Annotated in this window: 51 protein-coding genes (1 of these 51 only partly in view); 18 read left to right on the forward strand and 33 right to left on the reverse strand. The window is 69.5% G+C overall.

The window, feature by feature from the left end; genetic code table 11:
• Positions 1 to 130: 130 nt before the first annotated feature.
• From puhE to bchF, 13 genes are all read right to left on the reverse strand, one after another.
• The gene (puhE, locus tag A33M_RS04270) at positions 131 to 1,207 is read right to left on the reverse strand and encodes a putative photosynthetic complex assembly protein PuhE (RefSeq protein ID WP_008383900.1); all 1,077 of its coding nucleotides are present in this window, start codon (positions 1,205 to 1,207) and stop codon (positions 131 to 133) included.
• Between the two features lie 16 nt (positions 1,208 to 1,223).
• Positions 1,224 to 2,354: a magnesium-protoporphyrin IX monomethyl ester (oxidative) cyclase gene (gene acsF, locus A33M_RS04275; protein WP_008383902.1), complete on the reverse strand. Its 1,131-nt coding sequence runs from the start codon at positions 2,352 to 2,354 to the stop codon at positions 1,224 to 1,226.
• Complete coding sequence (locus A33M_RS04280; protein ID WP_008383904.1) at positions 2,351 to 2,665, reverse strand: hypothetical protein; 315 nt, start codon at positions 2,663 to 2,665, stop codon at positions 2,351 to 2,353. The genes acsF and A33M_RS04280 overlap by 4 nt, the downstream gene beginning before the upstream one ends.
• Positions 2,662 to 3,207: a photosynthetic complex assembly protein PuhC gene (gene puhC / locus A33M_RS22115; RefSeq protein ID WP_008383910.1), complete on the reverse strand. Its 546-nt coding sequence runs from the start codon at positions 3,205 to 3,207 to the stop codon at positions 2,662 to 2,664. Before puhC ends, A33M_RS04280 begins: the two co-directional genes overlap by 4 nt.
• A 673-nt stretch (positions 3,208 to 3,880) precedes the next feature.
• Positions 3,881 to 4,588, reverse strand: coding sequence for a photosynthetic complex putative assembly protein PuhB (puhB, locus tag A33M_RS04290; protein WP_008383914.1), 708 nt, complete (start codon positions 4,586 to 4,588; stop codon positions 3,881 to 3,883).
• Between the two features lie 20 nt (positions 4,589 to 4,608).
• A complete protein-coding gene (gene puhA, locus A33M_RS04295; RefSeq protein WP_008383915.1) occupies positions 4,609 to 5,391 on the reverse strand; it encodes a photosynthetic reaction center subunit H in 783 nt (260 codons plus the stop codon).
• Between the two features lie 23 nt (positions 5,392 to 5,414).
• The gene (locus A33M_RS04300; protein ID WP_008383916.1) at positions 5,415 to 6,866 is read right to left on the reverse strand and encodes a BCD family MFS transporter; all 1,452 of its coding nucleotides are present in this window, start codon (positions 6,864 to 6,866) and stop codon (positions 5,415 to 5,417) included.
• On the reverse strand, positions 6,863 to 7,561 hold the full coding sequence (gene bchM / locus A33M_RS04305; protein ID WP_008383917.1) for a magnesium protoporphyrin IX methyltransferase: 699 nt from the start codon (positions 7,559 to 7,561) through the stop codon (positions 6,863 to 6,865). The genes A33M_RS04300 and bchM overlap by 4 nt, the downstream gene beginning before the upstream one ends.
• On the reverse strand, positions 7,561 to 8,499 hold the full coding sequence (gene bchL, locus A33M_RS04310) for a ferredoxin:protochlorophyllide reductase (ATP-dependent) iron-sulfur ATP-binding protein (RefSeq protein WP_008383919.1): 939 nt from the start codon (positions 8,497 to 8,499) through the stop codon (positions 7,561 to 7,563). Before bchL ends, bchM begins: the two co-directional genes overlap by 1 nt.
• Positions 8,496 to 12,092: a magnesium chelatase subunit H gene (locus A33M_RS04315; RefSeq protein ID WP_008383920.1), complete on the reverse strand. Its 3,597-nt coding sequence runs from the start codon at positions 12,090 to 12,092 to the stop codon at positions 8,496 to 8,498. Before A33M_RS04315 ends, bchL begins: the two co-directional genes overlap by 4 nt.
• Positions 12,067 to 13,770 carry a ferredoxin:protochlorophyllide reductase (ATP-dependent) subunit B gene (bchB, locus tag A33M_RS04320; RefSeq protein ID WP_008383921.1) on the reverse strand — a complete coding sequence of 568 codons (1,704 nt, stop codon included), beginning with the start codon at positions 13,768 to 13,770 and terminating at the stop codon, positions 12,067 to 12,069. The genes A33M_RS04315 and bchB overlap by 26 nt, the downstream gene beginning before the upstream one ends.
• A gap of 1 nt (position 13,771) precedes the next feature.
• A complete protein-coding gene (locus tag A33M_RS04325; protein ID WP_008383922.1) occupies positions 13,772 to 15,073 on the reverse strand; it encodes a ferredoxin:protochlorophyllide reductase (ATP-dependent) subunit N in 1,302 nt (433 codons plus the stop codon).
• Positions 15,070 to 15,603: a 2-vinyl bacteriochlorophyllide hydratase gene (gene bchF / locus A33M_RS04330; protein WP_008383923.1), complete on the reverse strand. Its 534-nt coding sequence runs from the start codon at positions 15,601 to 15,603 to the stop codon at positions 15,070 to 15,072. The genes A33M_RS04325 and bchF overlap by 4 nt, the downstream gene beginning before the upstream one ends.
• Positions 15,604 to 16,029: 426 nt before the next feature.
• Between bchF and A33M_RS04335 the strand changes: the two genes are divergently transcribed.
• The 10 genes from A33M_RS04335 (at position 16,030) to A33M_RS04380 (ending at position 27,591) form a co-directional block, all read left to right on the forward strand.
• Positions 16,030 to 16,770: a cobalamin B12-binding domain-containing protein gene (locus tag A33M_RS04335; RefSeq protein ID WP_008383925.1), complete on the forward strand. Its 741-nt coding sequence runs from the start codon at positions 16,030 to 16,032 to the stop codon at positions 16,768 to 16,770.
• 66 nt (positions 16,771 to 16,836) lie between these two features.
• Positions 16,837 to 18,261, forward strand: a complete 1,425-nt coding sequence (gene ppsR / locus A33M_RS04340; protein WP_008383926.1) for a transcriptional regulator PpsR — start codon at positions 16,837 to 16,839, stop codon at positions 18,259 to 18,261.
• Positions 18,262 to 18,315: 54 nt separating this feature from the next.
• Complete coding sequence (gene chlG / locus A33M_RS04345; protein WP_008383928.1) at positions 18,316 to 19,245, forward strand: chlorophyll synthase ChlG; 930 nt, start codon at positions 18,316 to 18,318, stop codon at positions 19,243 to 19,245.
• A complete protein-coding gene (locus A33M_RS04350; RefSeq protein ID WP_008383931.1) occupies positions 19,242 to 20,618 on the forward strand; it encodes a BCD family MFS transporter in 1,377 nt (458 codons plus the stop codon). Before chlG ends, A33M_RS04350 begins: the two co-directional genes overlap by 4 nt.
• Before the next feature lie 2 nt (positions 20,619 to 20,620).
• Positions 20,621 to 21,823: a geranylgeranyl diphosphate reductase gene (locus A33M_RS04355; RefSeq protein WP_040619271.1), complete on the forward strand. Its 1,203-nt coding sequence runs from the start codon at positions 20,621 to 20,623 to the stop codon at positions 21,821 to 21,823.
• On the forward strand, positions 21,820 to 22,335 hold the full coding sequence (locus tag A33M_RS04360) for a TspO/MBR family protein (protein WP_202801790.1): 516 nt from the start codon (positions 21,820 to 21,822) through the stop codon (positions 22,333 to 22,335). Before A33M_RS04355 ends, A33M_RS04360 begins: the two co-directional genes overlap by 4 nt.
• 10 nt (positions 22,336 to 22,345) lie before the next feature.
• The gene (locus A33M_RS04365; RefSeq protein ID WP_008383944.1) at positions 22,346 to 22,675 is read left to right on the forward strand and encodes a hypothetical protein; all 330 of its coding nucleotides are present in this window, start codon (positions 22,346 to 22,348) and stop codon (positions 22,673 to 22,675) included.
• Between the two features lie 294 nt (positions 22,676 to 22,969).
• Positions 22,970 to 24,343 carry a transcriptional regulator PpsR gene (gene ppsR / locus A33M_RS04370; RefSeq protein ID WP_008383947.1) on the forward strand — a complete coding sequence of 458 codons (1,374 nt, stop codon included), beginning with the start codon at positions 22,970 to 22,972 and terminating at the stop codon, positions 24,341 to 24,343.
• A gap of 177 nt (positions 24,344 to 24,520) precedes the next feature.
• Entirely contained in the window at positions 24,521 to 26,788 is a 2,268-nt protein-coding gene (locus A33M_RS04375) for a GAF domain-containing protein (RefSeq protein WP_008383949.1), read from the forward strand.
• A 128-nt stretch (positions 26,789 to 26,916) separates the two neighbouring features.
• Positions 26,917 to 27,591, forward strand: a complete 675-nt coding sequence (locus A33M_RS04380) for a hypothetical protein (protein WP_157223321.1) — start codon at positions 26,917 to 26,919, stop codon at positions 27,589 to 27,591.
• Positions 27,592 to 27,865: 274 nt separating this feature from the next.
• On the opposite strand, the gene A33M_RS04385 is transcribed toward A33M_RS04380, so the two are convergent.
• The 13 genes from A33M_RS04385 to A33M_RS04445 form a co-directional block, all read right to left on the reverse strand.
• Complete coding sequence (locus A33M_RS04385) at positions 27,866 to 28,696, reverse strand: biliverdin-producing heme oxygenase (protein ID WP_008383953.1); 831 nt, start codon at positions 28,694 to 28,696, stop codon at positions 27,866 to 27,868.
• A gap of 717 nt (positions 28,697 to 29,413) precedes the next feature.
• The gene (pufC, locus tag A33M_RS04390; RefSeq protein WP_008383955.1) at positions 29,414 to 30,460 is read right to left on the reverse strand and encodes a photosynthetic reaction center cytochrome PufC; all 1,047 of its coding nucleotides are present in this window, start codon (positions 30,458 to 30,460) and stop codon (positions 29,414 to 29,416) included.
• Positions 30,457 to 31,434 carry a photosynthetic reaction center subunit M gene (pufM, locus tag A33M_RS04395; protein ID WP_008383958.1) on the reverse strand — a complete coding sequence of 326 codons (978 nt, stop codon included), beginning with the start codon at positions 31,432 to 31,434 and terminating at the stop codon, positions 30,457 to 30,459. The genes pufC and pufM overlap by 4 nt, the downstream gene beginning before the upstream one ends.
• Before the next feature lie 15 nt (positions 31,435 to 31,449).
• On the reverse strand, positions 31,450 to 32,274 hold the full coding sequence (gene pufL, locus A33M_RS04400; protein ID WP_040619274.1) for a photosynthetic reaction center subunit L: 825 nt from the start codon (positions 32,272 to 32,274) through the stop codon (positions 31,450 to 31,452).
• A gap of 106 nt (positions 32,275 to 32,380) precedes the next feature.
• On the reverse strand, positions 32,381 to 32,563 hold the full coding sequence (pufA, locus tag A33M_RS04405) for a light-harvesting antenna LH1, alpha subunit (protein ID WP_008383962.1): 183 nt from the start codon (positions 32,561 to 32,563) through the stop codon (positions 32,381 to 32,383).
• Positions 32,564 to 32,584: 21 nt separating this feature from the next.
• Positions 32,585 to 32,782: a light-harvesting antenna LH1, beta subunit gene (pufB, locus tag A33M_RS04410; protein WP_008383964.1), complete on the reverse strand. Its 198-nt coding sequence runs from the start codon at positions 32,780 to 32,782 to the stop codon at positions 32,585 to 32,587.
• A 122-nt stretch (positions 32,783 to 32,904) separates the two neighbouring features.
• Entirely contained in the window at positions 32,905 to 33,132 is a 228-nt protein-coding gene (locus A33M_RS04415) for a hypothetical protein (RefSeq protein WP_157223322.1), read from the reverse strand.
• A 108-nt stretch (positions 33,133 to 33,240) separates the two neighbouring features.
• A complete protein-coding gene (gene bchZ / locus A33M_RS04420; RefSeq protein WP_008383968.1) occupies positions 33,241 to 34,689 on the reverse strand; it encodes a chlorophyllide a reductase subunit Z in 1,449 nt (482 codons plus the stop codon).
• Positions 34,689 to 36,143, reverse strand: a complete 1,455-nt coding sequence (gene bchY / locus A33M_RS04425; protein ID WP_085977051.1) for a chlorophyllide a reductase subunit Y — start codon at positions 36,141 to 36,143, stop codon at positions 34,689 to 34,691. The genes bchZ and bchY overlap by 1 nt, the downstream gene beginning before the upstream one ends.
• Positions 36,144 to 36,502: 359 nt before the next feature.
• Positions 36,503 to 37,495, reverse strand: coding sequence for a chlorophyllide a reductase iron protein subunit X (locus tag A33M_RS04430; RefSeq protein ID WP_008383972.1), 993 nt, complete (start codon positions 37,493 to 37,495; stop codon positions 36,503 to 36,505).
• Positions 37,492 to 38,433, reverse strand: coding sequence for a chlorophyll synthesis pathway protein BchC (gene bchC, locus A33M_RS04435; protein WP_008383973.1), 942 nt, complete (start codon positions 38,431 to 38,433; stop codon positions 37,492 to 37,494). The genes A33M_RS04430 and bchC overlap by 4 nt, the downstream gene beginning before the upstream one ends.
• An 87-nt stretch (positions 38,434 to 38,520) precedes the next feature.
• Entirely contained in the window at positions 38,521 to 39,660 is a 1,140-nt protein-coding gene (locus A33M_RS04440) for an acetylserotonin O-methyltransferase (protein ID WP_237718277.1), read from the reverse strand.
• 184 nt (positions 39,661 to 39,844) lie between these two features.
• Entirely contained in the window at positions 39,845 to 40,711 is an 867-nt protein-coding gene (locus A33M_RS04445; RefSeq protein ID WP_008383977.1) for a polyprenyl synthetase family protein, read from the reverse strand.
• Positions 40,712 to 40,827: 116 nt separating this feature from the next.
• Between A33M_RS04445 and crtD the strand changes: the two genes are divergently transcribed.
• Both crtD and A33M_RS04455 read left to right on the forward strand, forming a co-directional pair.
• The gene (gene crtD, locus A33M_RS04450) at positions 40,828 to 42,369 is read left to right on the forward strand and encodes a 1-hydroxycarotenoid 3,4-desaturase CrtD (protein ID WP_008383979.1); all 1,542 of its coding nucleotides are present in this window, start codon (positions 40,828 to 40,830) and stop codon (positions 42,367 to 42,369) included.
• A complete protein-coding gene (locus A33M_RS04455; protein ID WP_008383981.1) occupies positions 42,366 to 43,268 on the forward strand; it encodes a carotenoid 1,2-hydratase in 903 nt (300 codons plus the stop codon). The genes crtD and A33M_RS04455 overlap by 4 nt, the downstream gene beginning before the upstream one ends.
• An 87-nt stretch (positions 43,269 to 43,355) precedes the next feature.
• Here A33M_RS04455 and A33M_RS23655 read toward each other — a convergent pair whose 3' ends face one another.
• From A33M_RS23655 to bchO, 7 genes are all read right to left on the reverse strand, one after another.
• The gene (locus tag A33M_RS23655) at positions 43,356 to 43,517 is read right to left on the reverse strand and encodes a hypothetical protein (RefSeq protein WP_008383983.1); all 162 of its coding nucleotides are present in this window, start codon (positions 43,515 to 43,517) and stop codon (positions 43,356 to 43,358) included.
• A gap of 284 nt (positions 43,518 to 43,801) precedes the next feature.
• Entirely contained in the window at positions 43,802 to 44,473 is a 672-nt protein-coding gene (gene bchJ / locus A33M_RS04460) for a bacteriochlorophyll 4-vinyl reductase (protein WP_008383985.1), read from the reverse strand.
• A gap of 249 nt (positions 44,474 to 44,722) precedes the next feature.
• Entirely contained in the window at positions 44,723 to 46,282 is a 1,560-nt protein-coding gene (bchE, locus tag A33M_RS04465) for a magnesium-protoporphyrin IX monomethyl ester anaerobic oxidative cyclase (RefSeq protein ID WP_008383987.1), read from the reverse strand.
• A 114-nt stretch (positions 46,283 to 46,396) separates the two neighbouring features.
• The gene (locus A33M_RS04470; protein ID WP_008383990.1) at positions 46,397 to 47,479 is read right to left on the reverse strand and encodes a phytoene/squalene synthase family protein; all 1,083 of its coding nucleotides are present in this window, start codon (positions 47,477 to 47,479) and stop codon (positions 46,397 to 46,399) included.
• Complete coding sequence (locus tag A33M_RS04475) at positions 47,451 to 48,941, reverse strand: phytoene desaturase (RefSeq protein WP_008383994.1); 1,491 nt, start codon at positions 48,939 to 48,941, stop codon at positions 47,451 to 47,453. The genes A33M_RS04470 and A33M_RS04475 overlap by 29 nt, the downstream gene beginning before the upstream one ends.
• Before the next feature lie 129 nt (positions 48,942 to 49,070).
• Entirely contained in the window at positions 49,071 to 49,538 is a 468-nt protein-coding gene (locus A33M_RS23415; protein ID WP_008383996.1) for a helix-turn-helix domain-containing protein, read from the reverse strand.
• Between the two features lie 194 nt (positions 49,539 to 49,732).
• The gene (bchO, locus tag A33M_RS04485) at positions 49,733 to 50,632 is read right to left on the reverse strand and encodes an alpha/beta fold hydrolase BchO (protein WP_040619277.1); all 900 of its coding nucleotides are present in this window, start codon (positions 50,630 to 50,632) and stop codon (positions 49,733 to 49,735) included.
• A 969-nt stretch (positions 50,633 to 51,601) separates the two neighbouring features.
• On the opposite strand from bchO, the gene A33M_RS04490 reads away from it, so the two are divergent.
• From A33M_RS04490 to A33M_RS04515, 6 genes are all read left to right on the forward strand, one after another.
• Positions 51,602 to 52,591, forward strand: a complete 990-nt coding sequence (locus A33M_RS04490) for a Bug family tripartite tricarboxylate transporter substrate binding protein (protein WP_008383999.1) — start codon at positions 51,602 to 51,604, stop codon at positions 52,589 to 52,591.
• Positions 52,592 to 52,602: 11 nt separating this feature from the next.
• On the forward strand, positions 52,603 to 53,088 hold the full coding sequence (locus A33M_RS04495) for a tripartite tricarboxylate transporter TctB family protein (RefSeq protein ID WP_008384002.1): 486 nt from the start codon (positions 52,603 to 52,605) through the stop codon (positions 53,086 to 53,088).
• A gap of 11 nt (positions 53,089 to 53,099) precedes the next feature.
• The gene (locus A33M_RS04500) at positions 53,100 to 54,605 is read left to right on the forward strand and encodes a tripartite tricarboxylate transporter permease (RefSeq protein WP_008384004.1); all 1,506 of its coding nucleotides are present in this window, start codon (positions 53,100 to 53,102) and stop codon (positions 54,603 to 54,605) included.
• A 142-nt stretch (positions 54,606 to 54,747) separates the two neighbouring features.
• Positions 54,748 to 56,061 carry a C4-dicarboxylate transporter DctA gene (locus tag A33M_RS04505; RefSeq protein ID WP_008384007.1) on the forward strand — a complete coding sequence of 438 codons (1,314 nt, stop codon included), beginning with the start codon at positions 54,748 to 54,750 and terminating at the stop codon, positions 56,059 to 56,061.
• 108 nt (positions 56,062 to 56,169) lie between these two features.
• Positions 56,170 to 57,012 (forward strand): sulfurtransferase, encoded by an 843-nt coding sequence (locus A33M_RS04510; RefSeq protein WP_008384009.1) that lies wholly within the window; start codon positions 56,170 to 56,172, stop codon positions 57,010 to 57,012.
• A gap of 207 nt (positions 57,013 to 57,219) precedes the next feature.
• A protein-coding gene (locus A33M_RS04515) for a zinc-dependent alcohol dehydrogenase (RefSeq protein ID WP_008384010.1) crosses the window boundary here: on the forward strand, positions 57,220 to 57,225 show its beginning. 1,122 nt of this gene lie beyond the right edge of the window; 6 of the gene's 1,128 nt are visible here — the first part of the coding sequence; the start codon lies at positions 57,220 to 57,222; its stop codon lies beyond the right edge, outside the window.

Here is a 57,225-nt window from a genome sequence, read left to right on the forward strand (position 1 = left end):
TCACAACCGATTCCCGAGACTCAACAACTTCTCGGATCGGCTCTTAGGGCGGCCGACGCCGCGGCCGACGATGCACGCAGTGATTACGGAAAGGCCTCGATCGCGGCCGAGCCGACGGGCGCCGGGCGGATCAGCCGCCGGCGCGCCGCGAAACGTTCGCAGGCACCAGCGCGGTGCGGGCGCTCGGGCCGAACGACGGCGGCTCGATCGAGGCGCCGACGCCGATGCCGCCCACCGGACGGCTCGGGCTGCGCACCCGTGCCGGCGGCGTCGTTCCGCGCCGACCGGCCCGGCCGCCGCCGGGCGGCTCGGGATCGTGGTCGGGGCTTTGCGGCACCAGCTCGACCACGGTGGCCTCGGCGGCCGGCGCCGGCGTCCGTCCCGCACCGTTGCCGCGCGAGGCGCGGCGCGAGCCGTTGCGGCGCGGATCGAGACGGCGGAACCAGACGCGCGACTTCAGGCCCCAGCGCCACAGCGGCACCACCGACATCGGCAGCACCAGAAACCAGTGCTCGAGGATCGCCAGCCCCATCAGGGTGGCGACGAAGGTGAGGCCGGCCGCCTGGTGCGGATCGGTGGCGGAGAGCCGCGACGCCTCCATCACCAGCGCGGTGGCGACCACGGTCGAGGCCGTCACCGTCCACGGAAACAGCCAGTTCATCGGCCGCTTGCGGAAGAAGCCCTTCATGTAGGCGAGGTGCTCGGGCAGGAACTCTTCCGTCAGGTTCGGCACGCCGAGGAAGATGTTGAGCTTGGTCGAGAGCCGCATCGCCCAGAGAATCAGGAAGGTCCAGGTGCCGATCTGGTTCGGCTCGCCCCAGGTCATCGCGGTGACCAGCACGGCGGAGGCGACGATTCCGAGCTCGTGATAGAGGATCGTCTGCACCGCGTGCAGGAAGTGGCGAAAGCCCTTGCAGCCGGGCGGGCACGGCTCGGTGCGGGGACCGGTCACGTAGCCCATCAGGAACGTGATCTCGTTGAGCCCCCACACCAAGAGCCCGCAGGTGAAGGTGCAGTAGGCGCCGAACACCGTCATGTCGCGGCTCGACGCCGACAGGCCCCACAGCGCGAAGACGTACAGCACCGCCCAGCCGGCCACGCTGAACGGGTAGGTCTTTCGCGGGAGCCCGTCGAGAAACAGGATCGCCCCGGTCGAGAACCACCAGAGGAACAGCGTGTAGAGGATCGGGATGCCGTAGTCGGTCACGCGGACGATCCTCCGATCACCAGGCGGGCGCGAGGCCGACGCGCGCCGGCAGCGCGTTCGGCTTGGTCGGCAACAGATAGAGACGCAGGAAGGTGTAGGCCGCCGACGCCGACAGCCGGGCCCGGGCGAGCCGGCCGCCGATCCCGCCGCGCGCGCGCGCCGCGGCACTCGCCTCGGCGATCCGCCACAGCCGCTCGAGCCCGGCAAGGAAGGCCGGGTTGCCGAGATCGAGCGACAGCGGAAACACCTGGTGCGAGATCGTCGTGGTTTTCCGGAAAACCTCGAGGTCGTAGGTGGTCGGGTCGATGCCGATGCCCTCGAAGAAGGCGGGCCGCATGTGGTCGCGCACATACATCGTGGCAAAGACCGCGAGCAGGAAGAAGCGGATCCACAGCCGGTTGACGCCGGACAGGAGTTTTGGATCGGCGCGCATCAGAAGCGCGAACGCCTCGCCGTGGCGGAACTCGTCGTTGCACCACTTCTCGAACCAATCGAAGATCGGGTGGAAGCGACGGTCCGGGTGCTGCTCGAGCCAGCGATAGATGGTGATGTAGCGGGCATAGCCGATCTTCTCCGACAGATAGGTCGCGTAGAAGATGAATTTCGGCCGGAAATAAGTGTAGGTCTTCGCCTTCGTGAGAAAGCCGAGATCGACCCCGATGCGAAAATCCTCGAGGGCCTTGTTGATGAAGCCGGCGTGGCGCGCCTCGTCGCGGCTCATATGGGTGAACAGCTCGCGGATGTCCGGGTTCTTGATGCGCTTCTTGATCTCGGCATAGAGCACGCAGCCGGAAAACTCGGCGGTGAGCGAGGAGACCAGAAAGTCGACGAACTCGCTGCGCAAGGGCTCGGGCAGCGCGTCGAGGTCCGCCGGCCAGTCCTCGCCACGGACGAAGTGCCCCTTGTTGTGATCGGCGCGCAGCTCGGCCAGCATGGCGTCCCATTCGGCCCGCACGGCGCCGACGTCGATGCGGTCCATCGCCGCGTGGTCGGTGGTGTAGAAGCGCGGGCTGAGGATGGTGTCCTGGCGCGCGCTCTCGGTGGTGCGGTTGGGCTCGCCCGCGCCGCCCGGCGCACTGCCGCGGGAAGCGGTGGCACGTTGCTCGGTGGTTCGGATCGGTCCTGCGCCGCCTTCGATCGGAATCATCGCATCCTCCCGGGGGAAAAGCCGACCTCGTACAGCTCGGTCAGCTCGAAGGTGCCGGCGAGGCGCGCGAGCAGGCGCTCCAGCCGGCCCGCCAGGACGACGGTGGCGCGACTGTGGACGATGGTGCTCTCGCCGAAGGCGACCGAGCGCGGCGCGTCGTGGACGATCACCTCGTCGCCGGGCTCGACCTCGATTCCCTGAAGGGTCACGTGAGCATGCAGGCTCTCGGCCGTCTGCTCGATCTCGATGGTGCACGGGACCTCGACGACACGGCGGCCGCGCCGCCAGAAGTCCGCCAAGAGTGCGGTCATGGCGTCGCCGTCCGCGGCGGCAGCAGACGGGCGAACGCCTCGGCATTGGTGTGCCCGAACGCGGTCAGCTCGGTGGCGCGCCGGGTCATCAAGTCCTCGAGCGACAGCCGTCCGTCCGACCACAGCGTCAGGCGGAAGGGGGGCGACGGGCCGGTCGCGGCCGGGGCGGGGCCGGTGACGCCGGCCGCGCCGGCCTCCAGCTTGTGATCGCGGGCAAAACCGCGCAGCGCGGCGCGCAGAAAGCCGTTGCTGCCGGGCGGCAGCACGGTGACGAGCGTCGCCTCGTCGGCATCGAACACGGCGACGGCGCCGTCGGCCTGGTCCTCGAAGCGCAGATTGCGGGTGGAGACGACGGTCGCGTTCTCCACCGCGCCGGCGTCCGGGCCGGCGGCGGCGTTCTGCATGGCGCCGCGGTCGGGCTGCAGGAAGACGGCGGCGAACAGCGACAGTGCGACCAGCGCGCCGGCGCCGTACAGCGGCCCGCGCGGAAACGGGCGGCCCACCATCTTGGGCTTGGTGCCGGACGTCTCGGTGTCGCGCATGATCGCCTCCGTTCCTCGCCGGCCGTCGGTGCTCCCGGCGGCCTTTTTCTTCTGGTTGCGACCGCTCGCGTCGACCGCGTCTCGTCACGACCGCGGCTCGGTGCGGCGGCGCCTCTTTGCGGCGGCGTCTGCGAGACACCGTCACCGCCTCGCGGACTTTCCCGCCGGCCGGCGGCCCGGACGGGTCGTCCCCGGGTCCTCGCACGAACCCGACACGGCACCCGGCTCGAGAAGCCCGGCTCGAGAAGCCCGGCTCGAGAAGCCCGGCGACGAGCCCGCACCAGAACTCCGGGCCAAACGCCGGCGAGACATCCCGCGGTCTGGCCGATGCCGTGGCCGATGCCCATCGGGGCCGGATCGGGCGCGGACTCTGGCCTGAACCCGGGCGCGGCGCGGGCCTTCCCGAGCACCCTGCGGGCGCCGGGTGAGGCTGCGGCCTCGCGAGGCCGCGGCGTCGTGTCTCCAACTCCGGGCGATCGCTCGTCCGGCCGGTTCCGTTACGTCCCCGCGAGCACGGCCGGGCGGCCGGATCACGATGGGCGGGTGTTTTCTTTCGCGGGGCGAACCCCGCCAAGTCTTCGCGGGGCGAGCCCCGCCTGGTCCTCGCGGGGCGAACCCCGCATCCATCGGCGGGTCGGGCAAAAAACGTCCGAGACCGCCGACGCCGCGATCGTCAGGCCGTGGCGCCGGCAGCGCGCGGCTGCCCTCGCCCGTCCGTCGTCGCCTCGGCCGAAGCCGAGGAAGAGGTCCGCTCGGCGGCCGGGGCGGTCGCCCCCGCGCCGCTGTCGGCGGCGGTCGCGCCGTCGGTGCCCGACGCCTCCTCCGACTCGAGGAAGCGCTTCAGCGCGTCCGACAAGATCCCCGCCACCGTCATCGGGTCGACGATGCCGCGGAGCATCGGCTCCGGCCGCTTCACCCGCCACGGCCGCGCGTGCGGCCACAGCACCAGATAGGCGACCTTGTCCTTGCCGACGAGCGAGACCGGGATGTCCCCGGTCCCGTCGCCGTAGGTCTTCACGGCGGCGGACCCGATCCGCTTGAACGGCAGGTTCAAGGTCATCGGGAAGGCGACGCCGTACTGGATCACCAGCCGGCGGCTGGTGATCGTGTAGGTGGTGGTCCGCTTCACGAGCCACGCGAACAGCCCCAGGATGCCGAGCACGGCGAGAGCGAGCGGCAGCACCCACAGGAGCGACACCAGCGTCGCCAGCGCCGACGCGGTCTCGTTCCAGGCCACCACCCCGCGCCAGACCAGCATCGCGACGAAATATGCCGCGACCGGCCTGACGTGGAACACGCGCACCGCCACCGGCCATGCGCGCGGCTTGCCGCGCCAGAGGATCGTCTCGCCGGGCGGCAGAGGCTCCGGCAGTCGGGTCACCCGGGGCGCTCGCGTTTTCGTCACAGCAGCGGCTCCGCCCGGGTCTTGGTGGCGTACATGCGACCGCCGCCGAAATAGCCGGAGATGCGGTCTTCCTCGCGGACGGTGATCTCGTTCGCGCTCTTGATGCCCGGGATGCCGGCGAAGTAGCTGCTCGGCAGGGCGTCGACCTTGACCTCCTTGCGGGCGGTCACGATGTCGGCGAACAGCATCGGCACCAGCACGGTGCGGCCGCCCTTGCCGCCGAGCGCCACCTCGATGTAGCGGACGATCGGCTCGGTGCGGTCGACCCACAGGTCGGTGACGGTGCCGACCGCGACGTCGTCGGCGCCGACCACGGTCATGCCGCGCGGATCCGGGTCGTTCGGCTCGATCCAGTGGTCGGTGGCGACCCGCAGCGGGACGATCTTGAGCTCGCCCGAGAAGGTCATGTCGGGCTCGTCGGCGCGCATCGCGTAGGAGGCCGGGCCGACGCCGTCCTTCATCGGATCGCCGGTCGGGACGAACGGCGAGCCGAGCGACGGGGTCGAGCGCTTCACCGCGATGTCACGGCCCTCGTCGTTGCCGGGCGGGGCGGTGTAGGTCTCGCCGTTGCGCAGCTGGAAGGTCTTCGGCGACGGCGGGTTCGGGAACGACTCCATGGGCACGATGCGGCCGTCGGCCGTCTCGCTGAGCAGCGGGTAGCCCTCGCGCTTGTCCTCCATGCGGAGATAGATGATCAGCCCGGCGAAGAACAGCCAGAAGGCGTACAAAACCATCTGCGCGACGTCGACGTAGTTGGTCAAACCGCCGATTGTTTGCATGAAACCAGCTCCTTTCGAAATGGCTAGCCGGGAAACTCGGCCAGGCCGAACTTGATGGACGACTGCTTCCGGGCTTCCTTCGCCGCCCGCACGAGCGGCCCGATCGCAGCCAGAGTGACGAACAGCAGCACGATCTCGATCACGTAGACCACGTCGTAGGCGGTGGCGACGTCGGACAGTGCCGAGCCGAACGCGCCTTGCGACGTCAGTCCCGAGAAGAGATCGCGGACCGCGCCGCCGAAGGCGATGGCGATGCCCGCGGCGGTCGCTTGCACGGCCCCCCAGGCGCCGAGGGCGAGACCGCTCTCGCCTTCGCGCGCCAGAGCCATCGCGGCCGTGAGAGTGCAGACGGCGAACAGGCCGCTGCCGAAGCCGATCAATGCCGTGCCGATCCGGAACACGGACGGGGAATCGACCGGCGAGGAGATCACCACCGCGGCGAACGCCACGATGCCGACGATCAGGCCGTATGCGGCGATCTTGTGCGGATCGCTGCCGCGCCCGACCCGCCGCGCGGCGAACCAGTAGCCGACCAGGCTGCCGGCCGACATCAGCGCGGTGAGCGCGGTGGTCGCCCCGACGCTGAGGCCGAGCACCTGGCCGCCGTACGGCTCGAGCAGGATGTCCTGCATGCTGAAGGCGGCGGTGCCGCAGCCGATCACCACCAGGAGCCGCGCCGCGCGCCCGCCCTCGGCGAACTTGCGCCACGACTCGCGGAACGACGGCGACGGCTCGTTCGACGGCATCCGGTCGCGGTTGCGCGCCTCCTGCTTCCACAGCGCGACGCTGTTGAGGATCATGGTGGCGAGCGCCGCGCCCTGGATCATCTCGATCAGCCGGCCCTCGGAGAACTCCTGCAGGAGCTGGCCGTAGAGCAGCGACGAGCCGACCATGCCGACCAGCAGCATGACGTACATGAAGGCGACCACGCGCGGACGCTTGTCCTCGGGGGCGAGGTCGGTGGCGAGCGCGAGGCCCGCGGTCTGGGTGGTGTGCAGGCCGGCGCCGACCAGCAGGAAGGCGAGCGCGGCGCCCGCCTCGCCGACCCAGGCGGGGCCGTGGAAGTTGCCGGTCATCACCATCAGCGCGAACGGCATGATGGAGAAGCCGCCGAACTGCAGCATGGTGCCGTACCAGATATAGGGCACCCGCCGCCAGCCGAGCGCCGAGCGGCGCGTGTCGGACTTGAAGCCGATCAGCGCGCGGAACGGCGCGAACAGGAGCGGCAGCGACACCATCAGCGCGACGATCCAGCTCGGCACGCCGAGCTCGACGATCATCACCCGGTTGAGCGTGCCGTTGAGCAGCACCATCGCCAGACCGACCGAGATCTGGAACAGCGACAGCCGGAACAGGCGGCCCCAGGGGAGATCCTTGGTCGCGACGTCGGCGAACGGCAGATATTGCGGCCCGAGCTGCGCCAGCACGTCGATGAAGCCGGGCTTGCGGCGCTTCTTCTGCGGCTGCGTCGTCATTGCGGAACGACCTCCAGAGCCTGGGACGTGTAGAACCCGACCGCGATCCGTCGCGTCCGCCCGGTGCGCCACTGCGAAAGCTCGGGCTGCGCCGTGATCAGCTCGGCGAGCCGCGCCGCCCGCACCGGCTCGATCGCCGGCGCGCGGTCGCTGCGCGGGAAGAAGCCGCCGACGAAATGCATCAGCGCCAGCGCCGGCGTGCGCGGGGCGAAGGTGAACACCATCGAGCGCTCGGTGCGGGCGACGAGGCCCGCGATCGCGCGCGCCGCGTCCTCCGCCCGGTAGTGGATCAGCGAGTCCATCGCCACCACGTGGTCGAACCGGCCGAAATCGGGCGACAGCATGTCGCCGGCGACGAAGGTGACGCGGCCGGCGAGGTTTTCGGGGATGCGCTGGCGGGCGAGGTCGAGCAGCGTCGGCGACAGGTCGACCGCCACCACCTCGGCGCCGCGCCGCGCCGCCTCGATCGACAGCATGCCCGGCCCGCAGCCGGCATCGAGGATGCGGCGTCCCGAAAGATCCGCCGGCAGCCACGACAAAAGGGTCGCGCGCATCTCGTCGCGACCCTTGCGCACGGTCGCGCGAATGCCGGACACCGGCGCATCCGAGGTCAGCCGCGCCCAGGCGTCGGCCGCCGTCCGATCGAAATAGGCTTCGATCTCGCCGCGCCGCTCCTGGTAGGTCCCGCTCTGCATCAGTCGTATCCCAACAGGTCGAAGATCTCCCGATCCTTCAGAGGCGTCGGGGTGAGCGGATCGACCCCCGCCCACAGTTTTTCGGCGAGCTGCAGATACTCGTTCTGGACCGCCTCGACCTCGGGAGACGGGTCCATCTCGAACAGCGTCGCCTTCTTCAGCCGGCTGCGGCGCACCACGTCGAGGTCGCGCACGTGGGCGAGCGTCTTCAGCCCGGTGCGGGCGCAGAACCGGTCGATCTCGTCGGTCGCGGCGGAGCGGTTGGCGATCACGCCACCGACCCGCACCTTGTAGTTCTTCGCCTTGGCCTGAATGGCGGCGGCAATCCGGTTCATCGCAAAAATCGAATCGAAATCGTTGGCGGTGACGATCAGCGCGCGGTCGGCATGTTGCAAGGGTGCCGCGAAGCCGCCGCACACCACGTCGCCGAGCACATCGAACACCACCACGTCGGTGTCGTCGAGCAGATGATGCTCTTTCAACAGCTTCACCGTCTGGCCGACCACGTAGCCGCCGCAGCCGGTGCCGGCCGGCGGACCGCCCGCCTCGACGCACATCACGCCGTTGGTGCCCTCGTAGACGAAGTCCTCGATGCGCAGCTCCTCGGAGTGGAAGTTCACCGATTCGAGCACGTCGATGACGGTCGGCATCAGGCACTTGGTCAGCGTGAAGGTCGAGTCGTGCTTGGGATCGCAGCCGATCTGCAGCACCCGCTTGCCGAGCTTGGAGAAGGCGACCGACAGGTTCGACGAGGTGGTCGACTTCCCGATCCCGCCCTTGCCGTACACCGCGAACACCTTTGCCGTGTCGATCGCGTCGCGCGGGTCGAGCTTGACCTGCACGCTGCCCTCGCCGTCCTCGTGGGCACGGCAGGGAGCGCAGGCCTCGTCCTGCACGGGCTGTCCGGCGAGGTCCGACGGTCGCGGGATCACGGTCATGCGGCGGCTCCTTGATCGACGCCCTCCAGGCGATCTTCCAGCTCTTCACCGGCCCGGCGCAAGGCTTCGAGCGTCGCCTCGTCCGGTGTCCAGTATTTTCGTTCGTGGGCTTCGAGCAGGCGGTGCGCCACCTTGGCGGAGGCGACCGGATTGAGGGCGGCGAGGCGACGACGCATCGTCTCGTCGAGCATGAAGGTTTGGGTGAGCTGCTCGTACACCCAGGGCGCCACCTGGCCGGTCGTCGCCGACCAGCCGAGCGTGTTGGTGACCTGCGCCTCGATGTTGCGCACGCCTTCGTAGCCGTGGGCGAGCAGCGCCTCGTACCATTTCGGGTTCAGCGCGCGGGTGTGCGTCTCGAGCGCGACCTGCTCGGCGAGCGTCCGGACGGTGCCGTCGCCGCGCGTCTGGTCACCGATATAGACCGACGCCGTGGTGCCGCGGGCGCGCTGCACGGCGCGCGTGATGCCGCCGAGCGTGTCGAAATAGTGGTCGATGGTGGTGACGCCGAGCTCGACCGAATCGAGGTTCTGATAGGTGAGGTCGACGCTCGCCAGCACGTGGTTGAGCACCGCGTCCTGCCGCGCCGGGCGGCCGTCGACGCCGTAGGCGAAGCCCTTGCGGCGGACATAGGCCTCGGCCAGCTCGTCCTCGTCGTTCCAGCCGCCGGCATCGATCAGCTGGTTGACGTTGGAGCCATAGGCGCCGTCGGCATTGGAGAACACCCGCAGCGCCGCCTGGGCGACGTCGCCGCCGTTCGCCGCGACGAAGGCGAGCGCGTGCTTGCGGATGAAGTTCTGCTCGACCGGCTCCTCGGCGCTCGCCGCCAGCAGCGCGGCCTCGGCAAGGAGCTTCGTCTGCAACGGCAGGAGATCGCGAAAGATGCCGGACAGCGTCATGATCACGTCGACGCGCGGCCGCCCGAGCTTTTCCAGCGGCACCAGCTGCGCGCCGGCGACCCGGCCGTAGGAATCGTGGCGCGGCTCGGCGCCCATCAGCCACAGCGCCTGGGCGATCGGCCCGCCCTCGGTCTTGAGATTGTCGGTGCCCCACAGCACCAGCGCGATGGTCTCCGGCACGCCGTGGCCGTCGGCGGCATAGCGCGCGAGCAGGCGGTCGGCCTGGCGCGCGCCGTCCTGGATCGCGAACGTGCTCGGGATGCGGAACGGGTCGAAGCCGTGCAGGTTGCGGCCCGTCGGCAGCACCTCGGTGGTGCGCATCAGGTCGCCGCCCGGCGCCGGCGGGATGTAACGCCCGTCGAGCGCCCGGACGATCGCCGGCAGCTCGAAATCCTCGGCGAGCAGCGCGTCGAGCTTTTCCCGCTCGCCCTTGTCGTCGACGCCGGCGGCATCGAGCATCTCGGATCGCTCGGGGGCGGTCGGCGGCGCGCCGACCACGTGCAGCCCGTGCGGGATCAACGTGTATTCGAGCTCGAGCACCTTGTTGGCGAGCGTCGCGATCTCGGCGTCCGCCGTCTCGCCCCAGACCGGCTCGGCCGGCGCGAGATTGACGGTCGCCGCCTGCGCCTGGATCAGCGCGGCGAGCGCCGCGCGGGTCTCCGCCTCGGTCTCCGGCTCCTGGGTGCGCCAGCGGTCGAGCGACGACTTCAGATCGAGCAGGCCGCGATAGAGGCCGGCATTGGTGATCGGCGGCGTCAGATAGCTGATCAGCGCGGCGCCCGAGCGGCGCTTCGCCAGCGTGCCTTCGGACGGATTGTTGGAGGCGTAGAGATAGAGGTTCGGCAGATCGGCGATCAGCCGATCCGGCCAGCACGCCTCCGACATGCCGGCCTGCTTGCCGGGCATGAATTCGAGCGCGCCGTGCATGCCGAAATGCAGCACCGCGTGCGCGCCGTAGTCCTCGCGGATCCAGCGATAGAACGCACAGAAGGCGTGGGTGGGCGAAAAACCGCGCTCGAACAAGAGCCGCATCGGGTCGCCCTCGTAGCCGAAGGCGGGCTGGACGCCGACGAAGACGTTGCCGAAATGCTCGCCGAGCACGAACAGGTGCCGGCCGTCGGTGAGCGCGCGGCCGGGCGCCGGGCCCCACTGCTTCTCGATCTCGGCGAGGTGCTTTTCACGGCGCACGTGCTCGTCCGCCGGAATCTTCGCCACCACATTGGCGTCGGTGCCGTGGCGCGAGGCGTTGCCGTGCAGGATGCGGTCGCGCAGCTCGTCGACGGTCTCGGGGACGTCGACCGTGTAGCCGGCCTCCTTCATCGCCTTCAGCGTGTTGTGCAGCGAGGCGAACACCGAGAGGAACGCGGCGGTGCCGATCGCGCCGGAGTTCGGCGGGAAGTTGAAGATGACGACGGCGATCTTGCGCTCGGCGCGCTTCGAGCGGCGCAGCGCGACCAGCTTCGCCACCCGGGCGGCCAGCGTGCCGGCGCGCTCCGGATGCGCAGTCATCTCGCGCTGGCCCTCCTCGGCGAGCGCCGAGCGGCCGCCGAAGGTCATCGGCCAGATCGCGCCGTCGAGCTCGGGGATCGCCACCATCATGGTGGCCTCGACCGGCAGAAGCCCGCGCGGATCGGCCTGCCACTGCTCGAGCGTCTGGAACTCGACCGGGTGGGCGGCGATATAGGGAACGTCGAGCGTCTTCAGAAGCTCGGTCGCGGCGTGCGCGTCGTTGTAGGCCGGGCCGCCGACCAGCGAGAAGCCGGTGAGCGAGACCACCGCGTCGACCGTCGGCTTGCCGTTCTTCATGAAGAACGCCTCGACCGCCGGGCGCGCGTCGAGCCCGCTCGCATAGGCCGGGATCACCTTGAGCCCCTTCGCCTCGAGCGCGGCGATCACCCCGTCGTAATGGGCGGAGTTTCCGGCCAGCACATAGGAGCGCATCACCAGCACGCCGACCGTGCCGGCCTCGCCCTTGCCGGGCAGCTCGGAGAGCTTCTCGGTGACGCGGTTCTTCAGCCGCGGATGATAGAGGCCGGTGTCGGGGAACTCGACCGGCGGCGCCGCCTCTACCGTGCCGCGCAAACTCTTGCGGGCGCCGTCGGCATAGCGGTTGACGAGGAGCCGCACCATGTTGGCGACGTTCTCGTCGGTGCCGGCGAGCCAGTATTGCAGCACGAGGAAATAGGCCCGCAGATCCTGCGCGGTGCCGGGGATGAAGCGCAGCAGCTTCGGCAGCTGGCGCAGCATCTTCATCTGCCCCTGGCCGCTCGAGCCGGAGCCGGAGGTCTTTCCGCGCAGCCGCTTCAGGAGGCCGAGCACGCCCATCGTCTCGCCCGACATGCTGAACTTGTGCATGTGGGTGAGCTTGACCACCTCGCCGGCCGACAGGATGCACACCATCGCGTCGCAGGCGTCGCGCCGCGCCTGCAGGGCGGGCAGCACCGGGCGGATGTGGTCGTCCATGAACAGCATGCTGACGACGACGATGTCGCCCGCCGCGATGTCGGCGACGCAGCGCTCGAGCTTCGCCTTGTCGGCGGCGAACTCGTCGGCCGAATGGATCACCAGCTCGAGCCCGGGAAGCTCGCCCTTCAGCATCGTCCGCGCCCGCGCGACGGAGCCGACGAGATGGCTGTCCATCGTCACGACGACGACGCGGATCGGTGTCCTGTCAGCGGCTGTAGTACGCTTTCGCATCATACAAGGTCTCGACGGTGATCAGGGAAACGCCGCGCTCCTGCGCGAAACGTTCCGTGTTGCGACGGGCTTTGCCACGCACGAAGAAGGGGATCCGATGAAGCTCCTTCTCGGCGTCGGCGGCCCACTGGATCGGGGTTGCCGTCTCCGATGCTCCGTTGCCGTTGGCCGTCGGCGGAGGGTCGGCGGTCGTTTCGTGGGGGTCCGGGGTTTTCGCAGCGACCGGGGTCGCCGGCGCGGCCGGAGCCGCAGCTCCGTTCGTGGTCGGCCCGTTCGTGATCGCCGCGTCGGCGCCCGCACCGTTCGCGCCGGCCGAGGCCGGCTCGCGCACCCCGGCATGGCCGAGATGGGAGGGCGCGGCGTCCGCGTGAAACTCGAAGTCCTCGCGGAACATCGTCACGAGATGCTCCTCGAGGCCCATCATCAGCGGGTGCACGAAGGTGTCGAAGATCACGTTGGCGCCCTCGAACCCCATCTGGGGCGAGTAGCGCGCCGGAAAGTCCTGCACGTGGACGGGCGCGGAGATCACCGCGCACGGCACGCCGAGCCGCTTGGCGACGTGCCGCTCCATCTGGGTGCCGAGCACCAGCTCGGGGCTCGACGCCGCGATCTTCTCCTCGACCTCGAGATAGTCGTCGGTGATCAAGGGCTCGACGCCGTAGGTCGCGGCGGCCGCGCGCACCTCGCGGGCGAACTCGCGCGAATAGGTGCCGAGCCCGACCACCTGGAAGCCGAGCTCCTCGGCGGCGATCCGGGCTGCGGCGAGCGCATGCGTCGCGTCGCCGAACACGAACACCCGCTTGCCGGTGAGATAGGTCGAGTCGACCGAGCGCGAATACCACGGCGCCCGGCAGTGCGGATCGTCGAGCGCGGGCGCCGGATCGACGCCGGCGAGTGCCGCCACCTCGGTCACGAACGCTTTCGTCGCGCCGACGCCGATCGGCACGGTCTTGGTGGCCTTCTGGCCGAAGGTGCGCTCGAGCCACTGCGCCGCCTGATAGGCGATCTCGGGATACAGCACGACGTTGAAGTCGGCCTCGCCGAGGCGCGCGATGTCGGCCGGCGTCGCCCCGAGGGGAGCGACGACGTTCACCGCGATGCCGAGCCGGTGGAGCAGACCGGTGACCTCGTGAACGTCGTCGCGATGCCGGAAGCCGAGCGCGGTCGGCCCGAGGAGATTGCAGCGCCGGGAGCCGGGCTCGCGCACCGGCCGCTTGGAGCCGGGCGGCGGCGCGTGGGGTCCCGCCAGGGTGCGGACCAGCCGGTAGAAGGTCTCGGCCGCTCCCCAGTTCTCCTTGCGCTGATACGCGGGCAGCTCGAGCGGCACCACCGGCACCGGCAGGTCGAGCGCCTTGGCGAGCCCGCCGGGATCGTCCTGGATCAGCTCGGCCGTGCAGGAGGCGCCGACCATCAGCGCCTGCGGGCGGAACCGCTCGTACGCCTCCTTGACGGAGGTCTTGAACAGCTCGGCGGTGTCGCCGCCGAGATCGCGCGCCTGGAAGGTCGTCCAGGTGACGGGCGGACGCTTGCCGGCCCGCTCGATCATGGTGAACAACAGGTCGGCATAGGTGTCGCCCTGCGGCGCGTGCACCACGTAGTGGACGCCCTCCATCGCGGCGGCGATGCGCATCGCGCCGACATGGGGAGGAGCCTCGTATGTCCACACCGTGAGCTGCATGTCAGGCCACCAGCCGGCTGCGGCGAAGGAGCGGGCGCGCGAACAGTTCTGCCAGGTCGGCCGCCTGCTCGAAGCCGTGAACGGGAGTGAACAGAAGCTCGATCGACCATTTGGTCGGCAAACCCTCGGCCTCCAGCGGATTGGCGAGGCCGAGCCCGCACACCGTCAGGTCGGGCCGGGCGGCGCGGGCGCGGTCGAGCTGGTTGTCGACGTGCTGGCCTTCCGAGATCGTGGTGCCGGCCGGCAGCAGCGCCAGCTCCGGCGCCAGATGGCCGCGGTGCAGATACGGCGTGCCGACCTCGACGAGCCGCATGCCGAGCTCGCGCGCGGCGAACCGCGCCAGCGGAATCTCGAGCTGCGAATCGGGGAAGAAAAAGAGGCTCTTGTCCTGGAGCATCTCGCGATGGCGGGCGAGCGCCGTGCGGGCACGCTCCGCCCGCGGCCCGATGACGCGGAAGAAATGCTCCTCGTCGACCCCGAAGGCGCGGGCGGCGGCGGCGAGCCAGCCGGAGGTGCCCTCGACGCCGAACGGGAAGGGTGCGGCGAGCCGGGTCGCGCCGCGCTTCTCGAGCAAACGCGCGGTCTCGGCGAGGAACGGCTGGGCGAGCAGCATTTTCGTCCGCGGCCCGACCGGCGGGAGATCGCCCGACCGACGCGGCGGGAAGAACCGCACGTTTTCGACACCCATCTCGGCGAACAGGCGCGAAAACTGGTCCTCGACGATCTCGGCGAGCGCGCCGACCACCAGGAGCGAGGGGGCCGCATCGGCGCTCTCGGCCGGCAGATCCGGCACCAGCGCGGCGAGGCAGGCGTCCTCGCCCTGGGTGAAGGTCGTCTCGAGCCCGCTGCCCGACCAGGAACGGATCTTCACGGCCGGCGCAAACGTCTCCGACAAGCGCTCGGCGGCCCGCGAAAGATCGAGCTTGATCACCTCGGACGGGCAGGAGCCGACCAGAAAGAGGAGTTTTATGTCCGGGCGGCGCTCGAGCAACCGGGTCACCACCCGGTCGAGCTCGGCATTGGCGTCGGCGAGGCCGGCGAGGTCGCGCTCCTCGATCACCGCGGTGGCGAAGCGCGGCTCGGCAAAAATCATCACGCCGGCGGCGGACTGCAGCAGATGCGCGCAGGTGCGCGACCCGACCACGAGGAAGAAGGCGTCCTGGATCTTGCGGTGCAGCCAGACGATGCCGGTGAGGCCGCAGAACACCTCGCGCTGGCCGCGCTCGTGCAGCACCGGGGCGCCCTCGCACCCCTGCCCTGTAACCGGACCCTTGCCGGCGCCGATCGGCGGGACCGCGTTCATGACGCCGCTCCCACCATCGAGGCGGCGTCCTCCGCCTCCTGCTGGCGCCGCGCGGCGCGCAGCTTGAGCACGAACTGGGTCGCGTTGATCAGGTACGACGCATAGGCGGCGAGCGCGATCGCCATCTGTGTTTCCACTGATGCGTGCAGTGCGAGCGCCGCCAGATAGGCCGTGTGCAGCGCGATCACCAGCATGCTGAACACGTCCTCCCAGAAGAACGGGCGGGCGAACAAGTATTTCCCGAAGACGACCCGCTCCCAGATCGAGCCGGTCACCATGATGATGTAGAGAACGACCGTCTTGATCACGACGGAGACCGTCGCGGCGAAGTATCCCTCGCCCGTCAGCAGGAAGCGGATCACCAGCCCGAGGCTGACCAGAAAGACCAGGAACTGCAGCGGCGCGAGGATGCCCTGGACGATGGTCCAGCCGGACGCGTCCCGGCGCTTGCGCTCCTCCGGCGTGTAGAGCGGGAGCGGCTTGCGGGCGGCGGGTGCTGCGGGGCGATGGTGCGCGGTCGGAACGTTCATATGATCAGATTCCGACCGATCCGACAATCGGTAATGACACGGAATGTCAACCGCCCTTGACGTAGAGGGCGGTGGGTGGTGCGATGAAACTTCTACAACACAGGGGCCGAGCGCCTCTTGCGCAGCGCGCAACGACGACGGGACCGACCCCTCGGTGTCACCTTTTCGCATCGCGCCGCTCCTTGCGCGTGCCACTGTGGAAGGCAGCCTAGGATGCTTCCGATGCAGTGTCAACAATTCTGTACGTAAACTAAACTTGACTGTCCCGTCGCGCGAGCTTTAACTTGTGGAGAGGGCGTAGCCATGGCCGAAGCGAGACCCCGAGTAGCGGCACGGGAATGGTGGGGCGGGACGGGCCGACGCTTCGGCGACGGACCGAGCGGGGATGTCGGCGGATACGCCGCGCCGCTGGATCGCACGATCGAGATGCAGGTTCTCCCGCGCCTGGTGCTCGCCCATGCGGGCTGCACCTGCGAGGCGGAGGACGCGGTGGAGGACGGCGCCGGCAGCGACGAGGTGGCGACGCTCACCGCGCGGGTGGTGGCGGGCGACGACACCGGGGCGCTCGCCTACGTCGAGTCGCTGCTCGCGCACGGCATGCCGGCCGAGCGGATCTTCCTCGACGTGCTGGGCGGCACGGCGCGGCGGCTGGGGGATCTGTGGAACAGCGACGCCTGCACCTTTCCGGAGGTCACGCTCGGCCTGTGGCGCCTCCACCGGGTGCTGCGCGCATTGAGCGCGGCGTTCGAGTGCGAGGTCGAGCACCAGCAGGAGCCGCTGCCGGTGCTGCTGGTCCCGGTGCCGGGCGAGCAGCACACCTTCGGCCTGTCGGTGGCGGCGGAGTTCTTCCGCCGGGCCGGCTGGGTGGTGTGGGACGCGCCGGTGCCGACCCGGAGCGACCTCGTCGCGATGGTGCGGGACGAGTGGTTCGCCGTGGTCGGCCTCTCGGCGAGCTGCGAGTGCCGGCTGGAGGCGCTGGCCTCGTGCATTTCGCTGGTGCGGCGGGAATCGTGCAACCGCTCCATCGGCATATTGGTCGGCGGCCGCGTCTTCGCCGAGCACCCGGAATACGTCTCCCGGGTCGGTGCCGACGTCGCCGCGCTCGATGCCCGGCAGGCGCCGGTGCAGGCGCAACATCTGGTGGCCGCGTTGGCGCATCGGACCTGACACGCCGCATCGCGGCGACCAGGAACCGACTGCCGGACGCGGCATGGCAAAGGGATCTGGTCGCACGTGAACGCTTTCAGAGCGCCTAAGGAGTCGCTGGGAGAGCTCGACGTCGAGGCGGCCGCGACCCTGGTCGCCGCCGCCGCCGATCTGGCGCTGGTCGTCACCGGCGAGGGCGTCATCCGGGACATGGCCTGCACGCCGGAGCTTCTGGTGGCTCTGGAGGGTCAGGGCGCATGGCTCGGCCAGCCCTGGTCCGACACCGTCACCGCCGAGAGCCGCCCCAAGGTCGAGGCCCTGCTGCGCGAGGCCTCCACCGACGAGTCGTCGCCCCGCCGGCAGATCAACCACCCGACCGCCCGCGGCACCGACCTGCCCGTGCTCTACGCCACCCTCAAGGTCGGCAAGCTCGGCCGGCTGGTCGCGGTCGGCCGCGACCTGCGGCCGATGGCGGAGCTGCAGCAGCGCCTGGTCGAGGCGCAGCAGTCGATGGAGCGCGACTACACGCGGCTCCGCCACGCCGAGACGCGCTATCGCCTGCTCTTCCAGATGTCGCCGGAGCCGGTGCTGATCGTCGATTCCGCCTCGCAGCGGGTGATCGAGGCGAACCCGGCGGCGACCCAGATGTTCGGCGAAACCGGCCGGCGGATCGTCGGACGGCCGCTGCTCGAGGCGTTCGACGCCGACAAGGTGCCGGTGGTGCAGGCGCTGCTCGCCGGCGTCCGCTCGGCCGGCCGGGCCGACAGCGCCCGCGCGCGGCTCGCCGACGCCGGGCGCGACGTGTTCGTCTCCGCCTCGCTGTTCCGCCAGGAGAGCGCCTCGCTCTTTCTGGTGCGTCTGTCGCCGGCCGACGGCGAGACCGTTCCGGCCGGGCTGGAGGGCCGGGCCAAGGTGCTGCGCTTCTTCGAGCACGCCCCCGACGGCCTGGTCGTCACCGACCGCGACGGCCGGGTGCTGGCCGCCAACCCCGCCTTCCTCGACCTCGCCCAGCTCACCAGCGAGGAGCAGGCCCGCGGCGAATCGCTCGAGCGCTGGCTCGGCCGCTCCGGCGTCGACCTCAACGTGATGATCGCCAATCTGCGGCAGATCGGCACGGTGCGGCTGTTCGCCACCACGCTGCGCGGCGAGCTCGGCGCCCAGGCCGACGTCGAGATCTCGGCCGCCGCCGTCACCGGCGGGCCGGAGCCGTTCTACGGCTTCACCGTGCGCAATGTCGGCCGCAGGCTGCCGACCGACGCGCGGGCGGGGCGCGAGCTGCCGCGCTCGGTCGACCAGCTCACCGAGCTGGTCGGGCGGGTGTCGCTCAAGGAGCTGGTGCGCGAGGCGACCGACGTGGTCGAGCGGCTGTGCATCGAGGCCGCGCTCGAGCTCACCGGCAACAACCGCGCCTCGGCCGCCGAGATGCTCGGCCTCAGCCGGCAGAGCCTCTACGTCAAGCTGCGCCGCTACGGGCTCGCCGATTCGCCCGATCCCGGCGAGGCCGAGACATGAGCGCGAAGGTCCCGGCGGTCGATCGAAACGTGTGAGACGAGCGAGCCCTGAAGCATGAGCGTTCCCCCTGCCGCCGCGACCACGACGCCGAGACTGCCCGCCCCCTCGGCGGTGCTCGAGGTCCTGCATCCGATCACCTGGTTCCCGCCGATGTGGGCGTTCGCCTGCGGCATCGTCTCGTCCGGCGTGCCGCTCGCCGAGCGCTGGGGGGTGGTGATCGTCGGCATCGTGCTGTGCGGGCCGCTGCTGGTCGCCACCAGCCAGGTGGTCAACGACTGGTTCGACCGCCATGTCGACGCCATCAACGAGCCGGACCGGCCGATCCCGTCCGGCCGCATCCCCGGCCGCTGGGGGCTCTATCTCTCCGTCCTCTGGACGCTGGTGTCGCTCCTGGTGGCGAGCACGCTCGGCGCCTGGGTGCTCGGGGCGGCCGCGGTCGGGCTGGTGCTCGCCTGGATGTACTCTGCCCCGCCGTTCCGGCTGAAGCAGAACGGCTGGCTCGGCAACGCCGCCTGCGCCGTCACCTACGAGGGGTTCGCCTGGTTCACCGGCGCGGCGGTGATGCTGGCCGGGCTGCCGCCGTGGTGGATCGTCGCGCTCGCGCTCCTCTATTCGGCCGGCGCGCACGGCATCATGACGCTCAACGACTTCAAGTCGATCGAGGGCGACATCCGCACCGGGGTCGGCTCGCTGCCGGTCAAGCTCGGCGTCGACCGGGCCGCGCAGGTCGCCTGCGCGGTGATGGCGGCGCCGCAGCTCGTCGTCATCGCGCTGCATCTTTCCTGGGGCCGGCCGATCGCCGCCGGCGTGGTCGGCCTCGTGCTCGCCGCCCAGGCCGCGCTGATGGTGCGGTTCCTGAAGAGCCCGGTCGAGAAGGCGACCTGGTTCAGCGGCCTCGGCGTCACCCTCTATGTTCTCGGCATGATGGCGAGCGCGGTCGCGGTCGCCTCCTTCGTCGCCCCGCTCGCCGGAGCGGCGGCATGAGCACGAGCCCCGGAGCCGGCCCGGCGCCGCTCGGCCTCGCCGGCATCATCCGGCTCGGGCTGGTGCAGACCGCGCTCGGCGCCATCGTCGTGCTGACCACCTCGACCCTCAACCGGGTGATGGTGGTGGAGTTCGCGCTGCCGGCCGTGCTGCCGGGCGCGCTGGTCGGCATCCATTACGCCGTGCAGATTCTGCGCCCGCGCTGGGGGTATGGCTCCGACACCGGCGGCCGGCTGACGCCGTGGATCGTCGGTGGCATGGGCATTTTGGCGCTGTCCGGGGCGGCCGCGGCGGCCGGCACCGCGCTGGTCGGCACCAGCCCGATCGCCGGGGTGGCGATCGCGATGCTCGCCTTTCTCGGCATCGGCGTCGGGGTCGGCGCCGCCGGCACCTCGCTCCTGGTGCTGCTCGCCAAGCGCGTCCATCCCGACCGCCGGGCGGCGGCCGCCACCATCGTCTGGGTGATGATGATCGGCGGCTTCATCGTCACCGCCGGCGCCGCCGGCCAGCTGCTCGACCCGTTCTCGCCGGCCCGCCTCGTCACCGTCGCGAGCGTCGTCTCGGTCATCGCCTTCTCGCTGACGCTGGTCGCGGTGTGGGGCGTCGAAGGCCCGGCCGTTCCGAAGCGAAACCCGGTCTCCACCAGCGCCGGCGCGCCGGAGGCGACCTTTCGCGAGGCGCTCGCCCAAGTCTGGGCGGAGCCCGAGGCGCGCCACTTCGCGGTGTTCGTGTTCGTCTCGATGCTCGCTTATTCGGCGCAGGACCTCATCCTCGAGCCGTTCGCCGGCACGGTGTTCGGCTTCACGCCGGGCGAATCGACCAAGCTCGCCGGCGTGCAGCATACGGGCGTGCTGATCGGCATGACGGTGGTCGGCATCGCCGGCTCGGGGCGGCTCGGCAAGCGGCTCGGCTCGATGCGCGGCTGGGCGATCGGCGGCTGCCTCGCCTCGGCGGTGGCGCTGACCACCCTCGCGCTCGGCTCGCTGCACGGGCCGGGCTGGCCGCTGCGCGCCTGCGTGATGGCGCTCGGCGTCACCAACGGCGCCTACGCGGTCGCCGCGATCGGCTCGATGATGGGCCTCGCGAGCCGCGGCCGCGAGAGCCGCGAAGGCGTCCGCATGGGCTTGTGGGGTGCCGCGCAGGCGATCGCCTTCGGCCTCGGCGGCTTTGCCGGGACGCTCGCGAGCGACGTCGCCCGCGCCTTTCTCGGCTCGCCGGTCGACGCCTACGCCACCGTGTTCGCGCTCGAAGCTCTCCTGTTCGTCGCGTCGGCGCTGCTCGCCGCCCGCGTTCACCCGTCCCGCATCGAGGAAACCGCCATCGAGATGGCGCAGGGCGGCGCGAGCCTCGCGCCGGCCGAGGCTCGGAGGTGATCATGCCTGCACTCGAGACGTACGATACCGTGGTGGTGGGTGGAGGCCCGGCCGGCGCCACCGCAGCGACCGACCTCGCCCGCAAGGGCCGCAGCGTCCTGCTGCTGGACAAGGCGGGGCGGATCAAGCCGTGCGGCGGCGCGATCCCGCCGCGGGCAATCCGCGACTACGACATCCCCGACCACATGCTGGTGGCGAAGATCACCGGCGCCCGGATGATCGCCCCCTCGGCCCGGCAGGTCGAGATGCCGATCGACGGCGGCTATGTCAGCATGGTCGACCGCGGCCCGTTCGACGAGTGGCTGCGCAGCCGCGCCGAAGCGGCCGGCGCCACCCGCCGCAACGGCACCTTCGAGCGCATCGAGCGCGACGACGGCGGCATGGCGGTGGTCCATTATCGCCCGCGCACCGAGAAGAAGACCGACATGACGGTGTGCGTGCGGGCGCGCACCGTGATCGGCGCCGATGGCGCCTTGTCGATGGTCGGCCGGCAGGCGGTGCCCGGCGCCGACAAGGTGCCGCACGTCTTCGCCTATCACGAGATCGTCCGCGCGCCGGAGCCCGGCGCCGCCGACTTCATCGCCGACCGCTGCGACGTCTATTACCAGGGCCCGCTCTCGCCCGACTTCTACGCCTGGATCTTTCCCCACGGGCCGACGGTGAGCATCGGCACCGGCTCGATGAAGAAGGGCTTTGCGCTGCGCGAGGCGGTCGCCAACCTGCGCCGCACCACCGGGCTCGACCAGTGCGAGACGCTCCGCCACGAGGGCGCGCCGATCCCGCTGCATCCCCTGAAGCGCTGGGACAATGGCCGCGACGTGCTGCTCGCCGGCGACGCCGCGGGCGTGGTCGCCCCCGCTTCGGGCGAAGGCATCTACTATGCGCTCACCGGCGGCCGGCTCGCCGCCGACGCGATCGACGAAGTCTTGCGCACCGGCGATGCGAGAAACCTGGGGCTGGCCCGCAAGCAATTCATGAAGGCACACGGCCGGGTGTTCTTCATCCTTGGTCTGCTGCAGCGCTTCTGGTATCGCAACGATTGGACGCGCGAGCGTTTCGTCGCCATGTGCCGCGATCCCGACGTTCAGCGGCTCACCTGGCAGGCTTACATGAACAAGGAGCTGGTGCGGGCGAAGCCCGCCGCTCACGTCAAAATCTTTTTCAAGGACGTTGCTTCGCTGTGCGGACTCGCCTCACCTCGTTGACCCCTCGCCTGCCCGTCGAGCACCCGCGGTATCACCGCAGCTTCGGGTGGGCCCTGCTGTTCGCCGCCGTCGTCACCGCCGTGGTCGGCGGGATCGGCGGCGACCTCACGGTCCTCGGACCTTGGTACCAGGCGCTGCAAAAGCCCTGGTGGCAGCCGCCGGATTGGGCCTTCCCGATCGTCTGGTCGACGATCTTCGTCCTCTCGGTGTTCGCGATGGCGTTCGCCTGGCGGGACGTGGAAGGCCCGGTTCGCCGCGGCTGGGTGGTGTTCTTCTTCGTCGCCACGGGCGCGCTCAACATTCTGTGGAGCTATCTCTTCTTCGCGCTCCAGCGGCCCGACTACGCGCTGGTCGAGGTCGGCTTTCTCTGGTTGTGCGTGCTGTTGCTGGTGCTCCTGCCGTGGCGGGACTCCAAGACGGCGAGCCTGCTGTTCTTTCCGTATCTCGTGTGGGTGACGATCGCCTCGTACCTCACCTGGACGGTGGTGCAGCTCAACGGCCCGTTCGTCTGACGGAATGCCGATGTCCGACACCCTTTCCGCCTGGAGTGCCTCGCCCCGGATCGTCGACGTGGTCCTGGTGCTGGTGGTGATCGAGGCGGTGGGGCTCGCCGCTCTCCATCGGCTGACCGGCCGCGGCCCGTCGCTGCGGTCGGTCTGGGGCGGCCTTCTCTCCGGTGCCTTCCTGCTGCTCGCGGTGCGCGCCGCCCTCGCCGGGGCGGCGTGGCCGTGGATTCCCGCCTGCCTGATCGGCTCGCTCCTGGCGCATTTGGCCGATCTCGCCTCGCGGTGGAATGCCACCGACTATTCACCGGCAAGACCGAGAGGAGGTACGGCAACCGACAGACTCTGATCGATCGGTGGGAAATACAGTCTTCGACACGCCAAGATTGCGGCGCCGTCCAAAAATGCCGGACAGCTCTGTCGAGACGGCTATTGAACTTCCAGAACGTACGCAATAGTTCGGTTGACGGACGAGTTGGACAGGTCCAATTGACATTTACAGGATTCGAACCCAGATCGTTCTGATTCGCCCGTGGTGAGCGAACCCCCAGTGCCGCCGGGCTCCCGCTGAGATCATCGGTCATGGCGTTCATGACCAACGAGGGCAGCGTGCGGTCGCCTCCGTAGAGTGATTCGAGCGACCATGACGACTCTCAACATTGCGCAGCCGGACGTCACGCTGCTCCTCGACACCAACGGGGTGATCCGCGAGGTCACGCTGTCCGATGCCATTTTCGAGAAGGGCGTCGAGGCGTGGCTGGGCAAGCCGTGGGTGGAGACCGTCACCGGGCTCGGCGAGGACAAGGTCCGCCGGATGGTGCAGGACGCCCTGGAGACCGGGGTGTCGGCGTTCCGTCAGGTCACCCAGCGCTTCCCCAGCGGCCGCGAGCTGCCGATCGAGTACACCACCGTGCTGCTCGGCGGCCGGCCGGGCCTGCTCGCCATCGGCAAGAATTTGCAGGCCGTGGCCGAGCTGCAGTCGCGCCTGATCGCCGCCCAGCAGACCATGGAGCGCGACTATTGGAAGTTGCGCGATGTCGAGACGCGCTACCGTCTGTTGTTCCAGAGCTCCACCGAGGCGGTGCTGCTGCTGCGCGCCAGCAACCTGAAGATCGTCGAGGCGAACCCGGCCGCCGTGCACGCGCTCGGCGCGGCGGGCGAGCCGCCGGGCAGCGTCGCCGGCCGCGATTTCCTCGCCGACGTGCTGCCGGAGGAGCGCGACGTCCTCCAGGCGATGCTCGCCCGGGTGCGCGAGCAGGGCAAGGCGCCCGGCATCATCATGCATTTCGGCGAGGACCGGAAGGCCTGCCTGGTGCGCGCCTCGCTGATGACCTCCGACCCCGGCCCGATCTTCCTGATCCAGCTCGCCCCGGTCGGCTCGCCGCTGCCGCTGCCCGCCCAGCCCGACCGCCTGTCGGTCGAGGATTTGCTCGAGCGGATGCCGGACGGCTTCGTGGTGATCAACCAGGACGGCGTGATCCGCCGGGCCAACCAGGCATTTCTCGATCTCGTCGAGGTCGGCTCCAAGGGTGTCGTGGTGGGCGAGCGGCTCGGCCGCTGGCTGTGGCGGCCCGGCGCCGACCTCACGGTGCTGCTCGCCAACGTCCACCGCCAGCGCTTCGTGCGGCTGTTCTCCACCACCATTCACGGCGAGCTCGGCGCCAACACCGAGGTCGAGATCTCGGCCGCCGGCACCGGCGAGCCCGGCAATCCGCATGTCGGCGTGCTGCTGCGCGACGTCGCCCGCCGGCTGCCGCCGATCGAGGACGCCGACCGGCTGATCTCCGCCCTCGGCCCGCTCACCGAGCAGATCGGCAAGACCACGCTGCGCAAGCTGGTGCGCGACACGGTCGGCGTGGTGGAGCGGCATTACGTCCGCGCCGCGCTCGATCTCGCCGGCGGCAACCGCACGGCGGCGGCCGAATTGCTCGGCCTCAGCCGCCAGAGCCTCTACGCCAAGCTCAATCGCTACGATCTGGGAGACACGCCCCCCGCGGGCTCCTCCGGGAAAGGTTGATCGCCGCCATCGATTTCTTCGGCGGGTGCCGTCGCCGGGGCTGGACGAGCGGCCGATCCATCCGGTTCAATCCGTTCGTCGGGCACCGTGACCGCTGCGCGGTGCGGCCCCGTTTCATCCCCGCGACCCGCCGCGAAGGGTCGGAAACGACGTACGCTGACGAAACCGGAGCTAGACTTGGGAGAGCCACTCTCGAACCCGCCCTTCGGGCAGGCCGACCTCTCGAACTGTGAGCTGGAGCAGATTCACCTCGCCCAGTCGATTCAGCCGCACGGCGCGCTGATGATGGTGCGGGAAAGCGACGGCACGGTCGTGCAGGCGAGCACCAACGCGGCCGCGTTTCTCGGCCTCGCCGCACCGGTGCTCGGGCAAACGCTCGAGGCGATCTCGGCCGGCCTCGCCGAGGCGGTGCGGCCGCATCTCGGCGATCCGCTCGACACCATCCCGCGGGCGATCCGCTGCCGGATCGGCGGCCGGCTGTACGACGGCCTGCTGCATCGCCCGCCCGGCGAGGGCCTGATCGTCGAGCTGGAGCACGCCGGCGCCGCCGTGCCGCTCGCCGACCATCTCGCCAAGGCGCTGCAGGCGATCCTCGCCGCCCCCTCGGTGCGCGCCCTGTGCGACGAGGCGGCGCGCGTGTTCAAGACCGCGACCGGCTACGACCGGGTGATGATCTATCGCTTCGACGAGCAGGGCCACGGCCAGATTTTCTCCGAGCAGCGCGAGCCCGAGCTCGAGCCCTATCTCGGCAACTGGTATCCCGCCTCCGACATCCCGCAGATCGCCCGCCGGCTCTACGAGCGCAACCGCGTGCGGGTGCTGGTCGACGTCGCCTACGCGCCCGTGCTGCTGGTGCCGCGCTACTCGCCGATCACCGGCCGGGATCTCGACATGTCGCTGTGCGCGCTGCGCTCGATGTCGCCGATCCACATCCAGTACCTCAAGAACATGGGGGTGGGCGCGACGCTGGTCGCCTCGCTGATGGTCGGCGGCAAGCTGTGGGGGCTGGTCTCCTGCCACCATTACGTGCCGCGGGCGGTGTCGTTCGAGGTGCGCGCGGTGTGTGAGCTGCTCGCGGAAGCGGTCGCAACTCGCATCGCCGCGCTCGAAAGCTTCGTGCAGGCGCAGGCCGAGCTGTCGGTGCGCCGGCTCGAGCAGCGCATGATCGAGGCGATCGCCCGCGAGGGCGACTGGCGGATGGCGCTGTTCGACAACTCGCAGGCGCTCCTGGTGCCGGTCGGGGCGACCGGCGCGGCGCTCCTTTACGAGGGCCAGATCCTCACCACCGGCGACGTGCCCGGCACCCCCGACCTGCGCGAGGTCGGCGCATGGCTGGACGCCAAGCCGCGCGAACCCTTGGTCGCGACCGCTGCGCTCGGCAGCGAGGCGCCCGAGCTCGCCCGGCTCGCGCCGGTCGCCGCCGGGCTGCTCGCCGCCCCGGTGTCGAACACGCCGGGGGAGTGGCTGATCTGGTTCCGCCCCGAGCGGGTGCGCACCGTCACCTGGGGCGGCGATCCGCTGAAGCCCGTCGAGATCGGCGACAGCCCGACCCAGCTCTCGCCGCGCCGCTCGTTCGCGAAGTGGCATCAGCTGGTCGAGGGCACCTGCGATTCCTGGTCGGCCGCCGACCTCACCGCCGCGCGGCTGATCAGCGACACGGTGACCGACGTCGTGCTGCAGTTCCGCGCGGTCAGCGTGCTGATCGCCCAGCACCAGCTCGACACCGTGCGCAGCCAGGTGGTGATCTCCGACCAGCCGGCGATCATCGCCGATGCCGACGGCCGCATCCTGCTGTGCAACCCGGCGTTCGACCGGCTGCTGCCGAACGTGCGCAACGATCTCGCCCGCCTCGACGACCTCGCGCCGCTGTTCGCCAATCTCGCGGAGATGCGCCAGCGGCTGCGCGACCTCACGCTGCAGCACCGCACCTGGCGCGGCGAGGTGCGGCTCGCGGTCGGCGACGGCGATGCGAAGCAGCTTTTGGTGCGCGCCGATCCGGTCTTCTCCTCGCCCGGAAAAGTGCTCGGCTTCGTGCTGCTGTTCATGGACATGACCGAGCGCAAGGCGGCCGAGGCGGCACGCAGCCGCTTCCAGGAGGGCGTGATCGACCGCAACCTGCTCGCCTCGGTGCGGCTCGATCCCAAGGCCGACCACCTCTATCGCACGCTGCTCTCGCCGGTGGTCGAGAACGCCCAGCTCGCCGCGCTCGAGATCACCGACGGGCTCGACACCGCCCGCATGGCCGAGATGCTGGCGAGCGTGCAGGCCTCGGTTCAGCGCGCGGCCGAGGTGTTGGCGCATCTCGCCTCGCATTCGATCCGCGCCGAGACCCAGCCGCACGACCCGCGAGCGCAAGATGCGCACCCGAACGACGCGCGGGTAGACGAACCCTCCGACGATCCGGTGGCGCCACCGCATCCGATCCGCCCGCGCGACGTGAACTGATCACGCCGACGCCGGTGTCGCGACGCCCCGACGATCGCCGTGTCGTGACGGCCTGTCGCGACGGTCTGTCGGAACCGGCGGCCTTGCGATACAGTCGCGCCATTGCCGGGCCGACATTGGAGGATATCGTGCGTGGTTCGTTGCTGATCGGATTGTCCCTGGCCGTGCTGCTGCCCGCCGCAGCGGGCGCTCAGACCCCGATGACCCTGACCATCAAGCGGCTCGCCGTCGACGTCGCGGCGCCGTTCGCGACGCCCGAGGCGGCGTCGAAGATCGAGGCGGCGGGCGGCGCCGACTCGCTGACGAGCGGCGCGAAGTTCGGCGTCTCGGCGACCCCCGCGGAGGGCAAGCCGCGCATCGCCTTCGAGCTCGCGACGATCTCCGGCTGGCCGCAGGCAAAGATCGGCGAGGCGCCGAAATGCACCGCGGTCGCCGGCGAGACCTTGTGCCTCGCCACCCCGGTGGTTTCCACCCGCACCACCACCCTGACGGTTCACGGCGAGCTGGCGCTGCCGGCCGAGCCGAGCGGCCCGACCCGCGCGGGCTTGCGCGAATGCATGCTCGGCATCGACGACGGCTTGCTGATCGGCGCGATCCGCCTGCCGAACGCCTCGCTGCCGGCGATCAAGGCCGCGGTCGAGGCCTGCCTCGCGGCCAAGAAGATCGATCTCACCGAGCAGCCGAAGCCGGGCCTGTTCGCAAAGATCTTCCGCTGGGGATCGGCCGAGGACGAGCCTACGCCGAAGCCGGACGTCGCGGTCGGCCTCTATGCCACCGCCGGCGACGAGCCCTGGACGGAGTGAGCCCGGCGGGAGTGATCCCGGAGGGAGCGAGCCGCGACCGATCGATCCCGGCGGCGGGAAACGACGACCTCGTCTGGAGCGGCCGCGACGCGGCCATCTCCGGGGACGAGGTCGAACACCTTCACCGTCGGCACGTCGGCAGCATCTCGTCCCGATCGGCAGCGGGTGGCGCATTCGCCGCCCGCTTTCTTTTTTTCGCGCGTCGGGAGGCTTCGGGGCCGCCGAGCGGGCGCCGAAGAGAATGGCCGAAGAAGAAAACAGCCGGAGAGAACGATCAACCGCCGGCGGCGGCTGGCGAGGGCTCGCCCGAGCCGCTGGCGATCGCGTCGTGCACCGCCCAGAACAGCGCGATGTTGAGGCGGAACGCGCGCATCGCCTCGGACAGGATCACGTCGCAGCGCTCGGTCTCGAAGGCGGCGCGGTCGAGCGCATCGCGGTAGCGGCCCTTGTACGAATCGAGCGAGACGATGGTGGCGAACTCGTAGAGCGAGCGCGCCTCGCTGCCGAGGCCGAGGGTTTGCGCCAGCACCCGGCCGACCACCTGCCCCCCCGAGAGGTCGCCGAGATAGCGCGTGTAGGCGTGGCCGATCAGCCCGACGCCGTCGCCCTCGGCCGCCGCCTCGACCGCGGCCGCGTAGTGCGCGCCGGCCGGCAGCAGCGGCACCCTTTCGGCGAAATCCGAACCGCACAGGCTGACGAGATCCTGGGCGATGGCGTTCGCCCGGTAAACCTCGGGCCGCGCCATCAACTGCACCGCGGGGTCGTGGCGATGCCGCTCGAGCCCGCGCTCCAGCGCGTCGTAGACGGGATGGAGGTTGCGCAGCAGCAGCGCATAGGCTTCGCGGGTGGCGCGGCCGCGCACAATGTCGCTGATCACGCCGGAACGCTCGGCCCGGCGATGCAGCGGCGCGGTCAGGTCGCGCAGCGCGTTCGACAGGCCGACCCGCCGGATCTCCTCGGGTGACGGAACCCCGCTGTCGACCTCGGTGCCGGCCGCGCGGTCGGACCGCTCGTCGCGGGCGCGCTCGGCCTCGCTGCGCGTGTCGCGGGTCGCCTGTTCGCCGCGGCGCCTCTCGGCATCGGCGCGCTGGTTCTCGTCGCTCATCGGGCCCTCCGGCATCACCGGATCAAACGCCGAACCCGTGCCGAAATCAACGCACCGCGCCGCAGGGCCGCCGTGCGGCCGGTTTCTTGGTTCCTATACGAGCGTTACGACGACACCACTACCGTAGGACGGTTCGGCCCGCGCCCCGGCATCCGCGCAGCGGCACCCGCGCGAGGTTGTCGGCGCGACGTTGCCCGCGGGCGCCTCGACCCGCGCCGCGTGTCTCCGGACATCCGCGGGGATTTCTGCGAACAGCGAATAGCGAGTGGCGAATAGCGAATACCGAGTGGCGAATAGCGAATAGCGAATAGCGAGCAGCAAGTGGCGAGTGGCGAGTGGCGAGTGGCGAGTGGGAATAGCGAACCTCGACGACCGCCGCGCCAGCCGGTCCACCCGGTCACGAGCGGGTCCGGAGACAGCTTCGGGGGAGCGAGCTCCAGGAGCGCGCCTTCAGGCGCAAGCCCGAGTGCCACAATCCGGCGGGACGAGCCGCGGTGGCGAGATCCAATCCGGGGACGTGCCCCAGGCGGGGCCGCGGGGACGAGTCCCAGGGACGAGGCGCTGGGACGAGTTGCAGGGACGAGTCCCGGGGACGAGTCCCCGGACGAGGCCCCAAAAATTCGGCGTTGTCGGCCGGAGCCGACAACGCCGTTGCTGACGAGGTTTCGCCGCATCGTCGGCGAGCCGCCCTGGGCGACCCGCGCGACGGTGCCGGGCTCACTTCGCGGCGGACGCCGTCCGAGCCGGTGCGGGGCCGACCAGGATCGGGTAGTCCTTGATCATGGCGGCGCCGTACAGCGGCTTCGCCACGCCCGCGTGACAGGTCGTGCAGTTGACCTTCGCCACGTCGCCCTGCGGCCCGAGCCGGTTGGCCGGGAACACCGGCTTCAGAGGCTCGAGGTAGTCGTTGTTGAGCGCCCGCACCATGCGGATCGCATACCACGCGGTCGAACGCTGCGGGGTCGACTGATCCCACGACATGAACGAGCGCGAGTTGTGGCAGTAGGTGCAGTTGACGCCCAACGCCTGCGAGATGTGACCCATCAGGCCGTAGGTCGCCTCGGTCGCCTGCATCGACGGGACGTTCTTGCCGTGCAGCACCCGGGTGGGCACCACGCGGATCTCGTCCGTCTTCTGCAGGAAGGGCGCGAACGGCTGGTTCTGCACCGCCATGAAGGCGACGTTCTCGGAGCCGGTCGCGAGGTTCTGCGCCGGCCGGTTGCCGACGATGTTGAACGGCTGGCTACGCTTCGGCAGGAACCAGGCATTGGCCGGGACCGGCTGACCGCGGTGGCAGGCGAAGCACGAGACGCCGGTGTCGGCGACGTGCGTCTTCCACGAGCCGTTGATGTAACGCACCATCTCGAGCATCCGACGGGAGACGATCTTGGTGTACGGCCGCTCGGCCGCGTAATCGTTCTCGTCGTGGCAGTAGACGCACCCCTGCTGCGGGGCGACCCACGCCGTGATGTCGGACATCAGCCGCAGGAAGTCGGCCTCGTCCATCGAGCCGAGGATCGGCACGTTCTTGTAGACGGAGGCGGCCGTGTGGCCGGCCTTGTCGGACGGCGGGGTCGGCTCCGGCAGCTGGTTGGCGCCGACCTTGATCCGCTCGAGCCGCGGGTTGGTGTTCTCGACCATGCCCAGTCCGCGGAAGCCACGCTGCACGGTGTCGATCGGCGGAGCCTCGAACACGATGATGCAGAAGATGGCGAAGGCCGCCGCGCCGAACACGGCGATCATGCCAGCGATGAACTTGTTCATGGCATTGCTCCCGTCAGCGTGGTGGGATCGACGACGGGCGGGAACACCGCCGGATAGGACGGCACCAGGCCGTGCTTGATGCCCCACAGGAACCAGTTGTCGACCACGGTTCCCGTCAGCAGCATGCCGATGCCACCGGTCAGCGGGCACAGCACCGCGAACCACCACGCCCACCGATGGATGGACTCGGCCGTCGCGTTGAAGCCCATGGTCCAGCGCCAGAACAAGGCACCGCGCTCGTAGGCCGTCCCGCGGTCGACGATCTGCTCGACCTCACGGTCGCCGCCGTAATGGCTCATCGCCAGCACGGTCGCGCCATGCATCGCGAACAGCACGGCCGAACCGTACAGGAAGGCGATCGAGAGCATGTGGAACGGGTTGTAGTAGAGGTTCCCGTAGCGGATCGAGAACGCCGCGGTCCAGTCGAGGTGCGGGAAGATGCCGAACGGCACCGCCTCGGCCCAGCTGCCCAGGATCACCGGGCGGATGAAGCCGATCACCAGATAGAGCCAGATCGCCGACGCGAACGCCCAGGCGAGATGGGTGCCCATGCCGAGCACCAGCGCGCGGCGATAGACCCGGATCCACCACAGGATGATCGAGGCGGTGAGGAAGAAGCCGGCGATCTGCCACCAGCCGCCCTCGGCGAGCGGCGCGAAGCCGATCCCGTACTGCGGCGGCGGCGGCTCGAGCGCGAGCCAGGGCAGCTGACGGACGAACTGGATCGGATCCCAGTTCACCGACCCCAGCATGTTGAGCCCGATGATGAAGATCGCCAACGACCCGAACAGCACGGAGGCGAGCCCGGTCCAGCCGAGATAGATCGGCCCGATCTGCGCGTCACCGAACTTGCCCAGCCAGTAGGAGAAGCCGCCCTTGCCCAACCGGATCCCGACGATGCCGTCGAGCGGCACACCGGCATAGGCGGGGCCCCGGACCTGAACCCGGGTGAAGATGTTTTGATACTCGGCCATCGAGGAACTCCCTTCCTATGACCAGATCGGAAGGTCGAGCCACCAGCTCCACCACTCCGGCCAGCCACGGGTCCAGAACGGTCCGCTGATGATGATGCAGACGGCGCTCCAGAACGCCGCGCTGATCGCGAGGAACAGGCCGAGCCGATGAATGGCGAGCGTGCCGATCGAGTAGCCGATCGTGTCGCGGAAGATGGTGTTCTCGTGCTCCGCCCCCTTGACCTTCTCGCCCTCGCCCGGATTGGACGCCGACAGGATCAAGGACCCGTGCATCGCCAGCGCCAGGCACGTCGTGAAGAAGAACGTGATCGCGAGGCAATGAGCGGGGTTGTAGTGGAAGTGAAGGAATTGGTAACCCGTGTTCGACACCCAATCGAGATGGCTCATGATGCCGTAGGGGAAGCCGTGCCCCCAGGCCCCGAGCAGCACCGGACGAATCACCACCAGCGAGAAATACGCGAAGATCGCAAAGCTGAACGCAACCGGGATGTGGTAGCCCATGCCGAGCTTGCGGGCGATCTCGGCCTGGCGCAGCGCCCACGAGACGAATGCTCCCAGCGCGCACACCGTGATGAGCTGCCAGAAGCCGCCTTCCTTCAGCGGGGCCAGTCCGAGCCCGTATTTGAGATCGGGCGGTGCGATGTTGATCTGCCAAATGTTCCACGTCGGCCCGAGGGCCGCCGCATAGACGATCAGAAGGGTCCCGAGGGTCGCGAAGACGATCGTCGTGACTCCGAAGAAGCCGACGTAGAATGGCCCCACCCAGAAGTCGAACAGGTCCCCCCCGATCAACGTCCCCCCGCGGACGCGATACTTTCTCTCAAAACTGAGCATAGCCATGCTCGATCCTCCGCTCGGGAAGCGCCGCCAGCGCCACCCCGTTACCGAATTCCGGTGGCGGGCGTGATGCACGCCGGCACCACGCCCGCCAACCGGTCCAAACGGCTCAGCTCAGGGAGACCGGCATCTCGATCGACGCCGCCTTCGCCGGAACCTGCGGATACTCCAGCCAGTTCAGGCGGGAGGTGCCGAGGAGGATGAAGTGGATCAGAAGCGCCAGGATGGTCAGGAACGTGAACAGAGCAACCAGGACCCGACGCGGATCAAACAGCAACCAGATCTTCCACATGTCTCATTCTCCCGCTTGGAATTAGACCAGAGAGGTCAGGGTCTCGAGCAGCGCCCAGCCGGCAGGGGCCTTCTGGAGCCACGGACGGAAATTCCACGCGAGAACGTGGGCGACGAGGGCCACGACGATGAAGCCGATGAAGCTGGAAACGAAGATGGCGTGGAATTCCTTCGCCTCAGCCTCGGTCAGACCTGACAAAGACGTTTCTCTCTCAGCCATGGAGATACTCTCCGATGAATGGCCTTGCGGCCGTTACCGCGCCCATCCCGCGCGGCTTGGGATGTCGTGGCGAGCCACGACGATCTCTCGCCCGGCTAACGTCGGGCAAGCGTGCGATCCCGTCATCCCATGAAAGCGAACGGAACGTATTTGCAGGCCGCGGCCTTCGCTTCGGCAATGACGGATTTTTCACCTTCGGCGCCGCCTTCGATGCGCATGGCACGCATCACGACCCGACGTCCGATGGCCTCCAGCAGGAAGGCGAAGAAGGCCAGGGCGAAAATGAGCCGGAAATCCGTCGACTCCTTCTCGCGAAGGCCCGGCATGAGCCGCTCCGTTCTCTCAGCCATGAGGACACCCTCCTGTTGAATTCAAGATCGCCGGCGCAGGCGCTCGGCGGAAATCGAAAGCTGATGAAATGACGGCGACGCCAACGCGAGCACCGGTGCGTATTCCTATCATACCGGCTCTCCCATTGCACCCGCATTGATGCGGAGCACACGGCTTTCCGTCACTCTTTCCTCACCGGCGCCACGCGCTTCGCGCTCGGCCGCATCGCGCAGCCGCTTGGCCGCCGAGATGCGCACCAGCACCGGCTCGCGTTCCACCAGACGATCGAGCGCGACCTTCGCGGCATCGTCCCACGGCAGCTCGCGATGCAGACGCGACGGCGTCGCCTCCACGGTGTCGAGCTGCGTGCCGAGCGGCAGGATGTGGAACAGCGCGTCGAACAGCGCGTTGCACACCTCCTGCACCAGATAGGTCGCGCCGCCATAGCCCATGAACGGCGTGCCGGTGTGCCGCCTGACGATCGCACCGGGGAACGACGCCGGAATGAACGCGGCGCGCCCGCCCTTCTCGGCGAGATACATGCGCTCGTTGTAGCTGCCGAACAGGACGAGCGGCGGCGTCTCGTGCACCGCCTTGCGCACCGCCCGATTGTCCGGCTTGGTGCCGGCGGTGCGCGCGAACGAGAACGAGCACGGCATGCCCATCTCGGTCTCGAGGAAATGCCGCACGCCCCGCGCATAGGTCTCGGTCGCGACGATGCCGAAGCTCGCGGTGCCGAAGAAGTCCTGCGTCACCGAGCGCCACAGATCCCACAACGGCTTTGCGGTCGTGTGCAGCTCGCGGGTGATGAACGGCTCGGGATCGAGGCCGGTCAGCTCGCCGAGCTTGCGCAGGAACTTGGTGGTCGAGTGCAGGCCGATCGGCGCCTGCAGCCAAGGACGCTCCAGCGTCTCGCACAACAGCCGGCCGAACTCGCGATACATGCAGACGTTCACGTCGGCGTCGGCGAGCCGCGGGATGTCGGCGAGATGGGTGCCGAGCGGGAAGACCAGATTGACCTCGGCGCCGATGCCCTCGACCAGCCGGCGGATCTCGGCGAGATCGGACGGCATGTTGAAGGTGCCGTAGCACGGGCCGATGATGTTGACGCGCGGCTTCTCGCCGGCGGCGCGGGGCTTGCGCTCCGGCACCTTGCGCAGGCCGAACTCGCTCCACAGCCAGCGCATCGCGCGGTCGGCGCTCTGCCACTGATCTTCGTCGATGGTGCGCGGCAGGAAGCGGCGGATGCCGGTGCCCTCCGGCGTCACGCCGCCGCCGATCATCTCGGCGATCGAGCCGGTGACCACCACCGACGGCAGGTCGGGATCGAGCGTCTTGTGGGCGCGCGCCATCGCACCCTCGGTGCCGTGCTGGCCGAGCTCCTCCTCGGAGAGGCCCGTCACCACGACCGGCAGCTCGTGCGGCGGCAGCGCGTCGGTGTAGTGCAGCACCGCGGTGACCGGCAGGTTCTCGCAGCCGACCGGGCCGTCGATGATCACCTGAAGGCCCTTCACCGCGGTGAAGACATAGACCGAGCCCCAGTAGCCGCCGGCGCGATCGTGGTCGAGGACGAGCATCAGATCGCCTCCTCGGCCTTGCGGCGCTTCGCCTGGGCGGCGAGCTGGCGGCGCATCTTTTCGCGGAACTCGGGGTGCGGCGTCGGCACGTCCTCGAGCACGCCGGCGCTGTCGCCGACCCCGACGCCGGCGAACAGCGCGGTCATCGCGTCGAACCGCGCCTTGTTGCCGATCGCGGTGTTGATCACCTGGGCGAGCGAGCCGGCGCCGGCCGGACCCATCAGCGGGCGCGCCGAGATCAGATTGGTGAAATAGAGCGCCGGGATGCCGCGGCTCTTGGCGTGCTGCACGACCGGCGTGGTGCCGATCGCGAGATCGGGCACGAAGGCGTCGACCGCGGCCAAGTCCTGCTCGAGCGAGGCGCGGTACTGCACCGCGACGCCCTTCGCCTCGAGCCAGGCGCGATCGTCCTCCGACCAGCGGGTGCGCGGGCACGCCGTGCCGACATAACGCACGTCGGCGCCGCTCTCGATCAGCAAACGCGCGACGAGCAGCTCCGAGCCCTCGTAGCCCGACAGCGTGATGCGGCCCTTCACCGGTGCACCGGCGAGCGCGCCCTTGATCGCCGGCAAGAACTTGTTCTTCGCCGCGTCGACCTTCGCCTTGGCGACGCCGCACGCCTCGCCGATCGCGTCGAGCCAGGCCGCCGTGCCGTCGTGACCGACCGGCGCCGAGCCGACCACGGCACGGCCGGCGGTCTCGAACTCGCGGATGCACGACGTGTAGAACGGATGGATCGCCGCGACCGCCGCGCAGTCGAGTGCGGCATAGAGCTCGCGCCACTCGCGGGTCGGCACCACGGGACCGCAGGCGAGGCCGAGCGGCTCCAGCATCATGCCGATGCCGATCGGGTCGGCCGGGAACATCTCGCCGAGCAGCGTCACGGTCGGGCGCAGGCTGCGGCCGCCGCGCGGCGCCTGCACCGGCCCCTGCTCCGCCTCGTTGCGGGCGTAGTTCAGCATCGCGCCGGACAGAACGTCCTTCGCCTCGGCATGGGTCGGCACGCCGAAGCCCGGCACGTCGATGCCGATCACCCGCACGTCGTTGATCGTCTTCGGCAGCAGCCGCAGCGGCACGCCCGACGCGGTCGGGACGCACAGATTGATGATCACGACGGCGTCGTGCTGCGCCGGATCGGCGAGCTGATGCACCGCGTCGCGGATGTCCTCGAACAGCTTTCCGGTGACCAGCGTCTCGGAGTTGAACGGCACGTAGCCGACGCTGCGGCGCGCGCCGTAGAAATGCGAGGTGAAGGTGAGGCCGTAGACGCAGCAGGCCGAGCCCGACAGCACGGTCGCGGTGCGGCGCATGCGCAGGCCGACGCGCAGCGAGCCGAACGCCGGGCACATGCTCTGCGGCTGGTCGTGCGGGCCGACCGGATAGTCGGCGGCATAGCGCGCCAAAATCTCGGCGGCGCCGGCATTCTCGCCGGCCTCGATCGCCGCGCGGCGCATCTCGCCCGGGCCGGCGTGACAGCCCCATCCGTCGTCCCGAGCGGCACGCGAATCGCCGCCCGCCGACCCGGCGGGCCGAGAGCCCCGATCGTCCGCTGCGGTATCGTCTGCCGCGGTGTCGCCTCGCGAGGCCGGCGCATCGGTGGTCGCAGCATCACCAGCGAGGTCGGCCGCCACGGCGTTCGACAGCGGCGCCTGCGCGGCTCCGTCGTACACCACCTCGGTCGTCGCTGCCGTCTCGGCCGCCTTATGGGTTTCGCTGTCCGACATCTCGTCCCGTCGTCAGAAACGCGCCTCGCACCACACACCTCCGGCCGTCCACCGGCCCGCCGCGCGGGCCGGAGCGGCCGCATGAACCGTCAAACGTCGTCGTAGATCACCTCGAGCGACGGCTTCAGCGGCACCACCCCGCCGCACATGTCTTCCTGCGTCGCCGGCTCCAGCACCACGTCGCGGCCGACCACGTCGCTCTCGAACAGGCCGAGCAGTGCCTCCTGGGTCAGCGGCTTCGGCCGCTGCGGCGGCGCCTCGGCGACGTTCACCGCGAGCTGCTCGAACAGCGGCCCCCAGGTCGTGCCCGGACGGGCGACGATCTGATAGGCGGCACTCAGCCGGCGGATCTCCTCGTTGGCCGGGATCGACGCCAGCACCGGAATGCCGGCGGCAGAAGCAAAACCCTGCGCCTCGCCGGTGCCGTCGTCCTTGTTGATCACCATGCCGGCGACGCCGACATTGCCGCCGAGCTTTCTGAAATACTCCACCGCCGAGCAGACATTGTTGGCGACATAGAGCGATTGCAGGTCGTTCGAGCCGACCACGATGACCTTTTGGCACATGTCGCGGGCGATCGGCAGGCCGAAGCCGCCGCACACCACGTCGCCCAGGAAGTCGAGCAGCACGTAGTCGAAGCCCCACTCGTGGAAGCCGAGCTTCTCCAGCGTCTCGAAGCCGTGGATGATGCCGCGCCCGCCGCAGCCGCGCCCGACCTCCGGGCCGCCGAGCTCCATCGCGAACACGCCGTCGCGCTTGAAGCAGACGTCGGAGACGGTGATCTCCTCGCCGGCGAGCTTCTTCTTGGCGGAGGTCTCGATGATGGTCGGCGTCGCCCGGCCGCCGAACAGAAGCGACGTCGTGTCGCTCTTCGGGTCGCAGCCGATCAGCAGGACACGCTTGCCCTTCTGTGCCATCATGTAGGAGAGGTTGGCGAGCGTGAAGCTCTTGCCGATGCCGCCCTTGCCGTAGATCGCGATGATCTGCGTCTGCTTGGACGCAGCGGTCGGCACCGGATCGGGTCCGATGGCGGCCTCGGCGCGCAGGCGGTCGGTCATGTCGAGCGGCACGGACGCGTTCATGCGGTTCCTCTCCAGTCGAGAATCATCTTCAGACAGGTCGGGTCGGTGAACGCGGTCCGGTAAGCCGCAGGCGCGTCGGACGCCGCGGACCGGTGCGTGATGAGACCGTCGAGCGAGAGCCGGCCCTGCTCGATCAGTTGCTTGACGGCGGCGAGATCGGGCTCGCGCCATTCGGCGGCGACCCGCAGGGTCGCTTCGCGCATGAAGGCCGGCGGAAAGCCGAAGGAGAGCGGCGCGCTGTAGAAGCCGGCCAGCACGATGGTGCCGTGCGGCGCCAGCCGGCCGATCAGCGTGTCGAGCAGCTTTGCGTCACCCGAGACGTCGCAGATCACCGCGTAATCACGTCGCGGATCGTCGGCCGGATCCTTCACGGTGTAGCCGAGCGCGCCGTGCGCGCGGTCCGGATTGGTCTCCCAGACGACGGGCGGCTCCCCGCCCGCCAGCGTGACCAGCCGGGCGAGGAGGCGACCGAGAACGCCGTGCCCGACGATCAGCCCGGGCGGCGTCCCACCGGCCCCCTGCATGGCGTGGTACGCCGTCGCGGCCAACGCCAACAGGACGCCCCGTTCGTTCAGATCGGACGCGATCGGCACCGCCTTGGCGCCGGGCACCACGACCCGGCTGGCGGCCCCACCGAACAATCCGCGAATGTCGCCGTAGCACCGCGCACCGGGGACGAACACCGTCTCGCCGACGCTGCGGCCCGAGCGCGGCCCCGCCGCGCTCACCCGCCCGACCGACTCGTAGCCCGGCACCAGCGGATAGCCGAGCCCGGGAAAGGGCGGCATCCGACCCGACCAGAGCAGGCGCTCGGTCCCGGTGCTGATCCCGCTCCATGCGATGTCGACGACCACGTCCTCGTCACCGGGGCGCGCGAGGTCGAGCCGACTGAGCACGAGGCGTTCAGGCTCCTCGAGGACGACCGCTACAGTGTCCATGACGTCTCCGAGCCGTGTGGCGGGAGGTTCTTCACAACGAAGGATGTGTCAGCCTACCCTGACTGCAATTTCTGTCAAGTCGTATTGTCATATCCGGGAGGAGCCGTCCACCTCTGCCACAACTACTTGGAGAAGAATGGGATTTTTGGTCGGCTGCAGGCGCGGCCGGGCGAAGCCGGCGGCCGTCAGGAGGGCGTACAGCGCCTCCGGCGGGCGAGGTCGCCCACTTTTCATCGCCCAAAGGTAGAAGCCGAAATAGGCCTCTCCGGCGGGTTCCCCGCCCGGCACGTCGGACATCGGCTCGGCCACCACCACGATCCCGTCCGGCGGCAGCGCCTGCCGCGCCGCCTTCAGCAGCGCCAGCACGGTCGCGTCGTCGTGGTCGTGCAGCACCCGCACGAAGGAGATCGTGTCGGCGCCGGGCGGCAGCGCGTCGGTGCGGAAGTCGCCGCCGAACACCGCGGCGCGGTCGGCGAGCCCGGCCGCCGCGAGCCGCGCCTCGGCCCGCCCGACCACCGCCGGCAAATCGAACAGCATCAGCGACAGTTTCGGGAACCGCGCGCCGGCCGCCGCCAGGAAGGCCCCCTCCCCGCCGCCGACGTCGAGCAGGCAGCGCCGCCGCCCGAGTTTTACCGCCGAGAACACCTCGTGGGCGACGAACGCCTGGGTCGCCGCCATCAGCTGCGAATAGGCGCCGACCTGGGCATCCGGCAGCGTGCCCGGCCGCGGGTCGCGGGCATAGGCCCAGAAGCGCGACAGCGCCGTCTCCTTCTCCCGGTCGGCGAGCAATGCGACCGGATCGGCGAGGTCGGCATAGAGAAGCGTGTGGTGCTCGATCATCTCGGCGAGGCCGCCGGCGCCGCGCAGCGCCGCCCCGTGAATGCCGAGGCCGAATCGGTCCGGCCCGCGCCGCTCGGTGAGGTCGAGCGTGGCGGCGGCCTCGAGCAGCCGGCGCATCGCGTCCGGCGACAGCCCGGTGCGCGCCGCCAGCGCATCGACCTCCTGCGGCCCGTCGGCCAACAGGTCGAACACCTTCAGCCGCACGCAGGCGAGCAGGATTTGCGAATAGACGAAGCCGGCGACGAGGTCGAACAGCGCCCGCGTGCGCCGCCGCGCCAGCGCCCGGGTCGGCGGAAAGGCGGCGGCGAGACGCTGGAAGCGCGCACTCGCCAGCATCCGGTTGCGCAAGGCGAACCAGCGCTCGGCCAACCCGGAGGGGCGTTTCACGCTATGCGGCGCCGCGTCCACCTCGCCGCTCTCGCTTTCGTGGTGAGGTTCGTGGTGAGGACGGATCCGACGCGCCGGGAGAGCGGCGCGCCTCGGCGTCTCGGGGGCTCGGCGTCTCGGCCGCCCGGCGGCGGAGACGGCGTCCGGCGGAAGGCGTCGCCCGCCCGCCGCCGACGTCGGGCGATCAGGCCGCGACCGCGGCGAGCCGCTTCGGCACCAGCCGCTTGACCTCCGAGCGGATCAGCAGGCGCAGCGCCTCGCCGCCGGGGCAGTCCGGAATCGCGCCGATCGCGCCCTTCACCAGCTCCTCGAGCCGCGCCATCGCGCCCTCGATGCCGAGCTGGGTGACCGCGCTCGGCCGGCCGAGCGTGACGTCCTTGCCGACCGGCTTGCCGAGCTCCTCCTCGTCGGAGGCGGCATCGCGCAGATCGTCGGCCACCTGATAGGCGAGGCCGATATTCGCCCCGACCGCCCGCCACGGCGCCGGATCGGCACCGGCCGCCGCCGCGCCGAGCATGGTCGCCGCCGAGAACAGCGCGCCGGTCTTCTGCTCGTGATACTCGGCGAGGTCGCAGCGCGGCTCGCATTCCCACGCCTGCCCGGCGGCGATGCCGTGCGGCATGCCGACCGACTGGCCGACGATCCGCATCACCGCCGGCAAACGCTCCGGCGAGCACGGCACATAAGCGAGCTGCTCGAACGCCAGCACGATCAGCGCGTCACCGGCCAAGACCGCGATCCGCTCGCCATAGGCGGCGTGCACCGACGGCTTGCCGCGCCGCAGCGAGGCGTCGTCGAAGCACGGCAGGTCGTCGTGGATCAGCGAGGCGCAATGGAGGAACTCGATCGAGGCCGCAGCCGCGTCGGTCAGCGCCGGCTGGTCGTCGCCGCAGGCCGCCGCCGCCGCCAGGCACAGCCGCGGCCGCACCCGCGCCCCCTTCGGGAACACCGCGTACCGCATCGCGGAGGCCAGCTTGCTCGGAGCGCTGGGAATCTCGGCCCGCGTCAGCGCGGCATCGAGTGCCTGCTCGATCCGTGTGATACCATCCATGATCGCAGCCCCCGTTTCGGACCTGCCGAAATGTAATGATCGGTTGTCACATATAAGTGTAACGCACTATAGACGGTTGCACGGCGAACTCAACGGTAATTCCACGGACGGGGGCCTTGGCGAACACGGCGATCGTGGTCGGAGCGGGCATCGGCGGCCTCGCGGCAGCCGTCGACCTGGCGGTGGCGGGGGTCGCCGTGACGGTGGTGGAAGCCGCCGCGACGCCGGGCGGAAAAATCAGGCGGGTGCCGGTCGCCGGCACCTCGATCGACGCCGGCCCGACCGTGCTGACGATGCGCTGGGTGTTCGAGGATCTGCTCGCCGCCGCCGGCACCTCGGTCGCGCGCGAATTGTCGCTGCAGCCGCTCGAGCTGATCGCCCGCCACGCCTGGAGCGCCACCGAGCGGCTCGATCTGTTCGCCGATCTCGACCGCTCGGCCGACGCCGTCGGCGACTTCGCCGGCGCGGCGGAAGCGCGCGGCTTCCGTGAGTTTTGCGCCCGCGCCGCGCGGATCTATCGCGTGCTCGAGAAGCCGTATCTGTGCGGCAGCCGGCTGCGCACCCCGTTCGGCCTGGTGAAGCGCGTCGGCTTTCACCGGCTGTCCGATCTGATCGCCCTGTCGCCCTATGCGACGCTGTGGAGCGCGCTCGGCCGCCATTTCCGTGACCCGCGGCTGCAGCAGCTGTTCGGCCGCTACGCCACCTATGTCGGCTCGTCGCCGTTCCAAACGCCGGCGACGCTGATGCTGGTCGCCCATGTCGAAGGCGAGGGCGTGTGGGTGATCGAGGGCGGCATGCACCGGCTCGCGACCGCCCTCGCCACCGTCGCCACCCGGCTCGGCGTGACGTTTCGCTACGGCACGCCGGTGCGCGAGGTTCTGGTCGACCGCACGATGGGCGCCACCGGCGTCGTGCTCGATGGCGGCGAGCGCCTCGCCGCCGACAATGTGGTGCTGAACACCGACGTCGGCGCGGTGGCGAGCGGCCTGCTCGGCGAAGACGTCTCGCACGCAGCGCCGAAAATTCCGCCGGCGATCCGGTCGCTGTCGGCGCTGACCTGGACGGTGGCGGCGCAGACCGACGGCTTTCCGCTGCATCACCACACGGTGTTCTTCTCGCGCGACTACCGCGCAGAATTCGACCGGCTGTTCGGCGAGCGGCGCTTTCCGCACGAGCCGACCGTCTATGTCTGCGCGCAGGATCGCGGCGCCGATCCGAGCGTGACGCCGCAAGGGCCGGAGCGGCTCTTGTGCCTCGTCAATGCGCCGGCGATCGGCGACCGGCCGATCGACCCCGCCGCGATCGAGGCGTGCGAAAACGCCGCACTGGAAAAACTCGCCGCCTGCGGCTTGACGATCCGCTACCGGCCGGAGGCGAGCCGCCTCACCACGCCGGCCGACTTTCACCGGCTCTTTCCGGGAACCGGAGGAGCCCTCTACGGAAGGGCATCGCACGGATGGACGGCATCGTTCAGGCGCCCGGGATCGCGCACCCGCATTCCGGGCCTGTATCTCGCGGGGGGCAGCACGCATCCGGGACCGGGCTTGCCGATGGCGGCGCTGTCGGGACGGCTGGCGGCAGCCGCGCTGATTTCGGACCGCGCTTCGACGAGGCGGTCGCACCCGGCGGGTATCTGTGGTGGTACGTCGACGCGGTGAGCGACGACGGGCGCCACGCGCTCACCATCATCGCCTTCGTCGGCAGCGTCTTCTCGCCTTATTACGCCTGGGCCCGCAAGCGCGCGGCCGCGCCGTCCGCGGTCGATCCGCACGACTTCTGCTCGCTCAACGTCGCGCTCTACGGCGACTGCCGGCGCTGGGCCATGACCGAGCGGGACCGCGGCGCGCTCTCTCGCGACGCCTCCTCGCTGGCGATCGGCCCGAGCGCGCTCGCCTGGGACGGCACGACGCTGACGATCGAGATCGACGAGACGGCGACGCCGCTGCCCTCGCGCCTGCGCGGCACCGTGCGCGTGCGGCCCGCCGGCCTCACCGGGAAAAGCTTCGCGCTCGACGGTGCCGGCTTGCATCGCTGGCGGCCGATCGCGCCGTGCTCGGACGTCGAGGTCGATCTCGCGCGGCCCGGCCTGTCGTGGCGCGGCCACGGCTATCTCGACAGCAATATCGGTGACGAGCCGGTGGAGAGCGCGTTCGTGCGGTGGGACTGGTCGCGGGCGGCCCTGCCGGACGGCAGCGCAGCGGTGCTCTATCACGCGATCCGCCGCGGCGCGGACGGCGGCGAGGGCGCGGAGACCGGGCTCGCCTTGAAGTTCGATCGCAGCGGGGCGGTGACGGAGTTCGATGCGCCGCCGCCGGTGATGCTGCCGGCCAGCGCCTGGCGGGTGCCGCGCGAGACGCGGGCCGATCCCGGCACTGCGGTGACGATCGTCGACACGCTGGAGGACACGCCGTTCTATGCGCGCTCGCTGATCACCGGCACGCTCGGCGGCGAGCCGGTGACCGCCGTGCACGAGAGCTTGTCGCTCGACCGCTTCGCCGCCCCCTGGGTGCAGGCGATGCTGCCGTTCCGCATGCCGCGCCGCCGCACCCGGCGGTGACACGCGCCGACGAAAACACGACGACGAGACACGACGACCTCCACCGCGGTCGGCCGAACGCCGGCGCGGTGGAGGTCGTGATCACGATCAGTCGCGGCGGCGGATGCCGGCCGTGTCGTCGGAGAACGCGCGCTTCACGTCCTCCTTGTTCGAGCTCTTGCTCATGAAGCCGAAGCCATAGACGATGGCGAAGGCCGCCACCGCTCCGATGGTCATGAAGGCGAGCGCAGGAATGATTCCGGCGTCCATGTGAGAACCTCCTCGTTGGCTGGTCTGCGGCGGCGGGACGGCGACCTGCCGGCTCCTCGTCCGCCGGGCGCGCTGCACGCGCCGCGTGACAAGCCAACGCGACACTCACTCATTCGATCCGGCGGAAAAGCCGCGACCGCCGCGAAACGAGCACCGAGGTAGGACGGTAAGAAAGTCCGCTCGGTCGGCGGAATTATTCCGGCGGCAGAAAGCCATCGCCTCGTCCTGCGGGCCGCCGAAGACGGCGTGTCGAAGGACGAGGGCGGGCTCGGTCGCCGTCGGGATCAGCGCCAGGAGATCTCGAAGGCGCAGGCTGGCGCGCCGTTCGCCTGGCAGGCGGTCTCGATCACCACGGATTTCGGATGAACGAGCGTGCGAAACAGCCGCTCGAAGGTCGCGCCGTAATAGTCGCACAGGGGCGTGTGCATGTGCTCGGGCGACGATGCGCCACGGCACACCGGGCAGTTCGCGATGGAGAAGCGCACCGGATGCCCGGCCACGGCGGAGAACTCGCCCGAGCCCGCAAAGGTCCAGGCGTGCTTGCCGATCGCGCCGAGCAGAATTTTTGCCGACAGCCTTGCCGGCAAGATTTTCAGGATCGGCTGCACGCGCTTCGGGATGCGCACCGCGAGCAGATAGTCGGCGGTCCGCCGCCCGGCGTCGGCCGCGACCTTTTTCGCGCGCGCCACACCGAGGTCGGCCCGCACCACCGTGTGGAGGGCGACGACGTCGCGCTCGTCGACCATGTGCTCGGGGACCGACACGAGGTGATGCGACAGCCCCGCCGCGGCGAACAGCCGCGCCGTCTCGGCCTCGCCGACCTCCTCGCGCAACGCCTCGATCATCCGGATGATGGCGTTCGGCCCGATGCGGGCGACCGGCGCCGCCGCAGGCGCGTGCGTCGCCGGATCACGAACGGCATGGTCGTGAGAGGGTTGTTCGGTGACGCTGGACACGACGACCCCGATCGGGTGTGGCCTGCGCGGCCCGTCTCGCCCCACTGCTCACTGGAGAGGTCGGCGCGGCGAGCGCAGAAAAACCGCGCCGGTGAGGGACGTCCGTCACGTGCTCCGAGATGCGGGTCGCCCCCTCACCCGCCCTCGCGTCGCTCGGGCACCCTCTCCCGCGCGGGGAGAGGGTGAGACCGGCACCGCCGCGGAGCCGACAAAAGGGTCGTCAACCCGCAGCGGTGATCGTCGCGGCCGTCAGCAGGCGCGCACGGCTTCCGGCTTGTCGTCTTTCTTCTTCTTGCGGCCCTTCGGGGCCGCCGCGAGCTCCGCCTGCTGGGCGGTGGTGATCTTGCGGGTCTCGTCGAAGCCGAAATCGACCTTCTTCGACTGCGGGCCCCAATAGCCGACCCGGCCGAGATCGTAGAACTTCCGCTCGAACGAGCTCTTCAGATAGGCCTTCATGCAGCCCATCATGTAGCGGCGCTTCTCACGATCCCGGATGAACGGATACTCCAGGAACATCTTGCGCATGTAGAAGCGGCGGTAGTTGTGCATCACGCGGTCGAGCAGCTCGGTGCGCTCCATCGCGTCCGGCTTCATGATCGGCGTGACGAAATTGTACTTCTCGAAGTCGAACACCTCGACCTTGTCGCCCATCTCCTGGAACAGGTCGGAGAACGGCCACGGGGTGTACATCGACCAGTTGGCCATGTCGCAACCCCAGTCGCGGGCCATCTTGTAGGTCTCTTCGAGCGTTTCGCGGGTCTCGTTCTCGAGGCCGACGATGAACTGCGCCTCGGAGACGATGCCGTGCTTGCGCAGCAGCTCGATGGCGCGCTTGTTCTGCGCCACCGTCGTCTCCTTGTTGAACAGATCGAGCTTGAGCTGGGCCGCCGCCTCGGTGCCGAGCGAGATGTGGATCAGGCCGGCCTTGCGATAGAGCGGCAGCAGCTGCTCGTCGCGCAGCACATCGGTGACGCGGGTGTTGATGCCCCAGTTCACCGGCAGCTTCCGCCGCACCAGCTCCTCGCACAGCGCGACGAACTTCTTCCGGTGAATGGTCGGTTCCTCGTCGGCGAGGATGAAGAAGCCGACGCCGTACTCCTTCACCAACACCTCGATCTCGTCGACCACCTTGATCGGATCACGGACCCGGTAGGTGCGCCAGAACTTCCACTGCGAGCAGAACGAGCAGGTGAACGGACAGCCGCGGGCGAAGTTCGGCACCGCGAGGCGGGTGCCGAGCGGAATGTAGATGTACTTGTTCCAGTCGAGGATGCCCCAGTCGGGGCTGAGAATGTCGAGATTCTCGATCGGCGGGGCGGCCACGGTGGCGACGATGTTGCCGCCGTCCGAATAGGCGATGCCCTTGACCGTCTCGGGGTTCTTCTTGAACTCGCCGGAGTCGATCGCGCGCACGAGATCGAGCAGGATCTGCTCGCCTTCGCCGCGGATCACCACGTCGACCCACGGCGCCTCGGCCAGAACCTGCTTGTACATGAAGGTCGCGTGGATGCCGCCGAGCACGGTGACCGCGTTCGGGCACTCCTCCTTGGCGATCTGCAGCGCGCGCTCGGCCTTGTAGATGGCCGGGGTGATCGCGGTCGCGCCGATCACGTCGGGCTTGTCGCGGCGGATCTCCTCACGAAGCTGCTCCTCCGTGAGATTGTCGGTCATCGCGTCGACGAAGCGGACGTCGGTGTAGCCGTTCGCCTTGAGGGTGCCGGCCAGATAGGCGACCCAGGCCGGCGGCCAATTGCCGGCGATTTCCGCTCCGCCCGAGTGATAGTTGGGATGCAGGAGCAGAATGCGCATGACGACCTCCCAGTTTCCGACCGACTGTCAACGGGCATTAGACATCGGCGAGTGACAACGCAAATTGACAATTGTCATGCAAACCCGCTGCACGGCGTGCGGCGGGCTGCGGCATTACGTCCGCGGCTCGAGCGAGCCGACCGGCCCGCGCTGCTCCAGGCGGCCGAACAGATCGACCACCCAGGCAATGCGCCGGGCAAAGTTCCACCACGGCACGGCGGTCGGGTCGGGCCGGGCGCCGTTGGCGAGCGGGCTCGCGATCACGGCGTCGACCAGGAAGCGGGTCTCGTCGAGCGGCGGCGGCGGCGCGCCCACTCCCTTGGCGACGAAGGGCGCCTGGGCGAAGGTGCGGCCGAGCAACGCGAGCTTGCGGCGCCCGCACACATAGGCGCGGCGCGACACCGAATCGTAGCCCGCCTTCTCCACCTCGCGGCCGATCTCGGCATACATGATGCGGGCGGCGAGGATGCCGGGCCGGCACGGCAGCGGCAGATGGGCGATGCCGGCCTCCGAGCGGGCATAGAGCCGGTCGGCGGCGTCGAGCATGCGCCGAACGACCCGGCCGAGGCGCGCGTCGAACACCGGGTCGGCGAGCCAGGCGTCGGGGTCGAGCCCCTCCTCGCGCATCCAGGCGAGCGGCAGATAGATGCGCCCCATGCGGGCGTCCTCGCCGACGTCGCGGCAGATGTTGGTGATCTGCATCGCGACGCCGAGGTCGCAGGCCCGGGCGATCACGTCGGGGTCGCGCACGCCCATCAACAGCGTCATCATCGCGCCGACGGTCGAGGCGACGCGGGCCGAATAGGCGGCGACGCCGGAGAAATCCTCGTAGCGGCGGCCGTCGGTGTCCCAGGCGAGCCCTTCGAGCAGAGCCTCCGGAATGGCGCGGGGGATCGCGTAGCGCGCCACCATGTCGGCAAAGGCGCGGTCGGTCGGGGTCGGCAGCGGCCGCCCCGCATAAGCGAGCGCGAGCCGCTCGCGCAACCGCTCGAGCGCGTCGCATTCGCGGCCGGCGCAGTCCACCTCGTCGTCGGCGAACCGGCAGAAGGCGTACAGCGTGTAGGCCGGGCAGCGGATCGTCGCCGGCAGCAGCAGCGAGGCCGCGAAGAACGTGCGCGAGCCCTGCCGGATCATCGCCCGGCAGGCCGCGAGGTCCTCCGCGGAGGCGTTAGGATTTTCGAGCCAGATCGGCACCATGGGGCACCACGGAGTCGAGCACGCGGGCGGACGACAGGACACCCGGGACACCGGCGCCCGGATGGGTGCCGGCGCCGACCAGATAGAGCCGGTCGACCTCCTCGCTGCGGTTGTGGGGACGGAACCACGCGCTCTGGGTGAACACGGGCTCGAAGCCGAACGCCGCCCCGTGCACGGAGCGGAGACGCATTTGAAAATCGACCGGGGTGATCAGCCGCGACGGCACGATCGCCTCGTCGAGGCCCGGCAGCACGGTGCGGCCGAGCTTTTCCGCGATGGCCCGCCGATAGGGCTCGGCGGCGTGGGCCCAATCGATCCCGCCCTCGAGGTTCGGGACCGGCGAAAGCACATAGAAGGTGTCGCAGCCGGGCGGCGCGAGCGACGGATCGGTCACCGTCGGGTGATGCAGATAGAGGCTGAAGTCGGGCGCGAGGACCTTCTTGTCGAAGATGTCGCGCAGCAGCTCCTTGTAGCGCGGCCCGAGCAGGATCGTGTGGTGCGGCACGCCCGGATACTTGCGGCGCGTGCCGAAATACCAGACGAACAGGCTCATCGTGTAGCGGGAGCGCGCCAGCTTCTTGTCGGTCCAGCGGCGGCGCACCTCGGGCGGCAGCAGATAGCGATAGGTCCAGGCGGCGTCGGCATTGGAGACCACGACGTCGGCCGGGATGGTCTCGCCGGAGGCGAGCTTCACGCCGGTCGCCGCACCGCGCTCGACGGTGATCTCGGTCACCTCGGTGTCGCAGCGGACGGTGTTGCCCTGGCTCTCGACCAGCTTCACCATCCCCTCGATCAGCGCGCCGGTGCCGCCCATCGGGAACCACACGCCGAACTCGTTCTGCAGATAGGAGATCAGGCAGTAGATCGAGGTGGTGGCGAACGGGTTGCCGCCGATGAAGAGCGGATGGAAGGACAGCGCGATCCGCAGATGCGGGTCCTTCACGTATTTGGCGGCGAGGCCGTGGACGGTGCGCCAGCTCTGCAGGCGGACGAAGTCCGGCAACACCTTGGCCATCGCGCCGAGCGAGTGGAACGGCACGTTGGAGAGCTTCTCGAAGCCGACCTCGTAGATCGACTTGCTCTGCTCCATGAAGCGCTGGTAGCCCTCGAGGTCGCCGGGAGCGATCCGCGACACCTCCTGGCGCATCGTCTCGAGGTCGCCGCGCTCGGTGAAGGTCTCGCCGTCGTCGAACAGGATCTTGTAGAACGGATCGATCTTCTTGAGCGTGATGTCGTCGGCGAAGCGGCGGCCGGCGAGCGCCCACAGCTCGTCGAACAGCTTCGGCAGCGTGACGATGGTCGGGCCGGCGTCGAAAGTGAAGCCGTCCTGGCGGAAGACGTAGGCGCGCCCGCCCGGCCGGTCGAGCCGCTCCAGCACGGTGACGCGATAGCCGCGCGCGCCGAGCCGGATCGCGGCGGCAAGCCCGCCGAACCCGCTCCCGATCACCACCGCATGAGGCATGCGAGCCCCGTCCCGGGTCCCGGGGGGACTCGCTCGATCGACTGTCAATGTAGACATCACGCGGGGACTGTAACAGCTTATTGACAGTCCATCCAGAGGTCCGAAACGCCAAACCGCCACATCGTGGTTCTACGCATGCGACGCGGTGAAAGACCCGTTTCGCGGGCTCCGGAGCCGGAACCGGTCGTCGGGGCCGGTCGCGTCTCGGCCGGCGTCGGCGTCCGGGGTCTCGGAGCGTCCGGCGAGCGCCGCCCGGACCGCCGCGGGGTTTTTCGCAATCGTCACAAGGAAGCTGCGGGCCGCGGTGTCCGGCGTCGAGCGCCCCTGCTCCCAGTTCCGCACGGTCGCGGGATCGAGCCCGAATTCTATCGCGAACGCGTCCTGCGACAACCCGGTCGCCTCGCGCACCGCGCGAACGTCGACCGAGGCCGGCGCACCGTAGGGCGTGGCGACGACGCCGCAGGCCGCGAGATCGGCGGTGAGCGCCGCGAGGTCTTCCACCATCGGCAGCGCGACCACCGCTTCGCCCCGGTCGAACAGATCGTTCACCACGGCATGCGCCTGCCGAAGCGACAGATGGCGTTTTGCGAGCGCCAACGCGGCCCGCGGTGCACCGAGCCGCCCGACCTCACACGTCAGGCGGACGGTGGCGGGTGAACCGGAGAGGACGCGGGGTACGTCCCGAACCCGCACCCGAGGTCCTTCGAGCGCCTTCAACCGTGATCGTATCGACATCGAGCGCCTCCATGGCGTCTCGGGCGACCCTGCGGAGCACGAGTCGCGCACAATTCTCAACCTGCAGTCGAGAGATTACCGACCCCGACCTCGCGTGCAAAGCTCTCGATCGCCTGCACCACCTCCAGCGGCTTCTCCTCGTGGGCGAGGTGGCCGAGGCCCCGCAGATAGACGAGGCGGGTGCCGGGGATGCGATCGCGCACCGTGAAGGCCTCTTCCGGCGCCACCGTGCCGTCGCGCCCGCCGACCACCAGCAAGAGCGGCACCGCGAGCTTCGGCAGGTCGTCGACCAGTTGTGCGAGGTCCCAGCTCGCCATCATGGCCAAGGCCGCATGAACGTGCCCCGGGCTCTTGGCGAGCCGCCCGTAGAGCGCCGCGCCGCGCGGCTCCAGCCGCGAGCCGGTGCGCGCGAGCATGCTCTCGATCATCGCCGGGTCGGCGGCACGGCCGGCGAAGAAGCGGGCGGTGGCGCGGTTGCCGGCGAGAAACCGGGCGATCGGCGAGAAGATCTTTCCGGCGATGCCGCGAAAGGGCATCAGCGCGCCGTTGATCGAGACGAGCCCCGCCGGGGCGATCATGCCGTCGAGCGTCATGCGGATCGCGACCGCAGCCCCGGCCGAGTGGCCGGCCGCGAGCACCGGCGCGACGCCGAGCGCAGCGACCAGCTCGCTCACCGCCGCCGCCATGCCGGGCAGCGACAGCGCGGTGTCGTCGCGAATGCGGGTGAAGCCGTGGCCCGGCAGATCGGGCGCCACCACGGTGAAGTTTTTTGCGAGGAGCGGAAGCACGTCGCGCCAGGAATGCGTCGCCGCCCCGGTGCCGTGCAGCAGAAAGACCGTCGGCCCCTGCCCCGTGACCTGGACGTGCCAATCGATGCCGCCCGCCGCGACGAAGCGGCTCGCCTCCCGGTTCGGCCAGTCGCGGCCGTCCCGCTCCCACACCAAATGCTCGCTCATGCGAGATAGGTAAGTTCCCGGCCGGATCCGCGCAACTCCAGCGCGATGCCGCGGTGCATGACGGCAAGGTGACGGGCCGGGATGCGACGACGAGGCGCGACGCACGCTCCGCGCCGTGGCGGCGCACGGCGCGACACGGCATGCCGCAGTCGCCGCCGACGCCATGCAGCCCGCGCAGACACCGACCCTGCGTGCGCCCCGTTCGTGCGCCCCATCCGTGCGTCCATGCCTGCGCCGAGAGCCCCGGCCGAGCCGTGATCGTATGACGAAACGAATCACGAAACCGCAGCTGCGGCGCCATCCGGGCGCGCTGCACCTTCGCGCGCTGACGTCGTTCGCTGCAGGCGATCGGAGCGACACCGCGTCCGAACGCCACGTGGCAGACGAATTCGCGCCCGCTCTCGAGCGAAACGAACGCCCGCGCTGTCGACAATGGACGCGCCGTCGCATGTCGCACCGCATCACGCGCCGTGCGCGCGGCTCCCATGCACGACGACACCCGCGTTGCAGCGCGCCTGCGCCGGCGGCATCTCGAAACCGTCCACGTCGTGTCGGCCGCGCATTTCACGAGATCGGCCGCGCGACGGTCCGCAATACGTGACGACGTTATCATCACCGCGGGTTGAGCATTCCTTCCGCACTGCAGATCATTCTTCGCAAATGCAGCAACCCGTTCTCAGCACAGCAGCAATTCACGCTGCCGTCTACGTGTAACGCCGGATGGCGAGGGGCGCCGCGAGCCCGGATGGTTCGTATGCTCCGTGTATGCGTCTCGATCGTCGTCGCGTGAAAGATCACGCCCCCTGCCGCGACATGCGGTTCGTTCAGCACGAGGCGGTCGTCGCCGATCTCGCCTGGATTGCACGACACGCGGGTCTGGCAGCCGGGCTCCGTAACTTTTCCGTCGACGACGATTGAGGCAGCATTCACGGAGGTGACTTTGACCAGTTGCCATCATCGGGAGGCTTCATGACTTACCAGATCGATCCGCGGACGACCCTCCGGCCGACCACCGCGGCCGCCGTGGCCGCACTCGTGCTCGCCGTGGCCGTCTCCGGTCCGGCCCGCGCGGAATTCCCCGAGAAGACGATCGAGATGACCACGCTGTTCGGTGGTCCGGCGCAAACGACCAGTCAGGTTCTCGCCGACCTGATGTCGAAGGCGATCGGCCAGCCGGTGATCACCGTCAGCCGTCCGGGCGGCGGCGGCGCGATCGGCTACACCTACATCCACAGCGCCGCGCCCGACGGCTACAACATCGTGTTCAGCTCGAACTCGATCTCGACGGTCTATTGGCAGGGCAAGCTTCCCTTCAATTATGCCGAGCTCGCGCCGATCGCGCAGACCGGCGTCGAGGTGCCGGTGCTGGCGGTCCGCGCCGACGCCGGCTGGAAGACGCTGAAGGACCTCCAGAAGGCCGCGAAGGAGAGCGGCAAGAAGCTGCGCGTCGGCGTGTCCGGCCTCGGCAGCTTCACCCATCTCGCCTCGGCGGCGCTGTTCGACCGGCTCGACATCCCGGTCGTCTACATCCCGTACGGCGAGGGCCGCGCGCCGGCCGAGCTGCTCGGCGGACGCATCGACGCGGCGCTGCAGTGGTCGAGCCAGTTCGCCCCGCACGTCAAGGCCGGCACCATCGACGTGCTGTGCATGACCAGCAAGGAGAAGGTGAAGCTCGCGGTCGAGACCGAGACCTGCGACTCCCAGGGCGCCACCGGCCTCGACCTGACGATCTGGCGCGGCCTGCACGCCCCCAAGGGCACGCCGCCCGAGGTGATCGCCAAGCTGCAGGACGCCGCCAAGTCCGCGGTCGCGTCGCCCGACTACGCCAAGGCCGCCGACAATCTCGGCTTCACGCCGCTCTACAAATCGGCCGCCGACTTCGGCTCCATGATCGCCGAGAGCGACAAGGAGATCGGCCAGTTGATGACCAAGCTCGGCATCAACAAGGTGAGCAAGTAAGCGGACGCATCATGACCGACCGCACCCGTGACATCTTGACCGGAAGTGTTCTCCTGATCATCGCCCTCGTGTGGATCGGTCTCGTCTACGGGACGATTCCCGGTGCCATGGGCTCTGCGACCAGCGCCCGCACCTATCCGCTCGCCGCAGGGTACGGCCTCGCCGGCCTCTCGGCGCTGCTGATCGTGGGAGCGTTCCTGCGCACGTCCAAAGGCTCCGGCGCCAAGCGCGCCGGAGCCGTGCTCGACGGCTTCGAATGGAGGGCCATCGCCACGACCTTCGGGTTCCTGGCGATCTACATCCTGCTTCTGCAGTATTTCGGCTTCGTCCTCGCGACCGTCGTCGGGATCGCCGCCTTCCTCGTCCTCGTCCTCGGAAAGCGATCGCCGGTTCTCGTGCTCGGCTACTCGCTCGGCTTCACCTTCACGATCTGGCTCGTGCTGGGTGAGCTGCTCGCCGTGTATCTGCCGCGCGGCGAGCTGTTCAACTTGTTCTGAGGACGACGATCATGGATACCTTCATCGCTGCCCTCTCGATGTCGATGAGCTGGTCGACCCTGGTCGCCAGCGTGTTCGGCGCCGCAGTGGGCCTGATCTTCGGCGCGATTCCGGGCCTCACTTACTCCATGGCGCTCGCCATGGTGCTGCCCATCACCTTCACGATGAGCCACGAGCCGGCCATCGCCATGCTGCTCGCCACTTACATCGGCGGCATGACGGGCGGTGCCGTGTCGGCGATCCTGATCGGCGTGCCGGGTACCCCGTCGGCCGCCGCGACCGTGATCGACGGCGAGCACATGGCGAAGCAGGGCAAGGCCTCCATCGCCGTCGGCATCGCGACCATTGCCGGCTGCATCGGTGGAATCCTCTCCCTCGTCGTGATGATGTCCTCGGTGGACGCCCTCGCCCGGGTGGCCATCTCGTTCGGCCCGGCCGAGATCACCGCCCTCGTGGTGTTCGGCCTCTCGACCATCTGCGGGCTGGCCGGCGGATCGCTCGTCAAAGGCTTGATCGGCGGCGTCATCGGCCTGATGCTCATGAACATCGGCCAGGACCCGATCGACGGCGTGCCGCGCTTCACCTTCGGCACCACCACGATGCTGCAGGGCGTCGACCTGCTCGTCGCGATGATCGGCCTGTTCGCGGTGCCGCACGTCGTCACCGTGCTCGGCACCTACTGGCGGGGCAAGGAGATGCGGATCGAGGCGGGCGACGTCCGCACCGAGCTGCCCTCCCTGCGGCTCTTGTTCGCCCAGAAATGGAACCTGCTCCGCTCGTCGCTGATCGGCACCGTGGTCGGCGCCATTCCCGGCACCGGCGGACCGATCGCGGCGTTCCTCGCTTACGACCAGGCGCGGCGCTGGTCGAAGCATCCCGAGCGTTTCGGGAAGGGCGAGGTGTCCGGCGTGGTGGCGCCCGAGGCGTCCAATCACGCGGTCACCGGCGGCGCGATGATCCCGCTGATCGGCCTCGGCATCCCGGGCGATCCGGCGACCGCCATCATCCTCGGCGGCCTGCTGATCCACGGCATCCAGCCCGGCCCGCTCCTGTTCATGGAGAAGCCGGACGTCATCATGTCGATCTATCTCCTGTTCGTGCTGGCCTATCTCATCACGGCGGTGATTCAGCTGTTCGGTGTGCGCGTCTTCGTCAAGGCGCTCCGGGTTCCCCCGCACCTGATGGCGCTCGGCATCATGGTGATGTGCGTGGTCGGCTCGTTCGCGATCCGCAACTCGCTGTTCGACGTCGGCGTGATGTGCACGGTGGGCTTCGTCGCCTACTGGCTCATCAAGGGCGGCATCCCGGTCACCCCGATCCTGCTCGGCCTGGTGCTCGGCCCGACCCTCGAGCGCGAGTCGCGCACGGCGCTGATCATGTCGGAGGGATCGCCGTCGATCTTCGTGGACTCCTACACGGGCCTGCTGTTCTGGGGGCTCGCCGCGCTGATCCTGATCGGCCAGGTGATCACGATCGTGCGGTCGAAGCCCGCGGCGTCCGCCGCCGGGAAGAGCTGACGAAACGGGCCCGGCAGCGTTCCGGCCTGCCGGGCCACCACACGAGGGAAAAACAAGAAGATCAGACCGGAAAAGAAGAGAACGTTCGCGTTCCGAAAATGTCAGCCGTCCGACGCCGGGCGGTGCACGGGGAAATCAACTGATGTCTGTCACCAATGTCGCCGTGGACGCGCCGGTCGCCGCGCCCGCCAAGAAGAAAACACCATTCTACAAGAAGATGTACGTCCAGGTGATCGCCGGCGTCATCCTCGGTGTGATCCTCGCCTTCGCCTATCCGAACATCGCGGTCGAGATGCGGCCGCTGGCGATCGTCTTCATCAAGTCGATCAAGATGGTGATCACGCCGGTGATCTTCCTGACCATCGTGGTCGGCATCGCCAAGATGGGCGACATGCACCGTGTCGCCAATGTCGGCGTGAAGGCGCTTCTGTATTTCGAGGTCGCCTCGACGCTCGCGCTGATCATCGGCCTGATCGTCATCAATGTCTGGCCGATCGGCTCGAACATCCACGCCGACCCGGCCGCGCTCGACACCAAGATGATCGAGGGCTTCGCCAAGCAGGCGACCAACCTGACGATGTCCCACTTCCTGATGGGCATCATCCCGAACACCTTCGTGTCCGGCTTCGCCGAAGGCAACATGCTGCAGGTGGTGTTCGTCGCGACCATCTTCGGCTTCGCGCTGACCATGACCGGCGAGCGCGGCCGCCCGGTGATCGACCTGCTCGATCGCACCACCGCCGCCTTCTTCGGCATGGTCCGCATCTTCATGTATCTCGCGCCGCTCGCCGCGTTCGGCGCGATGGCGTTCACCGTCTCGAAGTTCGGCGCCAAGACGCTGATCGACCTCGGCCAGCTGATCCTCGGCGTCTACATCGTCAGCATCCTGTTCGTGATCGGCGTGCTCGGCAGCTTCCTGAAGATCGCCGGCTTCAACATCTTCCACGTCCTCAACTACTTCAAGGACGAGTGGCTGTTCTGCCTGGCCGCCACCTCCGGTGAGGCGATGCTGCCGCGCTGCATGGAGAAGCTCGAGAAGATCGGCGTGTCGCGCGAGGTGGTCGGCCTCGTGATGCCGTCCGGCCTGTCGTTCAATACCGACGGCACCGCGATCTACATGACCATGGGCCTGATGTTCATGGCGCACGCGCTCGGCATCGAGATGACGATCTGGCACCAGGTCACCGTGCTGATCGTGATGCTGTTCACCTCGAAGGGCGCGGCCGGCGTCGCCGGTGCGGGCTTCGTGGCGCTCGCCGCCACCATGCCGTCGATCGGCGAGATCCCGGTCGGGGCGCTCGCACTGTTGATCGGCGCCGACAGCTTCATGTCGCAGATCCGCGCCGCCACCAACCTGATGGGCAACGTGATCGCCACTCTGGTGGTCGGCCGCTGGGTCAAGGGCGTCGACTATCCGCAGGCCCGGCAGGCGCTCGCCACCGGCGACACCGACTGACACCGGCGACCCGTCCGGGTTCCCGGAGGGCGCGCCTTCGACCAGGAGGCGCGCCCTCGTTCGTATCCGGGGCCGAACGCTCGGTCCCGCTTTTCACAGGAGTTCGAGATGTCGTCACCGTTCGTCACCACCGCCTGGCTCGAGGAGCACCTCGACGATCCGGCCGTGCGTGTCGTCGAAATCTCCAACGTCGCCGAGCCGAAGCTCTATTGCGAAGGCCACGTCCCGGGCGCCGCCTGGGTCTACTGGAAGACCGCGTGCTGGCACGAGACCGATCGCGAGCTGGTGTCGCCGGCCGCGATGGCGAAGCTGTTCGGCTCGCTCGGGATTGGGCCCGACACCACCGTGGTGCTGTACGGCGACCCGGTGCAGTACGGCACCTACGCCTATTGGGCGTTCACGATGGCCGGGCACCGCAAGCTTCTGATGCTGGATGGCGGCCGCCGCCGCTGGTGGCAGGAGGGCCGCCCGGTGAGCCAGACGGTGCCGACCCTCGTGCCGGTCGACTATCCGGTGCCGGCGACGAAGAACGAGGCGATGCGGGTCGGCCGCGACGATCTGCGCGCGAGCCTCGGCAATCCGCGCCGCCTGATCCTCGACGTGCGCTCGGCGGAAGAGTATCTCGGCGAGCGGGTGGTGGAGTACAGCGCGGCGTTCGATCACGGCGCCATGCGCTACGGCCGCATTCCCGGCTCCCGGCACCTCCACTTCCGCGTCCTGCTGAACGACGACAACTCCTTCAAGACGGCCGACGAGATGAACGCCGCGCTGAAGGCGGCCGGCCTCGACCTGAAACGATACGACGACGTCGTCTGCTACTGCCGGATGACCCATCGTGCGACGCTCGTGTGGGTCGCGCTGGAGAAGATCGCCGGCCACGGCAACATCAAGATCTACGACGGCTCGTGGACCGAATGGGGCTCGATCGTCGGCTTCCCGGTCGAGAAGTGAGCGTCTCTGCCTGCGACGCCGGGCGACCGCCGAGACCAGTCCCGCGCGCCGCACATGACACGAGGGCCGCGCCCGCGGGCGCGGTTTGATCATCGTCATATTCAGATTCTCAGAGGTTTCTAGCTTCGATCGGCGGACCCGGACCCGCCCCCACGGCCGCCCTGCGGCCGGCTCCCGCCGGATCCGCCATCGTCACACGAGGACAGCATGAGC

The sequence above is a fragment of the Rhodovulum sp. PH10 genome (assembly GCF_000293785.1).
Classification (GTDB): Bacteria; Pseudomonadota; Alphaproteobacteria; order Rhizobiales; family Xanthobacteraceae; genus Rhodoplanes.

Bases quoted from the DNA above. Each gene is read 5' to 3' on its own strand.
- A33M_RS04415 (WP_157223322.1), bottom strand. From the start codon at position 33,132: ATGGCTGAGAGAACGGAGCGGCTCATGCCGGGCCTTCGCGAGAAGGAG.
- pufB (WP_008383964.1), bottom strand. From the start codon at position 32,782: ATGGCTGAGAGAGAAACGTCTTTGTCAGGTCTGACCGAGGCTGAGGCG.
- bchF (WP_008383923.1), bottom strand. From the start codon at position 15,603: ATGAACGTTCCGACCGCGCACCATCGCCCCGCAGCACCCGCCGCCCGC.
- bchE (WP_008383987.1), bottom strand. From the start codon at position 46,282: ATGCGCATTCTGCTCCTGCATCCCAACTATCACTCGGGCGGAGCGGAA.
- bchZ (WP_008383968.1), bottom strand. From the start codon at position 34,689: ATGCTCGTCCTCGACCACGATCGCGCCGGCGGCTACTGGGGCTCGGTC.
- A33M_RS04510 (WP_008384009.1), top strand. From the start codon at position 56,170: ATGTCGTCACCGTTCGTCACCACCGCCTGGCTCGAGGAGCACCTCGAC.
- A33M_RS04470 (WP_008383990.1), bottom strand. From the start codon at position 47,479: ATGGTGCCGATCTGGCTCGAAAATCCTAACGCCTCCGCGGAGGACCTC.
- bchL (WP_008383919.1), bottom strand. From the start codon at position 8,499: ATGACCGTGATCCCGCGACCGTCGGACCTCGCCGGACAGCCCGTGCAG.
- pufA (WP_008383962.1), bottom strand. From the start codon at position 32,563: ATGTGGAAGATCTGGTTGCTGTTTGATCCGCGTCGGGTCCTGGTTGCT.
- bchB (WP_008383921.1), bottom strand. From the start codon at position 13,770: ATGCAGCTCACGGTGTGGACATACGAGGCTCCTCCCCATGTCGGCGCG.
- bchC (WP_008383973.1), bottom strand. From the start codon at position 38,433: ATGGACACTGTAGCGGTCGTCCTCGAGGAGCCTGAACGCCTCGTGCTC.
- A33M_RS04315 (WP_008383920.1), bottom strand. From the start codon at position 12,092: ATGCGAAAGCGTACTACAGCCGCTGACAGGACACCGATCCGCGTCGTC.
- A33M_RS04300 (WP_008383916.1), bottom strand. From the start codon at position 6,866: ATGACGACGCAGCCGCAGAAGAAGCGCCGCAAGCCCGGCTTCATCGAC.
- pufC (WP_008383955.1), bottom strand. From the start codon at position 30,460: ATGAACAAGTTCATCGCTGGCATGATCGCCGTGTTCGGCGCGGCGGCC.
- bchY (WP_085977051.1), bottom strand. From the start codon at position 36,143: ATGCGCCGCGCGGCGATCGAGGCCGGCGAGAATGCCGGCGCCGCCGAG.
- pufM (WP_008383958.1), bottom strand. From the start codon at position 31,434: ATGGCCGAGTATCAAAACATCTTCACCCGGGTTCAGGTCCGGGGCCCC.
- puhC (WP_008383910.1), bottom strand. From the start codon at position 3,207: ATGCGCGACACCGAGACGTCCGGCACCAAGCCCAAGATGGTGGGCCGC.
- A33M_RS04335 (WP_008383925.1), top strand. From the start codon at position 16,030: ATGCAGGTTCTCCCGCGCCTGGTGCTCGCCCATGCGGGCTGCACCTGC.
- chlG (WP_008383928.1), top strand. From the start codon at position 18,316: ATGAGCGTTCCCCCTGCCGCCGCGACCACGACGCCGAGACTGCCCGCC.
- A33M_RS04490 (WP_008383999.1), top strand. From the start codon at position 51,602: ATGACTTACCAGATCGATCCGCGGACGACCCTCCGGCCGACCACCGCG.
- acsF (WP_008383902.1), bottom strand. From the start codon at position 2,354: ATGATTCCGATCGAAGGCGGCGCAGGACCGATCCGAACCACCGAGCAA.
- A33M_RS04495 (WP_008384002.1), top strand. From the start codon at position 52,603: ATGACCGACCGCACCCGTGACATCTTGACCGGAAGTGTTCTCCTGATC.
- A33M_RS04475 (WP_008383994.1), bottom strand. From the start codon at position 48,941: ATGCCTCATGCGGTGGTGATCGGGAGCGGGTTCGGCGGGCTTGCCGCC.
- puhA (WP_008383915.1), bottom strand. From the start codon at position 5,391: ATGCAAACAATCGGCGGTTTGACCAACTACGTCGACGTCGCGCAGATG.
- A33M_RS04355 (WP_040619271.1), top strand. From the start codon at position 20,621: ATGCCTGCACTCGAGACGTACGATACCGTGGTGGTGGGTGGAGGCCCG.
- A33M_RS04385 (WP_008383953.1), bottom strand. From the start codon at position 28,696: ATGAGCGACGAGAACCAGCGCGCCGATGCCGAGAGGCGCCGCGGCGAA.
- A33M_RS04500 (WP_008384004.1), top strand. From the start codon at position 53,100: ATGGATACCTTCATCGCTGCCCTCTCGATGTCGATGAGCTGGTCGACC.
- A33M_RS04365 (WP_008383944.1), top strand. From the start codon at position 22,346: ATGTCCGACACCCTTTCCGCCTGGAGTGCCTCGCCCCGGATCGTCGAC.
- A33M_RS04280 (WP_008383904.1), bottom strand. From the start codon at position 2,665: ATGACCGCACTCTTGGCGGACTTCTGGCGGCGCGGCCGCCGTGTCGTC.
- ppsR (WP_008383947.1), top strand. From the start codon at position 22,970: ATGACGACTCTCAACATTGCGCAGCCGGACGTCACGCTGCTCCTCGAC.
- bchM (WP_008383917.1), bottom strand. From the start codon at position 7,561: ATGCAGAGCGGGACCTACCAGGAGCGGCGCGGCGAGATCGAAGCCTAT.
- A33M_RS04350 (WP_008383931.1), top strand. From the start codon at position 19,242: ATGAGCACGAGCCCCGGAGCCGGCCCGGCGCCGCTCGGCCTCGCCGGC.
- bchO (WP_040619277.1), bottom strand. From the start codon at position 50,632: ATGAGCGAGCATTTGGTGTGGGAGCGGGACGGCCGCGACTGGCCGAAC.
- A33M_RS04505 (WP_008384007.1), top strand. From the start codon at position 54,748: ATGTCTGTCACCAATGTCGCCGTGGACGCGCCGGTCGCCGCGCCCGCC.
- A33M_RS04325 (WP_008383922.1), bottom strand. From the start codon at position 15,073: ATGAACGCGGTCCCGCCGATCGGCGCCGGCAAGGGTCCGGTTACAGGG.
- A33M_RS04430 (WP_008383972.1), bottom strand. From the start codon at position 37,495: ATGAACGCGTCCGTGCCGCTCGACATGACCGACCGCCTGCGCGCCGAG.
- pufL (WP_040619274.1), bottom strand. From the start codon at position 32,274: ATGGCTATGCTCAGTTTTGAGAGAAAGTATCGCGTCCGCGGGGGGACG.
- A33M_RS04445 (WP_008383977.1), bottom strand. From the start codon at position 40,711: ATGGATGGTATCACACGGATCGAGCAGGCACTCGATGCCGCGCTGACG.
- A33M_RS23655 (WP_008383983.1), bottom strand. From the start codon at position 43,517: ATGGACGCCGGAATCATTCCTGCGCTCGCCTTCATGACCATCGGAGCG.